At 62.5% G+C, this 57,671-nt stretch carries 55 protein-coding genes and 1 pseudogene (1 of these 56 only partly in view); 26 read left to right on the top strand and 30 right to left on the bottom strand.

Annotated features, from left to right (window positions below):
• Window positions 1-304: the final stretch of a succinic semialdehyde dehydrogenase gene (locus ACYP01_RS27995; RefSeq protein WP_003943578.1), read on the top strand. Its footprint begins 1,250 nt before the window's first position; 304 of the gene's 1,554 nt are visible here — the last part of the coding sequence; the start codon falls outside the window, past its left edge; it ends in the stop codon at window positions 302-304.
• 3 nt (window positions 305-307) lie between these two features.
• The gene (locus tag ACYP01_RS27990; protein WP_030536658.1) at window positions 308-751 is read left to right on the top strand and encodes an SRPBCC family protein; all 444 of its coding nucleotides are present in this window, start codon (window positions 308-310) and stop codon (window positions 749-751) included.
• Window positions 752-806: 55 nt separating this feature from the next.
• Here ACYP01_RS27990 and ACYP01_RS27985 read toward each other — a convergent pair whose 3' ends face one another.
• From ACYP01_RS27985 to ACYP01_RS27975, 3 genes are read right to left on the bottom strand one after another with little or no spacing between them, the layout of a single operon-like run.
• Window positions 807-2,168 (bottom strand): MFS transporter, encoded by a 1,362-nt coding sequence (locus tag ACYP01_RS27985; protein ID WP_007735867.1) that lies wholly within the window; start codon window positions 2,166-2,168, stop codon window positions 807-809.
• Window positions 2,169-2,228: 60 nt separating this feature from the next.
• On the bottom strand, window positions 2,229-2,966 hold the full coding sequence (locus ACYP01_RS27980; RefSeq protein WP_003943612.1) for an SDR family NAD(P)-dependent oxidoreductase: 738 nt from the start codon (window positions 2,964-2,966) through the stop codon (window positions 2,229-2,231).
• Window positions 2,967-2,981: 15 nt separating this feature from the next.
• A complete protein-coding gene (locus tag ACYP01_RS27975; protein WP_003943535.1) occupies window positions 2,982-3,695 on the bottom strand; it encodes a GntR family transcriptional regulator in 714 nt (237 codons plus the stop codon).
• A 441-nt stretch (window positions 3,696-4,136) separates the two neighbouring features.
• Between ACYP01_RS27975 and ACYP01_RS27970 the strand changes: the two genes are divergently transcribed.
• The 4 genes from ACYP01_RS27970 (at window position 4,137) to ACYP01_RS27955 (ending at window position 9,651) form a co-directional block, all read left to right on the top strand.
• Window positions 4,137-6,317, top strand: coding sequence for an alpha-ketoacid dehydrogenase subunit alpha/beta (locus ACYP01_RS27970; RefSeq protein WP_459683289.1), 2,181 nt, complete (start codon window positions 4,137-4,139; stop codon window positions 6,315-6,317).
• 62 nt (window positions 6,318-6,379) lie between these two features.
• Complete coding sequence (locus ACYP01_RS27965; RefSeq protein ID WP_459683287.1) at window positions 6,380-7,657, top strand: dihydrolipoamide acetyltransferase family protein; 1,278 nt, start codon at window positions 6,380-6,382, stop codon at window positions 7,655-7,657.
• A gap of 32 nt (window positions 7,658-7,689) precedes the next feature.
• Window positions 7,690-9,090 carry a dihydrolipoyl dehydrogenase gene (gene lpdA, locus ACYP01_RS27960; RefSeq protein ID WP_387387218.1) on the top strand — a complete coding sequence of 467 codons (1,401 nt, stop codon included), beginning with the start codon at window positions 7,690-7,692 and terminating at the stop codon, window positions 9,088-9,090.
• 51 nt (window positions 9,091-9,141) lie between these two features.
• Complete coding sequence (locus ACYP01_RS27955) at window positions 9,142-9,651, top strand: VOC family protein (RefSeq protein ID WP_037130945.1); 510 nt, start codon at window positions 9,142-9,144, stop codon at window positions 9,649-9,651.
• On the opposite strand, the gene ACYP01_RS27950 is transcribed toward ACYP01_RS27955, so the two are convergent.
• Both ACYP01_RS27950 and ACYP01_RS27945 read right to left on the bottom strand, forming a co-directional pair.
• Window positions 9,608-10,279, bottom strand: coding sequence for a proline dehydrogenase family protein (locus ACYP01_RS27950; RefSeq protein ID WP_459683284.1), 672 nt, complete (start codon window positions 10,277-10,279; stop codon window positions 9,608-9,610). The genes ACYP01_RS27955 and ACYP01_RS27950 overlap by 44 nt on opposite strands.
• Window positions 10,280-10,287: 8 nt before the next feature.
• A complete protein-coding gene (locus tag ACYP01_RS27945) occupies window positions 10,288-10,587 on the bottom strand; it encodes a hypothetical protein (protein ID WP_459683282.1) in 300 nt (99 codons plus the stop codon).
• A gap of 161 nt (window positions 10,588-10,748) precedes the next feature.
• On the opposite strand from ACYP01_RS27945, the gene ACYP01_RS27940 reads away from it, so the two are divergent.
• Window positions 10,749-10,985, top strand: coding sequence for a hypothetical protein (locus tag ACYP01_RS27940; protein ID WP_459683280.1), 237 nt, complete (start codon window positions 10,749-10,751; stop codon window positions 10,983-10,985).
• Window positions 10,952-11,131 carry a hypothetical protein gene (locus ACYP01_RS27935; RefSeq protein WP_459683278.1) on the top strand — a complete coding sequence of 60 codons (180 nt, stop codon included), beginning with the start codon at window positions 10,952-10,954 and terminating at the stop codon, window positions 11,129-11,131. Before ACYP01_RS27940 ends, ACYP01_RS27935 begins: the two co-directional genes overlap by 34 nt.
• 9 nt (window positions 11,132-11,140) lie before the next feature.
• Here the strand turns inward: ACYP01_RS27935 and ACYP01_RS27930 are convergent, their stop codons facing one another.
• The 4 genes and pseudogenes from ACYP01_RS27930 to ACYP01_RS27915 all read right to left on the bottom strand — a co-directional run bounded on the left by ACYP01_RS27930 (window position 11,141) and on the right by ACYP01_RS27915 (window position 15,249).
• Window positions 11,141-11,956, bottom strand: coding sequence for a siderophore-interacting protein (locus tag ACYP01_RS27930; protein WP_283377350.1), 816 nt, complete (start codon window positions 11,954-11,956; stop codon window positions 11,141-11,143).
• Window positions 11,957-12,100: 144 nt separating this feature from the next.
• Window positions 12,101-13,340, bottom strand: a pseudogene (locus ACYP01_RS27925) (HNH endonuclease signature motif containing protein).
• A gap of 92 nt (window positions 13,341-13,432) precedes the next feature.
• On the bottom strand, window positions 13,433-14,050 hold the full coding sequence (locus ACYP01_RS27920) for a response regulator (RefSeq protein WP_459683276.1): 618 nt from the start codon (window positions 14,048-14,050) through the stop codon (window positions 13,433-13,435).
• A complete protein-coding gene (locus ACYP01_RS27915) occupies window positions 14,047-15,249 on the bottom strand; it encodes a sensor histidine kinase (protein ID WP_003943587.1) in 1,203 nt (400 codons plus the stop codon). Before ACYP01_RS27915 ends, ACYP01_RS27920 begins: the two co-directional genes overlap by 4 nt.
• Before the next feature lie 114 nt (window positions 15,250-15,363).
• Here ACYP01_RS27915 and ACYP01_RS27910 point away from each other — a divergent pair, with 114 nt between their 5' ends.
• The 3 genes from ACYP01_RS27910 to ACYP01_RS27900 all read left to right on the top strand — a co-directional run bounded on the left by ACYP01_RS27910 (window position 15,364) and on the right by ACYP01_RS27900 (window position 17,699).
• Window positions 15,364-16,410: an ABC transporter permease gene (locus tag ACYP01_RS27910; protein WP_039973533.1), complete on the top strand. Its 1,047-nt coding sequence runs from the start codon at window positions 15,364-15,366 to the stop codon at window positions 16,408-16,410.
• Window positions 16,407-17,147, top strand: coding sequence for an ABC transporter ATP-binding protein (locus ACYP01_RS27905; protein ID WP_003943539.1), 741 nt, complete (start codon window positions 16,407-16,409; stop codon window positions 17,145-17,147). Before ACYP01_RS27910 ends, ACYP01_RS27905 begins: the two co-directional genes overlap by 4 nt.
• Window positions 17,148-17,258: 111 nt before the next feature.
• The gene (locus tag ACYP01_RS27900) at window positions 17,259-17,699 is read left to right on the top strand and encodes a PAS domain S-box protein (protein ID WP_003943598.1); all 441 of its coding nucleotides are present in this window, start codon (window positions 17,259-17,261) and stop codon (window positions 17,697-17,699) included.
• 6 nt (window positions 17,700-17,705) lie between these two features.
• On the opposite strand, the gene ACYP01_RS27895 is transcribed toward ACYP01_RS27900, so the two are convergent.
• Window positions 17,706-18,332 (bottom strand): TetR/AcrR family transcriptional regulator, encoded by a 627-nt coding sequence (locus ACYP01_RS27895; protein ID WP_003943606.1) that lies wholly within the window; start codon window positions 18,330-18,332, stop codon window positions 17,706-17,708.
• A gap of 51 nt (window positions 18,333-18,383) precedes the next feature.
• Between ACYP01_RS27895 and ACYP01_RS27890 the strand changes: the two genes are divergently transcribed.
• Complete coding sequence (locus ACYP01_RS27890) at window positions 18,384-19,355, top strand: saccharopine dehydrogenase family protein (RefSeq protein ID WP_037130941.1); 972 nt, start codon at window positions 18,384-18,386, stop codon at window positions 19,353-19,355.
• Here the strand turns inward: ACYP01_RS27890 and ACYP01_RS27885 are convergent.
• From ACYP01_RS27885 to ACYP01_RS27865, 5 genes are all read right to left on the bottom strand, one after another.
• Entirely contained in the window at window positions 19,302-20,594 is a 1,293-nt protein-coding gene (locus tag ACYP01_RS27885; protein WP_064113845.1) for a YcaO-like family protein, read from the bottom strand. The genes ACYP01_RS27890 and ACYP01_RS27885 overlap by 54 nt on opposite strands.
• Window positions 20,591-21,931, bottom strand: a complete 1,341-nt coding sequence (locus ACYP01_RS27880) for a YcaO-like family protein (RefSeq protein ID WP_459683271.1) — start codon at window positions 21,929-21,931, stop codon at window positions 20,591-20,593. The genes ACYP01_RS27885 and ACYP01_RS27880 overlap by 4 nt, the downstream gene beginning before the upstream one ends.
• Window positions 21,924-23,354, bottom strand: coding sequence for a CocE/NonD family hydrolase (locus tag ACYP01_RS27875; protein ID WP_065456374.1), 1,431 nt, complete (start codon window positions 23,352-23,354; stop codon window positions 21,924-21,926). The genes ACYP01_RS27880 and ACYP01_RS27875 overlap by 8 nt, the downstream gene beginning before the upstream one ends.
• Window positions 23,351-24,163: a hypothetical protein gene (locus ACYP01_RS27870; protein ID WP_047272718.1), complete on the bottom strand. Its 813-nt coding sequence runs from the start codon at window positions 24,161-24,163 to the stop codon at window positions 23,351-23,353. The genes ACYP01_RS27875 and ACYP01_RS27870 overlap by 4 nt, the downstream gene beginning before the upstream one ends.
• A gap of 94 nt (window positions 24,164-24,257) precedes the next feature.
• Complete coding sequence (locus ACYP01_RS27865) at window positions 24,258-24,446, bottom strand: streptamidine-related RiPP repeat protein (protein WP_047272767.1); 189 nt, start codon at window positions 24,444-24,446, stop codon at window positions 24,258-24,260.
• A gap of 92 nt (window positions 24,447-24,538) precedes the next feature.
• Here ACYP01_RS27865 and ACYP01_RS27860 point away from each other — a divergent pair, with 92 nt between their 5' ends.
• From ACYP01_RS27860 to ACYP01_RS27840, 5 genes are all read left to right on the top strand, one after another.
• On the top strand, window positions 24,539-25,798 hold the full coding sequence (locus ACYP01_RS27860) for an MFS transporter (protein ID WP_065456373.1): 1,260 nt from the start codon (window positions 24,539-24,541) through the stop codon (window positions 25,796-25,798).
• An 84-nt stretch (window positions 25,799-25,882) separates the two neighbouring features.
• On the top strand, window positions 25,883-26,950 hold the full coding sequence (locus tag ACYP01_RS27855) for a FecCD family ABC transporter permease (protein WP_042453275.1): 1,068 nt from the start codon (window positions 25,883-25,885) through the stop codon (window positions 26,948-26,950).
• Entirely contained in the window at window positions 26,947-27,741 is a 795-nt protein-coding gene (locus ACYP01_RS27850) for an ABC transporter ATP-binding protein (protein ID WP_030535877.1), read from the top strand. Before ACYP01_RS27855 ends, ACYP01_RS27850 begins: the two co-directional genes overlap by 4 nt.
• Window positions 27,738-28,718, top strand: a complete 981-nt coding sequence (locus tag ACYP01_RS27845) for an ABC transporter substrate-binding protein (RefSeq protein WP_210377915.1) — start codon at window positions 27,738-27,740, stop codon at window positions 28,716-28,718. Before ACYP01_RS27850 ends, ACYP01_RS27845 begins: the two co-directional genes overlap by 4 nt.
• Complete coding sequence (locus ACYP01_RS27840; RefSeq protein WP_459683265.1) at window positions 28,715-29,398, top strand: SagB family peptide dehydrogenase; 684 nt, start codon at window positions 28,715-28,717, stop codon at window positions 29,396-29,398. Before ACYP01_RS27845 ends, ACYP01_RS27840 begins: the two co-directional genes overlap by 4 nt.
• 1 nt (window position 29,399) lies before the next feature.
• Here ACYP01_RS27840 and ACYP01_RS27835 read toward each other — a convergent pair whose 3' ends face one another.
• The 4 genes from ACYP01_RS27835 to ACYP01_RS27820 form a co-directional block, all read right to left on the bottom strand.
• A complete protein-coding gene (locus ACYP01_RS27835) occupies window positions 29,400-29,684 on the bottom strand; it encodes an SHOCT domain-containing protein (protein ID WP_007735909.1) in 285 nt (94 codons plus the stop codon).
• Window positions 29,681-30,133: a DUF6325 family protein gene (locus ACYP01_RS27830; protein ID WP_007735911.1), complete on the bottom strand. Its 453-nt coding sequence runs from the start codon at window positions 30,131-30,133 to the stop codon at window positions 29,681-29,683. The genes ACYP01_RS27835 and ACYP01_RS27830 overlap by 4 nt, the downstream gene beginning before the upstream one ends.
• Window positions 30,134-30,136: 3 nt before the next feature.
• The gene (locus tag ACYP01_RS27825) at window positions 30,137-31,783 is read right to left on the bottom strand and encodes an MFS transporter (RefSeq protein WP_054188693.1); all 1,647 of its coding nucleotides are present in this window, start codon (window positions 31,781-31,783) and stop codon (window positions 30,137-30,139) included.
• A gap of 68 nt (window positions 31,784-31,851) precedes the next feature.
• Window positions 31,852-33,099 carry a hypothetical protein gene (locus ACYP01_RS27820; RefSeq protein ID WP_047272724.1) on the bottom strand — a complete coding sequence of 416 codons (1,248 nt, stop codon included), beginning with the start codon at window positions 33,097-33,099 and terminating at the stop codon, window positions 31,852-31,854.
• 18 nt (window positions 33,100-33,117) lie between these two features.
• Here ACYP01_RS27820 and ACYP01_RS27815 point away from each other — a divergent pair, with 18 nt between their 5' ends.
• Entirely contained in the window at window positions 33,118-33,705 is a 588-nt protein-coding gene (locus ACYP01_RS27815) for a DinB family protein (protein WP_047272725.1), read from the top strand.
• 1 nt (window position 33,706) lies between these two features.
• Here the strand turns inward: ACYP01_RS27815 and ACYP01_RS27810 are convergent, their stop codons facing one another.
• Together ACYP01_RS27810 and ACYP01_RS27805 are read right to left on the bottom strand one after the other, a co-directional pair.
• The gene (locus ACYP01_RS27810; protein WP_050657054.1) at window positions 33,707-35,269 is read right to left on the bottom strand and encodes a YfcC family protein; all 1,563 of its coding nucleotides are present in this window, start codon (window positions 35,267-35,269) and stop codon (window positions 33,707-33,709) included.
• Entirely contained in the window at window positions 35,266-36,642 is a 1,377-nt protein-coding gene (locus tag ACYP01_RS27805; RefSeq protein ID WP_459683260.1) for a M20/M25/M40 family metallo-hydrolase, read from the bottom strand. The genes ACYP01_RS27810 and ACYP01_RS27805 overlap by 4 nt, the downstream gene beginning before the upstream one ends.
• A gap of 150 nt (window positions 36,643-36,792) precedes the next feature.
• Here ACYP01_RS27805 and ACYP01_RS27800 point away from each other — a divergent pair, with 150 nt between their 5' ends.
• Genes ACYP01_RS27800 through ACYP01_RS27785 form a run of 4 tightly spaced genes read left to right on the top strand, consistent with a single transcriptional unit; the run spans window position 36,793 to window position 43,772 of the window.
• Window positions 36,793-37,428 (top strand): TetR/AcrR family transcriptional regulator, encoded by a 636-nt coding sequence (locus ACYP01_RS27800; protein ID WP_054828442.1) that lies wholly within the window; start codon window positions 36,793-36,795, stop codon window positions 37,426-37,428.
• Between the two features lie 25 nt (window positions 37,429-37,453).
• A complete protein-coding gene (locus tag ACYP01_RS27795; protein WP_459683257.1) occupies window positions 37,454-39,151 on the top strand; it encodes an AMP-binding protein in 1,698 nt (565 codons plus the stop codon).
• Window positions 39,148-42,345 (top strand): carboxyl transferase domain-containing protein, encoded by a 3,198-nt coding sequence (locus tag ACYP01_RS27790; protein WP_459683255.1) that lies wholly within the window; start codon window positions 39,148-39,150, stop codon window positions 42,343-42,345. Before ACYP01_RS27795 ends, ACYP01_RS27790 begins: the two co-directional genes overlap by 4 nt.
• A gap of 56 nt (window positions 42,346-42,401) precedes the next feature.
• The gene (locus ACYP01_RS27785) at window positions 42,402-43,772 is read left to right on the top strand and encodes a sulfatase family protein (protein WP_459683253.1); all 1,371 of its coding nucleotides are present in this window, start codon (window positions 42,402-42,404) and stop codon (window positions 43,770-43,772) included.
• Here ACYP01_RS27785 and cysC read toward each other — a convergent pair.
• The 8 genes from cysC to ACYP01_RS27745 all read right to left on the bottom strand — a co-directional run bounded on the left by cysC (window position 43,769) and on the right by ACYP01_RS27745 (window position 50,866).
• Window positions 43,769-45,649 carry an adenylyl-sulfate kinase gene (cysC, locus tag ACYP01_RS27780; protein ID WP_459683251.1) on the bottom strand — a complete coding sequence of 627 codons (1,881 nt, stop codon included), beginning with the start codon at window positions 45,647-45,649 and terminating at the stop codon, window positions 43,769-43,771. The genes ACYP01_RS27785 and cysC overlap by 4 nt on opposite strands.
• Complete coding sequence (cysD, locus tag ACYP01_RS27775; protein WP_459683249.1) at window positions 45,649-46,563, bottom strand: sulfate adenylyltransferase subunit CysD; 915 nt, start codon at window positions 46,561-46,563, stop codon at window positions 45,649-45,651. The genes cysC and cysD overlap by 1 nt, the downstream gene beginning before the upstream one ends.
• Window positions 46,560-47,369 (bottom strand): trehalose 2-sulfotransferase, encoded by an 810-nt coding sequence (stf0, locus tag ACYP01_RS27770; protein WP_007735934.1) that lies wholly within the window; start codon window positions 47,367-47,369, stop codon window positions 46,560-46,562. Before stf0 ends, cysD begins: the two co-directional genes overlap by 4 nt.
• A gap of 122 nt (window positions 47,370-47,491) precedes the next feature.
• The gene (locus ACYP01_RS27765; RefSeq protein WP_003944164.1) at window positions 47,492-48,433 is read right to left on the bottom strand and encodes a copper resistance D family protein; all 942 of its coding nucleotides are present in this window, start codon (window positions 48,431-48,433) and stop codon (window positions 47,492-47,494) included.
• 4 nt (window positions 48,434-48,437) lie between these two features.
• On the bottom strand, window positions 48,438-48,956 hold the full coding sequence (locus ACYP01_RS27760; protein ID WP_003944137.1) for a copper resistance CopC family protein: 519 nt from the start codon (window positions 48,954-48,956) through the stop codon (window positions 48,438-48,440).
• Entirely contained in the window at window positions 48,956-49,630 is a 675-nt protein-coding gene (locus ACYP01_RS27755; RefSeq protein ID WP_459683246.1) for a YcnI family copper-binding membrane protein, read from the bottom strand. Before ACYP01_RS27755 ends, ACYP01_RS27760 begins: the two co-directional genes overlap by 1 nt.
• 52 nt (window positions 49,631-49,682) lie before the next feature.
• The gene (locus ACYP01_RS27750) at window positions 49,683-50,198 is read right to left on the bottom strand and encodes a hypothetical protein (protein WP_003944165.1); all 516 of its coding nucleotides are present in this window, start codon (window positions 50,196-50,198) and stop codon (window positions 49,683-49,685) included.
• Window positions 50,199-50,212: 14 nt separating this feature from the next.
• On the bottom strand, window positions 50,213-50,866 hold the full coding sequence (locus ACYP01_RS27745) for a DUF6474 family protein (protein ID WP_003944178.1): 654 nt from the start codon (window positions 50,864-50,866) through the stop codon (window positions 50,213-50,215).
• 124 nt (window positions 50,867-50,990) lie between these two features.
• Between ACYP01_RS27745 and ACYP01_RS27740 the strand changes: the two genes are divergently transcribed.
• From ACYP01_RS27740 to ACYP01_RS27725, 4 genes are all read left to right on the top strand, one after another.
• Window positions 50,991-52,547, top strand: a complete 1,557-nt coding sequence (locus ACYP01_RS27740; RefSeq protein WP_459683461.1) for a TM0106 family RecB-like putative nuclease — start codon at window positions 50,991-50,993, stop codon at window positions 52,545-52,547.
• 75 nt (window positions 52,548-52,622) lie between these two features.
• Window positions 52,623-53,720, top strand: a complete 1,098-nt coding sequence (locus ACYP01_RS27735; RefSeq protein WP_459683244.1) for a hypothetical protein — start codon at window positions 52,623-52,625, stop codon at window positions 53,718-53,720.
• Window positions 53,713-54,525 carry a hypothetical protein gene (locus tag ACYP01_RS27730; protein WP_459683242.1) on the top strand — a complete coding sequence of 271 codons (813 nt, stop codon included), beginning with the start codon at window positions 53,713-53,715 and terminating at the stop codon, window positions 54,523-54,525. The genes ACYP01_RS27735 and ACYP01_RS27730 overlap by 8 nt, the downstream gene beginning before the upstream one ends.
• Before the next feature lie 206 nt (window positions 54,526-54,731).
• The gene (locus tag ACYP01_RS27725) at window positions 54,732-57,059 is read left to right on the top strand and encodes a putative bifunctional diguanylate cyclase/phosphodiesterase (protein WP_459683240.1); all 2,328 of its coding nucleotides are present in this window, start codon (window positions 54,732-54,734) and stop codon (window positions 57,057-57,059) included.
• A gap of 55 nt (window positions 57,060-57,114) precedes the next feature.
• On the opposite strand, the gene ACYP01_RS27720 is transcribed toward ACYP01_RS27725, so the two are convergent.
• Window positions 57,115-57,671 (bottom strand): SDR family NAD(P)-dependent oxidoreductase (locus ACYP01_RS27720; RefSeq protein ID WP_459683238.1); only part of this gene is annotated, 557 nt, incomplete at its 5' end.

Raw genomic sequence — 57,671 nt, 5'->3', positions numbered from 1 at the left:
TGTGTGGGCTGGAAGCAAGGCTGCCGGTGAAGCCATCGCAGCGCGCATCCACGCCGGCACCGTCAACGTCGACGAGGGTTACGCACCCACCTGGGGCAGCACCGCAGCACCGATGGGTGGCATGGGTGTCTCGGGCGTCGGGCGTCGTCACGGCGCGGAGGGTCTGATCAAGTACACCGAACCGCAGACCGTTGCCACCACTCGCGTCATGAATCTCGGTGGACCGCGCGGACTTCCGGCCAAGGTGTGGGCAAAGCTCATGCCTCACGCCATCAAGATCATGTCCTGGGTTCCGGGCCGGTAACGGGTGGAAACCGCCAGCGCGTACATCGAGGCAACGCCGGTATCGGTGTGGAAGGTTGTCAGCGACATCGAAGGTATGGGTCGCTTCAGTCCTGAAAATACCGGTGGAACATGGACTTCCGGAACTCCGGGCACTGTGGGTGCAAAGTTCAAGGGCACCAACAAGCATGGTCTGATTCGGTGGAGCACGCACTGCACGGTGGTCGACGTGGTCGACTGCCGGAGGTTCTCCTTCGAATCGGACGAGCCGAAAGCGCGGTGGACCTATGTGCTCGAGCCTTCGGGAACGGGCACCGTGCTTACCGAGACTCGTGAGATCTATGCGACGCCAGCGCTTTACGTGCGCATGATGTCGGGTAGCGGCCTACTCGGTCGGGGTCGAGATCAGCTGATGCAGACCGGAATGGAAACCACTCTGGCGCGTATCAAGGCGTTTCTGGAGAGCTAGAAACTTACACAAGTGGGGCTGCACTCGATTCGAGTGCAGCCCCACTTCTTTGTCTCTATCGGTTCGACAGCTCGCCGATGTCGGAAGTCGACACCCGATTCTCGCTCTTGCCGGCATTGCGGAAAGGCATGCCGACCGTACTGAGGTCGATTCCCTTGGTCTCCTTCATGATCAGTGCGGCAACGAGGGAGAGCAGGCACAGCGCTCCTACGTATACCGAGAACACCCATCCGAGATCTCGCGAGGTCAACCAGGTGTTCAGGTATGGCGCCGTACCGCCGAAGATCGCAACGGACAGCGAGGTGGCGAAGCCGACTCCCATCGCACGTGCACGGGTCGGGACGAGTTCGGACATGAGCGCCGGATACATCGCGGACGCGCAGCACCACACCGCCAATCCCATCGCCTGCGTCACGAACAAGGTCCACGGCTGGGCGGTCAGGATAGCCGCGATCGGTAGTACGAGCACGGCGCCGGAAATGCCGAAGGCTGCCGCCATGGTACGCCGACCGTACTTGTCCGAGAGATGGCCCGAGAGTGGAAGCAGTGCCAGCACAACGAGTTGGGCAAGCAAGCTTGCAATGAAGGCTCCGTTGGGATCCATTCCCTTGGCTGAAATTGCGTACGCTGACGCGAAGGTGGCCCAAGTGTAGTAGGCCGCGTTCTGCCCAGCAGACAACATGAGGATCAGCACGCCGATCTTGACAATGTCCTTTCGTGCGATCGGAGGTGCCGAAGCTGCAGAATCCGAATTCTCCTCGAAGTGAGGCGATTCCGATGCCGCACGACGCAAGAACAATGCGTACAAGCCGAGTACGGCCCCGATGGCGAAAGCAATTCGCCATCCGTATCTGCTCATGTCGTCTTTTCCGAGGATCCCCGTCAGCAACGCTGCGACGAGAGTCGCCAGCATTACTCCGAAGGTGACAGCTGTGAATACCGAACTGCCCCAGAGCCCTCGGCGATCTCGAGGCGAGATCTCACCGACGTAGGTGTAGGACACGCCGGCCTCCCCTCCATGGGCGAGGCCCTGCGTCAGTCGTGCAATCAAGAGCGCGAACGACGCCCACACCCCAATGCTCTCGTAGCTCGGGATCAATGCAATTGCCAGGCTTGCCACGGCCATCAGGCACATCGTGAGCACCATCGTGAATTTTCGACCCTTGCGGTCCGCCAGGCGCCCGAAGACAAGGCCACCGAACGGCCGCGCCACGAATCCGACTGCGAACACCGCCAGTGTCGACAGCAGGGCAGAAGTGGGATCGCTGTCATCGAAGAAGTTCGACGCCAGGTATGTCGAGAAGATTGCGTACAGAGTCCAATCGAACCATTCGAGGATGTTTCCGGACACGGCTGCCCGGAGCGAACGGGCGCGATCTAGTTCGGGGGTTTGTTCAGGAGGTGCAGAGCTGTTCATGTGAGCCTTCTCGAGATGTCAGTATGTGTGTCGTTCAACAAGTTCGCTGGATATGGGCGTTCAGCCCATATGGAGTCCGCCGTTCACATGAATCACTTCGCCGTGCACGAAACTCGCGGCTGGACTGCACAAGAATCCGACCACGGAAGCAACCTCGGCGGCGCGGCCGAATCGACCCATCGGCGTCGAACGGATGAGGTGGTCGTTTTGGCTGTTGACCAAATTTGCAGTCATCGGTGTTTCGATGATGCCGGGCGATACTGCATTTACTCGGATCGATCCGCCCAGTTCCCAAGCGAGACTGCGAGTGAAAGCGAGTAGTCCGCCTTTTGACGCCGCGTAGTGAGCGTGATTTCGACTGCCGCGATGGCCTGCCATGGACGTCAGATTGACGATCGAGCCGCCGTCACGCATCACCGGAATGGCGGCGCGTGTCAAATACATTGCCCCGTCGAGGTTGATGGACATGACCGTCCGCCATTGCTGATCGGTCATCAACTCCACCGACTGTTCGGGATAGATCCCCGCAGCGACGATCAGGTGGTCGATCCCCCCGAAATGCCTTTGCGCAACCGCAATGAAGTGATCATTGCTTTCAGGTGAAGCAGCATCGAGTTCGGTTGTTGCTATACGATTTCCGTCTGGATCCAGGGAAGCTCTGATCGCGGAGAGTGCTTGTGTATCCAGGTCGCCGAGTACCAGATTCGCCCCTGCTGCGTACATCTGCTCGGATACCTGCCTGGCGATTCCGCCTGCGGCTCCGGATATTGCAATGGTGCGATCGGTGAAGTCGTACAAGTCGCTTTCCTTTGATCAGCGCACTTTCGACGAACCTCCCCGCGAAGAATCAGGATTGGTGCTGTCGAAAAGTTCGGGGTGCTTTGTTAATTCGGTTCTGGTTCTTCGTATGTGGCCGGTCAGGCACCGTTCGGCATCGATCTCGTCTTTGCGCACGATGGCTTCGATCAGTAAGCGATGTTCGTAGTTGATGACCCAGGTTCGATCGGGACCCGTCAGACGGGCATATGCCCGACGGTAATGCTGAGTCGTATTCCAAAACCGCGTCACCATAGTTATCAACTGAGGAATTTCGCAACCGCTGTAAGTGAGTAGATGCAACTCCCGGTCCAGTACCAGGAATCGGTCTACGTCCTCGTTGGCTTCGATCTCGTCCTGGATACTCCAGAGTCGATCATGCACACTGCTGTTCAGATGCGGGATGCTCTCCGCCAGCGCCATGGGCTCGATACGTTCGCGAATGCGATATACGAAATCGCATTCCTGCATATCCATCGAGGACACCCACGCGCCACTGTTCGCCTTCAATTCGACCAGGCCTTCGGATTCGAGCATGCGCAGCGCTTCTCGCACCGGTAGTCGACTCGCGCCGAGTCGTTCGGCTATCTCTTCCTGGCGGATTCGAACTCCAGGGAGTAGGCGTCCGGAAAGTATGTCTTCGCGGATATGGGCAGCGATGCGGTGGCTCGCGACCGTGGTGGGGCCGTTCGCAGAATCGGCTTCGGACAACGGTGCTCCTCGAGGTGGGGGACGGGCGCAGTTCAGCTCGGCCACGGATCGAGCGGGTGCCGGAGTTCATTGTTCACTGCGGACATGCGTGACGGTGCTCGGGATGATCCGTGTCGCGAATTGGATCCAATTGTGCCTGTTCGCATGGTTGACCGCGGTTGCGATCTGGCCTGAATGCTTCACCGTTTTGGATCCAATCACTCTATTTTTCATGCCGGACAAAAGTCTCAGCACGTATGTTGCGGGGTGTTGGCCCTGTTCGTCAAGTGGGACAAGCCACATTTGTGGTCGATCGAGACTTGGGCAGGTTTGCGAATGGATCCATTCGATGGCAATGTGAGGCCCAACACGGAAAGTGGACCGCCTTGCGCGAGTCCCTCCGCGCTGTCCAGACGTGCTGCCAAAGCTTGGCCGTCCAAAGGCCTGATCCGGAGACTGACTATGACCACGCACAAGAAACTCACCGCAGCATCACCATGGGTGGAACTGGTAACATCGAACAAGGACTGGGATGCCGCCGCCCCGTCGCTTCTCGCCACGATGCTGGCTCAGACAATCTTGATCCGATCCTTCGAGGAATACGTCCTGGAGTTGGCGGGGAAGGGACTGATTCACGGTCCAGCCCACTCCAGCATCGGACAAGAGGGTGGGGCTGTGGGGTCGATCGTCGGCCTCACATCCGCCGACTCCATCAACGGTTCCCACCGCGGACATCATCAGTTCCTTGCCAAGGCGCTGGCCCACGTGGCTGTCGACGGTTTGGATCCGACCGCTGAACTTTCGCCAGAGGTCCGAACCGTACTGACCCGCAGCCTCGCAGAGATCTGTGGTCTGTCGCGCGGCTACTGCCGTGGTCGTGGCGGGTCCATGCACCTGCAGTGGAAAGAAGCCGGCGCGATGGGTACGAATGCGATCGTCGGAGGCGGGGTACCGCAAGCTGCAGGTTTCGCCTGGGCGCACCGTCAGGCTGGAACCGATGCGGTCGCAGTTACCTACTTCGGTGATGGCGCGGTCAACATCGGTTCGGTACTCGAATCGTTCAATCTGGCAGCAGCATGGGATCTTCCGATCTGCTTCTTCATCGAGAACAACCAATATGCGGTCTCCACGCATGTCGCGGAAGCGACCGGTGAACCGCGATTGTCGGCACGCGGGCTCGGGTTCAACATTCCTAGTTGGAAGGTTGACGGTATGGACCCGCTTGCGGTCCACCTCGCGATGCAGGAGGCCCTCACCCACATGCGTTCGGGTAAGGGCCCCACGATCATCGAAGCGGATGTCTATCGCTTCTTTCACCAGAACGGCCCATTCCCGGGCAGCGCTTTCGGCTATCGCACGAAGGACGAAGAAAAGGCCTGGAAAAAGCGCGATCCGCTTCGCCTGCTCACCGATCAAGTGGTCCGTCGGAAGCTGCTGACGGAAGCCGACGTAGCCGAGGCGGTCGCGCAAGCCTCCCGAGTAATGCAGGAGATCGGTGGCGAGCTGCTGGAAACAGTGCCAGGGGGCAAGCCTGGCGAGGTCAGAATCAAGACATCGGAATGGCCGGACGTGAACTTCGTCGATGTCGGAATACGTGGTGATCTCAGTGAGTTCGAGGGTGTCCGATTCGTCGAGCCAGAGGAGTTCGGCGGCGAGATGGCCGATCGGAAGTTCATCGACGTCGTGGCGGAGGTGATGGACCGTCGCATGGACGCCGACAGCTCCATCGTCGTGATGGGTGAGGACATCCATCGCTTGAAGGGCGGAACGAACGGCGCTACAAAAGGATTGGCTGATCGATACCCGGGCAGAGTGCTCGGCACTCCGATCAGTGAGAATGCGTTCGCAGGCCTCGGTGGCGGAATCGCATTGGACGGACGGTACAAACCAGTCGTCGAATTCATGTACGCCGATTTCATGTGGGTGGCAGCCGACCAGATCTTCAATCAGATCGGCAAGGCGCGACATATGTTCGGAGGGGACAGCAACGTGCCCTTCGTATTGCGCAGCAAGGTCGCTATGGGGACCGGCTACGGCTCGCAACATTCCATGGACCCTGCCGGAGTGTTTGCAACTGCCCCGGGATGGCGCATCGTCGCACCGTCCACGCCGTACGACTACATCGGCTTGATGAACAGCGCTTTGCAATGCAACGACCCGGTGGTGGTCATCGAGCACGTAGACCTATATGGCACGAGCGGCCAGGCGCCGACCGATGACTACGACTACTTCCTGCCGGTCGGGAAGGCCGCAGTGCGTCGGCGCGGAAGCGATCTCACGATCATTTCCTACCTGTCGATGGTGGGGCATTGCCTCGAGGCAGTGGATGAAATCGGGACAGTCGATGCCGAGGTCATCGATCTCCGTTGGCTCGACCAAGCGAGTATCGACTGGGACACCATTGGCGAAAGCATCAGAAAGACCAACAACGTGGTCATCGCTGAGCAAGGAGCATACGGAACGTCGTACGGCGGCTGGCTCAGTGATGAAATCCAGCGCCGATTCTTCGATTGGCTTGATCAGCCCATCCAGCGAGTGACGGGGTCTGAGGCATCGCCGAGCATCAGCAAAGTGCTCGAACGTGCGGCAATTGCACAGACGGATGAAGTGGTCGAAGCGTTGAAGAGGATCACTCGATCGTGAAGCGACCGAACCGAACCCATTCACCCTCATCGGCAGAAATTCTCTAGGAGCAATCAACCGCCATGGCGACATTACTGCGCATGCCAGAGGTGGCAGCCGGAGCTACCACCGTAATCCTCTCCGAGTGGCCGCTTGCTGTCGATTCGGAATTCGATGTCGACGAACCGTTGGCCGTTCTCGAAACGGACAAAGCGACGGTTGAGATCGAGGCCGAGTCCGCGGGTGTACTTGTACACACATTCGTCGAACCAGGGAAATCCGTCGAGGTCGGTGCACCGATCGCCGTCCTCGCTGATCGGGGCGAAGTCGTGAAGGATATTGCGGCATTGCTGGCCGAGTTCGGGGTCCGTGATGCCCATGGGCGCTCTGCCAAGCCTGAAACATCCACTGCTGTAGACGAACCCGACGGTTCGTCGTCTCCGACCGTGCTGGGCGAGAAAGTGGCCGATGAGGGGGCGCCGCGAATTTTCGCGAGTCCCTTGGCGCGACGCCTAGCGGAATCGGCAGGGCTGAACCTCGGTGACATCGTGGGATCGGGCCCGAACGGACGCGTCGTACGTAACGATGTCGATGCCGCAATAGCAGCAAAGACCGCTTCGGCACAGGCCGTCGCAGTGAAAGATGCTGGTGTGAAGGGCGCTGGTGTCAAAGGCCATGGCTCTGCCTTCACGGACACACCGCACACGAGACTTCGTCGTGCAATTGCTGCTCGGCTGACATCGAGTAAGCAGAAACAGCCCCATTTCTACATCTCTGGTTCTGCGCGGGTCGATGCGTTGCTGGAGGCGCGCAGGCAGCTCAACGAAGTCAGCGCTTCCAAGGTGTCGGTCAACGATCTGTTGATCAAAGCGATGGCGAAGGCGCATACGCTGGTGCCGGAGATGAACTCGATCTGGGTCGAAGACGCAGTGAGAACCTTTGCCGAGGTGGATATTTCGATCGCGATAGATTCCGATCGCGGGTTGCTTACTCCCGTTCTGCGTGGGGTCGACGCCATGTCCATTTCCGAAATTGCCAGCGCTACAAAAGATTTAGTAGCGAGAGCAGGTGCAGGGAAGATTCGGCAGGACGAACTCGAAGGTGGGTCGACGACGATCTCGAACCTCGGGATGTTCGGGGTCGAGGAATTTTCGGCCATAATCAACCCTCCTCAATCGTCGATTCTTGCAATTGGAGCAGCGACCGAGCAGCCCGTTGTCGTGGCGGGACGGCTGGAGGTCGGGACGGTCCTGCGAGTGATTCTCTCGGTTGATCATCGTCCGATCGACGGGGCGATCGCCGCGAAGTGGATGAAGCATTTCACCACAGTCCTCGAGAACCCGATCCAGATCTTCGGCTGAGCAGACATCGCGAGAAAGTGGGAGGCACAGGTATGAATTCACACTACGACGTGGTCGTACTCGGAGCTGGGCCCGGTGGCTACGTTGCGGCCATCAGGGCCGCGCACCTGGGGCTCTCCACTGCTGTGGTCGAGGAAAAGTACTGGGGTGGCGTATGTCTGAACGTCGGATGCATTCCGTCGAAGGCACTGCTACGGCACGCGGAGATTGCGCACCTGGTGACCGACGGAGCCTCGATGTTCGGAATCGAAGGTGTCACTTCGGTTGACTTCGGGGTTGCGTTCGACCGCAGTCGATCTGTTGCGGACGGCCGAACCAAGGGCGTCAATTACCTGATGAAGAAGAACGGTATTCGGCAGTACAACGGTCGCGGCGTATTCCGTGGACCGAATACCCTCGAGGTATCGGGTGGCGATTCCGCGACGATAACTTTCGACAACGTGATTATCGCCAGTGGAGCAGAGCCACGGCTACTTCCAGGCACGACTCGCAGCGACAATGTAGTCACGTATGAGGAGCAGATTCTCACTCGCGAGCTGCCGAAGAGCGTGGTCATCGCCGGTGCAGGAGCGATCGGTGTGGAATTCGCCTATGTCCTGAACAGTTTCGGAGTTGACGTCACGCTGGTCGAGTACGCAGAGCGGATCCTTCCGCTGGAAGATGCGGATGTATCTGCCGAACTGTCGAAGCGATACAAGAAATCCGGGATCACGATTCTGGTTTCCACTTCGGTGGAGGAGATCGTCGATTCGGGTGGACAGGTCAAGGTAGTAGTGAGGCAGGGTGGCGAGGCGCGAACGCTGCTCACGGACAAGGTGGTCCAAGCGATCGGATTTGTTCCGCGGACCGACGGCTACGGCCTCGAGACGACAGGCGTCGAACTGACCGAGCGAGGAGCCGTGATGGTCGACGAGTACATGCGTACTTCAGTGCCCGGAATCTTCGCAATCGGCGACGTCACCGCACAGTTGATGCTCGCTCACGTCGCAGAGGCCCAGGGCGTGGTCGCGGCTGAGACGATTGCCTGCGTAGACACCATCCCTGTCGACTACCCGATGATTCCCCGCGCAACTTTCTGCCAACCCCAAGTTGCCAGCTTCGGATGGACGGAGCAGCAAGCGAGGGACAAGGCCGGCACCATGGGCTGGGATGTCAAGGTGGCTACCTTTCCGTTCAGTGCCAACGGCAAGGCGCATGGTCTAGGGGACGCTGTCGGGTTCGTGAAGCTGATCAGCGACGATACGTACGGTGAGTTGCTCGGTGGACATCTGATCGGACCGGAAGTGACCGAGTTGTTGCCAGAGTTGACGCTCGCTCAGAAATTCGAACTGACAGTTGAAGACCTCGTACGCAACGTTCACGCTCACCCGACACTGAGTGAGGCGCTGCAGGAGGCTTTCCACGGGCTTGCCGGACACATGATCAATCTGTGAACGGACTGCTGTTGAATTGGTCCGATAACCGAACCGAACGAGGAGTGGCAAGTGATAGGCGTCAAGGCAGACTCGCTCCCTGAGCCCCTGCGGGGAAACCCGGTGGCACAGATCGCCATGATTGTGCCTGATCTGGAATCGGCCGTTGCACTGTGGAGCGGCATTCTCGGCCGAGACGATTGGTCGATCTACACGTATGGGCCCGACAACGTTCCGGAGTTGAGCTACCGAGGTGAGGAAGGACGGTTCGGCATGCGCTTGGCTTTTGTCGGTGTCGGTCCCCAAATCGAGCTGATCGAACTCCTCGAGGGCCCCAGCTCGTACCACGAATGGCATTCGCGTCACGGCTTCGGATTGCACCATCTGGGTTTTGTCGTCCCGTCGATCAAGGACGCGATGATCGAAATGGCGGAACACGACCTCGATTTGATTCAGTCGGGGTACGGCTATGGGGCGAACGGGGACGGAGGTTTTGCGTACTACGACACTCAGGATTCGGTCGGCGCGATTGTCGAGCTCATCGAGGTTCCATCGATCCGACGACCATCCGAGGTTCTGTAGAAGCCGCGTCGATCAGCGCGGTGTAGACACGCTCCGGCTCTTCGGCGATGCGATTGAGTACGTACAGCCACCACTGTGTTCCGAAGATGACGTATTCGCGTGTGGTGAAGCCCGCTCCTCGGAGTGCGTCCAGTTGCTCGGTGCCTAGGCCGAGCAGCATCTCGAACTCGACGTGCTCGCCTCTGAGCTTCGAATCATGCTCGGCGCGTAGTGCTTCGAGGATGTCGCGGTCATGCGTCGCGATGGAGACCTGGTGACCCGATTCGACGATTCGGGCTGCGTAGTCGAGATACGCGCTGCGCAGTTCGGCACTACCGCGTGGGTAGGCGACGGACTCGGCTTCGAGGAAGGCGCCCTTCACGAGACGGATGCGACCGGGTCGGTCCAGCAGAGCGGTGAGATCCTTTGCCGTGCGGTGCAGTCGGGCCTGAACGGTGATCCCCACGTGAGTGAACCGCTCGGCCAGTCGCGCGTGCATGTCGAGGACCAGGTCGGTGCGGTCGGACGCTTCGGCGGAGATGATCAGCTCAGCACCGGCGCGTTCAGTGGTCTCGGCCAGACGCACGACATTGCGAAAGCACTGCTCTGGATCGATCACCAAGCCGATGTGCGAGAGGTCGAACGACACGGTGCTGTCTACGCCGACGTTCCGATCCGTTCCGCCAATTCCACGAACACATCGGTTTCGGCGTTCGCGAGTTCGGGATCCCGGACGCTTTCCCCGGTGTATTCGATGCTCGCCTTGTGTCCTCGCGCGAAGATCGAGGGGAGTCGGTCGAAAGCGTCGTCGATGGTTTCGCCGCCGATGTAGCGAGCGGCGACTTTCCGTGCGAGTGCTGCCGTCGCGGCGTCCGCCATGGTGCGTTCTTTCAGGGATTCGTCGAGTGCGAGGCGGCGTAGGACGTCCGCGGCCTGGGCTTGTAGATCCGTGTTCACGGCCTCAGCGTATCCGGACGAGGGTGCGGGAATTATTCTACGAACCCTTGCGTTCGATCTATTGTCGATATATCGTCGATATGTCAAACAAACACAGACAGTCCAGGAGGACAACATGTACGCCCCACACAACAACCCAGAAATGCAAGAACGTCGCGAGCATGGCCGCCGAGGCCCGCATCGTGGACACGGTTTCCGTCGAGGATTCGATGGCGAGCGCCCCGAGGGTCGCTTCGAAGACCGAGCAGAAGGACGCCCCGAAGGCCGACGCGGTCGCGAAGGTCAGCGCGGATTCGGTCGACCTGACCAGCGCGGACACGGTCGGCCTCACTTCGGTGAAGCCGGCGCAGCGCTCCGTCCCGCGATGGGCCTACTCCGAGGTGCCGCTGTCGCGGTAGCCGCAGGTGGGACCGCTGAGCAGGTAGCCAAGGCCGAGGCAATTCTCGCCGAGGCACGCCGAGCACTGTTCGAGATGCTGGCGGAAAAGCCGGCTGACGCGCAGCAGGCTCACGCAGAATCTACCGACACGCTGCCGGCAGAGTGATCACGGCGCTCAGGCGCCGACGGTGACTTCCTCGCTGTTCATGCCGGAAACGTGGCCGTCGGCGCCCTCTCGCCAGTACCCGACAACATTGTGCTTGTCGCGAGCAATTCCTCGAACATCTCTCAGATGCTTACGAATACGACGGCTGGTTGCGCTTTCGCACGCCACCCACGCGTAGACGTCGGCCGTTTCGGATTCGGGAAACTCGACCTTCTCCACAGCTTCGAACAGCGCGCTCGGCGCCTTTCCGAGGCCACTCCCCACGAGCCACGTGTACGTGACGTCGCCGCGAGTGACAAATTCCTGTCGATCCTCTTCGGTTTCGACCTCGATGATCGCCTGTGCGACATCGCCCTCTCGAAGTTCTTCGACAATCCTGCCCAGTCCGGGGAGACCCGTGGCGTCTGCGACCAGCAGCTGCCAGCGAGGACCCGCCGGTGCTTGGTAGTGGGACCGCGAACTGTCCGACCAGAAGACGCCTAGTAGGTGACCTGGTTCGGCCCGCAGGGCCCAATCCGCTGCAATACCGCCAGGGTGCACGACGAAGTCGATGTCCAGACGTCGGCCACCGTCGTGCACTTTGCGCACGGTGTAGTGCCGCCACGGTGGCTCGGTTCCGAGATCGGCCTTGCCGTAGTCGGGATTGTTGAAGTAGTCGTATTCTGCTTCTGTTTCACCGGGTTTCGGGAACGCGAGGTCGATGCGCTCGTCGCCTTGTCCGCCGGTCGGCCAGTGCCAGTCGCCTTCTGCCTCGATGCTGATTCGCCGCATGTGCGGGGTCAGGGACGTGACGGTGACAACGCGGGCGGGTTCGCAGAAAGACATGCCTCGACCCTATGGGTCCGGCGTGTCGAAGTGGAGACAGATGCTGTCGCAAGACGGACATCGAGCGCAGCCGAAAAGGCCAGCGTATGCCCCGGGGCATGAATCTTCCCCGGTGCACACGCTGGCCTTTTCAGTTATGTCGGTTCACGCCGCTGTCGGTGGGCTGTTCCCGCCGATCGGCTGTTGATACGGATCGATCGACATGGGTGGGTAGAACACTGTTATTCGGTCGGGACCGATCTCCACCCGCCATTCCGTGTGGTGCAGTGTCCGGTGGTGATGACCGCACAACAAGATCAGGTTGTCGAGATCTGTTGGGCCGCCATCGTTCCAGTGAACAATATGGTGGGCATCGCACCACCCGGATGGTGTTCCGCACCCCGGAAACGCACACCCGCCATCACGAACTGCCAACGCCCGCCGCTGCGGAACGGTCGCCGTTCTCGCTTCCTTACCGCAGTCGAGCGGAACACCATTCTCATCCAACAAAATTCGCGTGACCGTGCAGTCGCAGGCCAACATCCGGGCGGTATCGATACTGATCGGGCCCACCCAATCCGCCCACGCAAATCCGAGTTCTTCGGTGGACGGCAGGAGGTCTTTCAACGCTTGCAGGTCCGTCATGTCTTTCGCGGACGCGGTAACGGTGATGTGTGGTTTCACTCCGCCCTCGATCGGGCCCAACCCCGCCCGCTCGTACCGCCGCAACAACTCGCAGAACCCGTCCGCCCGCCGCAGCGCCGGGGTGCGGGTGTCTTTGACGCCGTCCTTCTCCGGTGTCGGCGCCGACAGGCTCGACAGCAACGTGATCAACCGTGCCCCGTTCACAGCATCCAGGTCGCCCTTCACCGACACGCGCCCGTACAGGCCTTTCGAGGCGTAGAACTCGTTACGTTCGGAATCCTCACCCACCGGAACGCCGTCCTCACGCTTGCCGTACTGCTTTCTCGATCCGCCGGATCGCTGCCCGCACCGCATCACAATCAGCGATGTTCTTCGACGCCAACCCGAGCAAGATCCCGCGGGCCTTGTCCACATCCGCCGGGGTCATGTTCTTCGGCGGATGCTGACAAAACGACGCCACCTGACGGGCTTTCAACGCATCCACATCGCCGCGATGAAACGCATCGCCGACAAGAGGTTCGAGCATCAACAACCGCGCCAACCCGACCAGCAGACTGCACTCACCGATCTCCAGATTCGTCGAACCATGCAACCACTGCGCGATCGCCCGAAAACCCTTCCCACCGAGAACCTCCCGGGAAAACATCTCCACGATCAGCAACACCATCCGCGACTGCAACTCGTGCCGGACACGCACCAGATCCAGAACCTCACCCTTGAGGTCCTCGCCATCCAGTTGCCACGCATCCCGACTGTCCATGCTCAAAGTTTAATCGAACAAAGTTTCGAACACAAGAGAATCGCAGGCGAAAATTGCTGCTGTCCAGCTACTTTCGACAATTCGGGCAAATGTCAGATCGAACCCAACTCGCGCGCACGAGCTACCGCCGACGTCCGCGACTTCACTCCCAACTTGCCGAAGATGTGAACCAGGTGCGACTTGACCGTGGTCTCACTCAGGAACAGTTCTTTGCCGATCTCTCGGTTGGAGCGACCCGCCGCCACCAACTTCAGAACTTCGATTTCCCTTGGACTGAGGCTGGTTTCGGGCTTACGTACCCGAGTCATGAGCTTCGACGCGATGGCGGGGGAGAGAACGCTGTCCCCGCTCGCAGCGGCGCGGACGGCTGACAGCAACTCGACCGGTGGTGTGTCCTTGAGTAGGTACCCGCTGGCCCCGGCCTCGACAGCGCTCAAGATATCTGCATCCGTGTCGTAGTTGGTCACAACGAGTACGTGCGGCGAATTCGGCAGCGCGCACACCGCGCGGGTGGCGTCGACGCCCGTCTTCCCGGGGCCGAATCGCAGGTCCATGAGCACGAGGTCGACCGGCGTGGTGGCGCAGAAGGCTATGGCTTCCTCGGCGGTGCCCGCTTCGCCGACTACCTCGATGTCGGCTTCGCTTTCGAGCAGCGCTCGTAACCCGGCGCGCACGATCGCGTGATCGTCGGCGAGCAGCAGGCGGATCACGGTTCGCCGACTTCGAGAGGAAACGTCACTGCGACGGCCGTGTGTCCCGGCTCGGACTCGATTGAGAAAGTCCCGCCCTGCAGTTCGACGCGTCGGCGAATTGCATTGAGGCCGAAAGATTCCGCCGGGCCACGTTCGAGAACTGCCACGTCGAAGCCGCGACCGTTGTCGACCACGTCGAGGCTGACGGTGTCATCGGAATAGGTCAGTGTCACAGCCATTCTGGTTGCATCCGCATGGCGGAGAACATTGGACACCGCGCCCTGAGCGATGCGTACCAATGTTGCTTCGAGGGGCATCGGCAGCCGCACTGCCTCGCCTTCGACCACGGAGCGCGCTTCCAGTTCAGGACTGCTCGCGCGTTCGCAGATTCGACGAAGCGCGTCGGCGAGCGACTGACCGTCCAAGGCCGCGGGCGTCAATTCGGCTATGAGTTGGCGGGTTTCGGCAAGACTGTCCGCGGCAGTTTCCCGTGCGAGGCTGATCTGACGGATGGCCGGGCTGTCCGGATCGGCGCGTTCGGCAGCGTGAAGGAGCATCTGGATGCTCGAAAGTCCCTGGGCCACGGTGTCGTGAATCTCGGCGGCGAGTCTTTCACGTTCCGCGAATTTTCCGGCATCGCGAGACGTCGACGCCAATTCTTCACGAGTATTCATCAACTCGTCGATGAGACGACCGCGCTCGGCTGCCTCGCGGTACAGCGCTTGATATCCGAGGCCGATTGCAACCGCTACGGCAGCGCCGATGATCGGGCCGACGGCGCCGGCAATCGTCCATCCACGATGCAGGCCGGTGCCGACCACGGCGACAGCCGTTGCCGCGGTGACGGCGAGAAGACTCCAGGGGCGTCGCAGAATATGGAGATAGAGGAAGAAGAGTCCGAACGCGAGGTAGGCGGCGTCGGCGGATACCGCCATCGTCGCGATCCAGACGAGGGTCAGCACGGCCAGCCACCAGCGGGCAGCGTTGCCGCGCAGCCTTTTGGCGACCCCGAAAAGATAGACGGCAACGAAGATCACGGCCAACGCGATGATTGTTGCGGTCAGGTCGGATTCGTCGATCAGCGCTCGAAGAAACACCACACCGGCCAGCGCCATGACAAGGACATGCAGGCCCAGTTGTAGGCCGGCGAAGACAGGCGTGAGCGGAGATCGGTGCATCTCGCCCAGCTTAGCGAGGTTCGGGCCTGGTTCATCCATCAAAAGTTGTAAACCGGGATGGTTCTTTCGAGCGCTGGAATGTCGATCCGAGGTGCGATGGAAAGAGTCTGCATCCGCGAGAGCGTAGAGGCAAGCACAGGAAAGGAATTCACAGTGTTTGTCGCAATGAGGGACTTACGGGCAGCGCGAGGTCGTTTCGCGCTGATCTCCGTCGTGGTTCTGTTGGTTGCACTTCTGGTCAGTTTTCTCAGCGGGTTGACTGCAGGACTTCGCCATCAGAACGTGTCGGCCATCGAGGCCATGAATGCCGACACGGTGGTGTTCGCCGACACCGGAGCCGGGGCGTCGTTCGACGAGTCGGCGCTCACGCAGGACCAGGTCAACGCTTGGACCTCCACGTCGAAGGACGTCGATCCCATCGGAATCGGTCGCGGGAAAGCGGGATTGGCCGACGGAAATCAGAAGTCGGTGGCCCTGTTCGGCGCTGATGGCGGTTTCGGTGACGTGACGCCGTCGGCGTCAGGCACGGTGGTGTTGAGCGAAGGTGCCGCCCGCGATCTGGGGGCGGGCGCCGGCGATCAGGTGAGTGTCGGTACGCAGCAGTTCACCGTCAGCGCCGTTCGCGGTGACGACTGGTACAGCCATTCGCCCGTCGTCTGGATGACGCTCGACGACTGGCAGGCGGCCAATCCACGCGGCGGAGTTGCGACAGTACTGGCTGTCACCGGAGCCTCCGACGCTTCCGCAACGGACAAGGCGGCTGCGACGACGTCGACGACGGTCAGCGGTTCGCTCGACGCGATCGGTTCGTACAAGTCGGAGAACGGGTCGTTGACGTTGATGACGCTCATGTTGTTCGCGATCTCAGCCTTGGTGATCGGTGCGTTCTTCACGGTGTGGACGATCCAGCGAACTCCGGACATCGCGACGCTGAAAGCGCTCGGTGCGACTACCGGTTCGCTGGTGCGCGACGCACTGGGTCAGGCGCTCATCGTTCTGATTGCCGGTGTCACCGTCGGAATCGGGCTGACGGCCGTGGCCGGATCGCTGATCGGTGACGCCATGCCGTTTGTCCTGGACGCATCCACCACCGTCGTACCTGCCGTGGCATTGATCGGGCTCGGTCTGCTCGGCGCGGCCTTTGCACTTCGATTCCTCTCGACCACCGATCCACTCACAGCATTGGGGAGCGCACGATGACCATGACAACCGGCACCACAGTTCTCGACATCCAGAACGTCGATCTGACGTTTCCCGATGGGCAATCGCGGGTGACGGCGCTGGACGACGTGTCTCTGCGACTGCACCGCGGCGAGATCGCCGCGATCACCGGGCCCTCGGGTTCGGGCAAGTCCAGCCTGTTGGCGGTGGCGTCGACGCTGATCCGTCCGGATTCCGGGCACGTCTATCTCCGGACGCCGGAAGGCAGCACCGACATCGCTGCGCTGAGTCGGCGGGCGGCGTCGGAGCTGCGACGCTCGTCGATCGGCATCGTCTTCCAACAGTCGAACCTCGTGTCTTCGCTGACTGCACTGGAGCAGCTCGAGGTGATGGCGCATCTGGGGCAGTCCGTGTTCACGTCACGGGCCCGTCGCAAGGCCGTGAAATCAAAAGCGATGGATTTGCTGGACGCTGTCGGGCTCGCGGATCAGAGCGGAAAACGGCCGTCCCAGCTGTCGGGAGGGCAGCGACAGCGCGTCAATCTCGCGCGAGCATTGATGAACGATCCGCAGCTTCTCGTGGTCGACGAGCCCACGAGTGCGCTCGATCAGGAGCGCGGTGCCGCTGTCATGGATCTGATCATCGGGGTGGTGCGGGAACGCGAGGCGGCAACCCTTCTCGTGACACACGACCGAAGTCACCTGTCTCGGATGGATACTGTCTATCGTGTTGTTGACGGTTCCTTGGCGGAGGATCAGGAGGCGCTCGCGGCGTGACTCAGGCGGGCACGATTCGGGCATTCGTCACTGCATCCGGGCGGGAAGTCAACCCGCGATTTGCTGGGCAGTTAGACTGTTGTCGACTCGGGCAACTTGAGAGGACGTGTTATGGAACGCCGCCGCAACGTTGCGCAGCCGCCACAATCGCCGATTGCGGATCTGGAGCAGATGCCTGCCCTGATTCTCCTCGACAGGCTTCCGGTGCCGGTCATGGCCGTTCACCGCGATGGCAGCATCGTTTTTGCCAACCCGTCTTTCGCTGACATGCTGGGATATCCCAAGAAGGCCGTCTCGGCGTTGCGTTTGCAGGACATCCTCTACGACAAGGACGCCGACGACGTCAGTGCAGAGCAGGCCCATCGTGAACTGAGTTCCGAGCCGGGCTCGGTCAAGGAGTTCGTGCACTCCGACTCCACGTTGGTGCGCGCGACGGTCAGTCAGTCTCTGCTCCGACGGGACGACGACACGATCACCCTTGCCGTCCTCCACGATCTGACGGAGCGCCTGTGGAACAACCCACGGCACATCGACGACAAGCCCACCAAGTAATCCCAGCTACTTCCGGGATTTGACGGTTCGGTCCAGGCCGAGGGTGGCGGCAAGGGTGTTGACCACCCATTCTTCGTACTGTTGGCCGGTCCAACCCGCGCCGACCACGAGGTCTGTGTAGGTCTCGGGACTGAGCAGCGTGAGTGCGACGTTCACGGCTGTTTCGAGGTCGACGGTTGGCGCTTTTTCGACGATGCCGACCATCAGATGTTCCTGCACCGTGCGTCGCTGAGTGCGGTTGATTTGCCACAGGCGGGCGGCGTCCTCGTCGGCGGAAGCGGCAGCCCGCAGCGCCAACAGGATGTCTGCGGTGCGCTCCAGAATGAGCCGTCCGTGGTGAACCTGAATCCGGAGTTGCCCGAGTGGATGTGGGGCGCCTAGTGCTGCCGCCACCCACGGACGGTCGAGAGTTGCCGTCTTTTCCTCGTCGCCCGCAACGGCCACGTCGAGCAGTGCTGACAGCACGCTCGGCTTGTTGCCGAACACGAAATAGACACTCTGCACCGACACGCCCGCCGCCGCGGCAAGCTGCTTGATCGTGGCGGCCGCGTAGCCGGGATCGACAAAAACCTCACGCGCTGCCTCGATGATCTTGCGCCGCGCCGACGTGTCTTCCCGAAGAACCTCAGTCATGATTAGAGTCTAACTCTAGAGTCGAACTCTAGCGACTCGGGAGGCGAAGTAATGACGAAGGTTCTTGTACTCGGTGGCTACGGTGCCGTCGGGATTCCCCTGATGAAACAACTCGCGAAGGTCCCCGAAATCTCCGCGTACTCCGCCGGCCGTGACCCTGCCCGCGCGGACGTCGTCGTTGATCTTAAAGAACCAGGCGCGTATTCGACTGTGGTTCGAGACTTCGATGTCGTGGTGAATGCGTCGGGTTTCGAGGATGTTCGCCTGGCCGACGAAGCGGTACGCGGTGGGGCGGCATTCGTCGACATCACGGCGACCTCGAGCTACTGCGAAGAATTGGAAGCGGTCGACGGACCCGTTCTGATGGGCGTCGGGTTGGCGCCGGGATTGACCAGTGTCCTTGCAACCGAGGCGCATCGACTCGGCGACGGACCCGTGGACATCCTGATCGGCCTCGGCGGTGGAGAACTACACGGGCCGGCCGCAACGGCGTGGACGTACGGGATGTTGGGCACGAGGTTTCCTGATCCCGACGGACGATCGGTCCGCAACTACACCGGGATGAAGACGTTTCGAATACCGGCCGATGCGACCGGCTACCGCACCGGTCCTGCTGTGCGGGCCGACTTTTCGGACCAGCATGCGTTGACGCGAGACCTCGGTGTTCCGGTCAGGACGTACCTGCGATTGGACACGTCCACCGCGACGCTCGGACTTGCGGCCATGACGTGGGCACCCGCGCTACAGAAGGTCGTGCCGAAGAAGCTGTGGGGCTCGGATCGTTGGGTAGCGATGGCCCGAGCGGATACCGGCCCGGCGCTGTGGGTTTCGGGGCGTAGCCAGTCGGTCGCGACGGCAGCTATCGCCGCGCGCGCCGTGCAGGTGATTCGGGATGCCGCGATCTCGAAGCCGACGTGGTTCCACGCGGTGGAAACCACCGAGTCGTTGCAAGCGGCGGTTCCCGAACTGTCAGTGCGGCAATGGGATGGTGCGAGCCGATCGTCCGGCAAGACTGTCCACTAGTCGGGGCGAGCCGAGAAACGGCAATCCGGCGGCCGCATTGGTGAGACAACCGGGTACGACGACGCGGACGACGTGCAGGCCGGCGTGGAGAACATCAGTTGTGGTGAGATCGACCCATGCCGGCCGGAAACCGGCTGCCGTCAGAGCGCTTTCGGTGCCGGCGGCTGATGTCAGAGAGTCGAGTCCCACCTCGCCGACGACGGCACCGACCAGCTCACTCTCGAATCGTGCTTGGATCTTCGGGTCCAGGTGAAGTTGCAAGTGGCATCCGTAGTCCATCACGTCGGCAAAATCCGATCGGTAGGCGCCTGCATAGCTTCGGTCAGCTCGCCAAGGCGCAAGCGGACTGGTCGGGGAGGCCGCGGCTCGACCGATGCCGCTCTGCGGGTTGTCGTAGTCGGCGGAAAGCAGCTGCAGCTGAAGCGCTTCGCCGAGTGACTTGAACGCAGCCGTCTGCGCTTCTTCGTGGCAGGCGGTACCGATGGTCGAGTATCCGGTGAGTCCGTCGTGGACGAGGGCGCCGAGCACCGGGATCCCGAAATCGCTGTCGAATGACAACCACCTGGTCGAGAGGGTGCCGTGATTCCCCAGTCGCCGAAGCACCTCGGGAATGCCGGTGACGATCCGAACGCCGCGTCTTCCGTTCCAGGACAACGTCATCGCGTCTCGTTCGACTATCTCGCGCAAGGCATTGTCGATTGCGAACTTCACCGAGGGTCCGGCGGCGAGACCCGCCTGAGCCACCGGAGAGATCGCCGGACCCGTCCGGGCGACGAAATGAGGATACGAACCCCAGACGAGTTCGGCCGGTACCCAGATATCCGAACCCGTGATCAGGTCGGCTCCGCGAGTCCAGTCCATCTCCAGATCGTCGGTTGGTTCGACGAACGGGAACTGTGGCCGCGCGTACTGGGCAGTGTCGAAACGCGCGAGTTGTGACAGGTCGATGCTTGCTCCGATCAACGCTTCGGCCGACCCGCGGACGATCGGTTTGGCGACGATGTTGCCGCAATACCGTTCCACCGCTTCGCCTATCGCAGCTGCGGTAGGCCGCGCACGGTCACCCAGATCGAAGCAATATCCGGCGCCGGCCGAGTCACTGGACCAGGGTGAAAAGCGTGCTGAATCACTGACATACGAGTGAATCAGCTTGAACTCGGGCGGAAAGTGCTGGGGAACAACGGCGTCGACCAACTCTCGAATGATCCCAGTTCGGCGGTCGACGAGCGAAGATGTCATGCGAGGGGGACCGGCAGATGCAGATGGGTGGTCGATGCGCTGGTCAATCTGCTACCTCCAAGAAGGGGAAAAGCTGCTGGGGCGTTGTTGTACAGGCCCGGAGTCAGGATGCGGACGACGTGCAACCCGGCAATCGAGATGTCGCCGGTGGTGAGATCGACGGAAATCGGCTGGTGTCCCCGTGACATCAGAAGCGCTACGAGAGAAGCCAGATCCAACGGCGCTTCGTCGGGAATCTCTGATACCGAGAGTGTTTCGGTGTAGTCGAAGAGATGTTCCTCTGCGGCCAGGGCCATCACGGGATCGAGATAGAGTTGGGCGACGGTCGGCAGATCGACGATGTCTTTCCATTGCGGATCGAACTCGTCCCGGTAACGACGGTCGGCCCGAAAGGGTTTGTACAGGTGCGCCGGCAGCGTTCCGTCCGCCACGCTGCGCCAGGTCGGCCCGTCGGGGTCGGCGAGGTCGATCGTGATGGCAAGTACGGCATACGCCTCGACAAGCGCCTTTGAGACTGCCGCCTCCACCGTCGGTCGACAAGCTGTGCCCAGCGCGACCAGTCCACGTCGGTCATCGCGGATCCACGCTGCGGCGACGGGAATGCCGAAGGGGGAGGGAAGCAGCAGCACTCGAACGCTCCGGGTCTGGCTCTCCAGATCCCCGAGTTGGCGGTGCGCAGGCAACCGCTCCCAGTCGGAAAGCTCGATCGCCGGCTGTGACCGGTCCCCGCACCACCACAGCGCGGTGGCATCGCGTTCGAGAAGTTCCAGCAGAGCTGACATCTCGGCCTCGTCGCGTGAGCGTCCCGCTGCGATTCCGGCGTACTGCAACGACGCGATCGGTGGCTCGCAGCGACGGGTGCCTGTGTAGTACCCGAGATAAGTCAGGGCCGCAGGCACGTAGGTGGGCACCTTTTCGTCCATGGTGTGACCCAATGCCCAGCGAATGTTCAGATCAGAGGTGAAGGGAACAAAGGGGAATCCGGGAAGGCGGTACTGATCCTCGCTGTACAACGCAAATTTCGCCGGATCGACGACCCGTGAGCCGGCCAGTTCCAGCGCTGATGCACTGCTGCGGACCAGATCCTCGGGGACCATGTTGCCGCAATATCTTTCGACGGCCTCACCGGTTGCCGCCCCGCGGGCCGCTGCATCGTTGCGTATCGAAGCCCCGAATCCGTAAGGGTCCGCGCGAAACAGTGAACCGCTGCCGCCGAAGTTTCTGGTGTCGGCCACCCTCGCGGCCCAACCGACCCAGCCCGTCGGCATGTCCGAGCGAATGTGTGGTTCCAGTGAGGTCAGCACGCCGCTCCGGGCGTCGACCAGCAAGTCATCCACCGTCAGTTCCTCCGAGTATCGGCAGGGTCAACGACCCGGAAAATGATTGGTGCAGTGCGGTACTGCGTGTTCCTCGATAGCGATCACCGTCTCCGAGATTGCGTGCGAGGCGGGGGAAGTCCGAGCCGGCGATCCGCAGCGACAAGACATCACCCGCGCGCACAGTGTGCAACACGGGATCCAGATCGATGGTCACCATCGTCGGCTGCAGGCTGACACCCGCGCCACGTGCGATCGATCTGGTAACTCCAGCGGGATCTACGACGCTCAGTTCGGCGATCCAATCGGCTTCGCCCTCGGGTGAATGCACTTTCAGCTCCACCGATGGTGTTCCGGAGAGTACGGAGTCGTGCTTGATATCGAAAGTCAAGACAACACAGTTGTTTCGGTCCCGTGAGGCGTCATACAGGAAGCTGTAGGCCGCATCCTTCCGATCTGGTTCGAGATGAACGCGATTCGCACCCGTGACAAACGGTTCGGTCGACCATTCGCCGACACCCCGGTCGAATACCCGATTGATGGTCAGGGGCCGCGCAGCGAATACCGATTCCATCCACTCGACCTGAAGGCGGCCGAAACTTGTCTCGCCGACCCTTCCAGGGCGGAGGTCGTGCGCCCAGGGGCCCACGATCAAACTCTGCGGCCCGCGCCCCACGGACGTGAAGTGCCGCAGTGTCTCCCGAATCATCGCATCGTCCCAACCGCCGATGTGCAGCCCGGCGATGTCGAGTTCGGAGAGTTCGTCCGCGGACACCAGATCATCGCCACCGAAGTCTTCGCGTTTACGAGCGCGAAGGATCGGCGTCAACCAGCCCGGTGAATCGGAGGTCAGACCAACCTCCTCGATCATCGACTGCACCGGGAGATGTTCCAGCAAAGACGAATCCGAGCGCATCAGGGCAGGGATGAAACCCTCACGAGAGGAAGACGAATCTCCGTGCTCGCCCCACCACGCCAGATGCTCGGCGAGGAGAAGTATCCCCGAGGGATCACGTTTGACGCGGTCGCTTCCGATGGTCGGCACCTTGGAGACGACGCCGTCTACACGAAATGACCGATCGGCGCTGTTGGTCTCGGTAGCAAATGCCCAGGCGGTTCCTGCCGCATACGAAGCCCCGCTCGCGATGACGCACTCCGGTGTCCACGGCTGATCCTGCAGCCACTCGGCCAGGGCGGCGCTGTCCTCGCGCTCGTGGACGTAGGGTTCCCAAGATCCGGTGGAATCGTGCCGTCCACGTACGTCCTGACAGATGAAGGCAATTCCTCGCAATCGCCATTCGATCCCCTCCGCCAGATGCCATCCACGCCCGTACGGGGTGCGGATCACGATCAGTCCCCGCGGTGAAGAATCCGGTGGGAGAAGCACATCCGTAGCCAACGAAGAACCGTCTGCTGCCGGGATCTTCACGCCGAGTGAGATCACCGGAGCGTCGGCGCGGGTTCGAGAACGCCGCCGGGCAGTGGTAGCACGGGATGGCGAGTCATCATGAGGGTTCGCGGATTCATCCGGATCTGGTGGTGAAGGTGTGATGGCGGTGCGCCATGTACACCAGCCACGACGTCCGAACATGCAAGCGCACTGGCCATTGCGGCTGCGGTGGGTTCAAGTTCGAGCGGGCGAGGTTCGCTGCCGGCGAGGTGATTCCACAGTGCCTGCAGATGATCCGGGACGCGCGACGCGGCAAGCCGTCGACCGCAGACGTCCCGGTAGCTTGCGCTGCCGATACCGTCGAAGAAGGGTCCGATGCAGATCTCACCCAGCTCCGCGTGGACGCGTTGCCACGGTGTTTGGTTTCGGCGGCACCAGGTATCGAGTTCCGACCACTCGTCGTGAGGAGGAGCACCGGCAACCGACAGTACGAGGTCCGAAGACGCAACGTCGTCTTCGATTGGCGCAGTAGTGGATACGACCTCGAGATGCGGAAGAGCCTTGGAGAGCAGGGCGATGCAAGCATCGGCAACGGGCCCGATCCCGTCCATCAGCACACGCTGTGGGCGCGGAATCTCTGGCACTTGACCTGGAACAGCCAGCACGCCGCGAGAGACGAGGGCGTCGGCGATCTCGATAGCTCCCGGGCCGAGCACCGAACCAGAGCGCCTGAGAAAGTTGTCGAGTTCCGCGAGGTCTTCGGCCGGCGCGCCGATCGTGACCGCGTTCTCGTCCGGTGTCAGGTAATGCCAAACACCGTCCGTGGTCGGATACAGCTGGTGTCCGTCGGCGAGGGCGTACACGGATCTCCTTGTCGGTGCCCGCACCCGACGAGTCGGATGCGGGCGGGGTCATCGGCAGATCAGACTGTCGGAACAGTCTGGATCAGGGGAGGTTTCAGCTCTGGAAGCTGAACGGGTTGTCGACGAGGGCGTTGGTGCCCACACCCTGCAGGGCGTGTGCGGACGTTGCCTCGGCAACCGGCTCGAAGGTGAACGGGTTGTCGACGAGAGCGTTGGTGCCGACGCCCTGGAGTGCATTGGCCGGAGCCGAGTTGGAGATGCTGTCGAACGAAATGTTGCTCATTGTCATCCCTTCCGTAATGGAAACCATTTCCATTACGATGCCACCGTACGAAAGATCGCCACGGAGAGCAACAGGTACAAGAGAGTGCATACATGAGCGAGACCCCGACGACGGGATCCGTCGAAGCGCAACCACATGTCTTTCGGGACAGATCGTTTCGATTGTTCTTCACGGCTCGTACGATTGCCGTAGCCGGTGCGGCGGTCACCGGAGTGGCCATGCCGATCCTGGTGTTCGACATCAGCCGGTCTCCGTTTCTCACCTCGCTCGCGGCTGCGGGGACGGTTCTGCCGTATCTCGTGTTCGGCTTGTTCGCCGGCGCCGTGGCAGACCGAGTCAACCGGCGGACGGTCATCCTGTGTGCGCAGGCCCTAGCTGCACTTGCTTTGGCGAGTATTCCGGCAGCGCAGGCACTCGGCGTATTGACGGCGTGGCATGCCGTCGGCGTATCGATGTGCATCGGAACGTGTTTCGTGTGGTTCGACGCCGCTGCTTTCGGAGCGCTGCCTGCTCTGGTCGGTCGGCAGAGGATACCGGCGGCCAACAGCGCGCTGTGGACGTCCAGCACGCTGATCGATGTTGTCTTTCCGGCGATAGCCGGCGTGCTCGTGGCCTCGATCGGCCCGGCCTACGCATTGGGTGCTGATGCACTGGCTTACGTACTGGCCGGGCTGGCCATGGCCTCGATCGGAGCCTCGTTTTCGATTACTCCTGCGGCGCCGAAGAAGTCGGGAACCGGAATTGCGCGTGACATACGCGAAGGCCTCAACTTCCTCTGGCAGTCGCCGCTTCTGCGGGCCTTGACCGGCGTCGGCTTCGTCAATTCGCTGACGCAGGGTGCGGTTACGGCGCTCCTGGTGGTGTACGCATCCGAGAGGCTTGGGATTTCGACGTCGAGTCCGATGATCGGCGCCGTGTGGACGGCCGTCTCCGTGGGTGGAGTGGTCGGGGCAGTCTTGCTCCCACGCCTACCGGCGCAGTGGCCGGTCGGGGCGATCACGGTCGGGGCGCTGACCATCGGCCCGGTGGTGCTGTTCGTCGTTGCGACAACCGGCAATACCGGCGCCGCGATCACGGCGCTCGTCGTCTACTCCGGCTGTGCGACCGTCACCATCCTCAATGGCATCGGTGCACGTCAGCGCCTGACTCCGGATCGTCTGCAGGGGCGCGTGAACACCACGGCGAGGATGGTCGCCTGGGGTGGTTCGCCGGTCGGCGCCTTGATTGCCGGGGCAATCGCAGGACGCTGGGACATCGGCACCGCCTACCTCGTTGCGTGCATCTTTGCGCTGGTCGGGGCGCTATTCGCGTGGGCGAGCGCGCTGCGGACCGACCCTTACCCGCACAGATGAGCATGTGACTATTAATGAAAACGACTGTCGTTATGATTAGATCCACCTGTTCATGACTGCGAACCCCACCGACTCAGGAGTGCGATGACGCTGACCAGCGAGGCAGCACCACGAGTGCCGTCGCGTCCACATCCCGTCGGCGAGCGCGGGTACGTCCCGTTTCTGTTGGCCACGGCGGTTGTGCTTGTCGCGGTCTCCACCGTCGCGGTGTGGTCGGGTGCCGCGTCGGTGTCCTTTGCCGACGTGTTCGCGGTGTTGTACGCACACGTCGGCGGTCCGCCGGTCGACCCGCTGCTCGATCGGATCGTGTGGGGATTGCGGGTACCGCGCATTCTGATAGCGGCATTGGCGGGCGCCGGATTGTCGTTGGCCGGCGCCGTGCTGCAAGCGTTGGTGCGCAACCCGATTGCCGATCCGTACATTTTGGGCGTGGGTTCCGGAGCATCCTTCGGTGCAGTACTGATCATGACGACCGGCATCGGCACCGGCCTGTCGATCGGTGTCCCGGTGGCAGCCTTCCTGGGGGCCATGATCTCCCTGATCGCGGTTCTCGTACTGGGTCGGCGAGAGGGAATGCTCGTCCCGCTGCGCATGGTCCTGGCCGGAGTTGCCATCGGCTATCTGCTCTCGGCTGCAACAAGTTTTGTGCAGTTGCGCGCCGATCCGAGTCAGCTTTCGGGAGTGCTCTTCTGGTTGCTGGGCTCGGTGAGCGGGGCCAGTTGGTCGGATCTCGGTGTGCCCGCCGCGGTGATCACCGTCTGTGCGGCAATTCTGTTGACACAATCGCGCCAACTCAACGCGTTGGCCATGGGAGACGAGAGCGCGCAATCGGTCGGCGTGGACGTGCGCCGTACCAGGTTGCTACTACTGGTGATCGCGTCGTTGCTGACCGCGGTTGTCGTATCCGTCGCCGGGGGAATCGGTTTCGTGGGGCTGCTCGTGCCGCACGCCGTACGACTTCTGGTCGGTTCCGATCACGGCAAGCTGCTCCCCGCGACCGCGTTGGTTGGTGCCACCTTCCTGGTGATCGTCGATCTTGCGGCTCGGATGTTGGATGCGCCCAACGAATTACCACTCGGGATCATCACCGCCGGATTGGGTGCACCGTTCTTCCTCTGGTTGCTTCGACGGGACGGCGGTGCGCAGTCATGAGATTGTCGGCCAGCGGAATTCACGTCGTTCGGGGCGGACGCCTCGTGGTTTCGGGTGTAGACCTCGAAGCGCCCGAGGGAAGCGTGGTCGGACTCGTCGGACCGAACGGCAGTGGAAAGTCCTCCCTCCTGCGCGCGTTGTATCGCTCGATGAAGCCTCGAAGCGGAATCGTGAAGGTGGACGAGGTGAATGTTTGGGACGATCTCTCGCCTCGATCGGCGGCACGCATCATCGGTGTTGTGGGGCAGGAGCATTCATCCGATTTCTCGTTCAGTGTCCGCGAGGTGGTTGCAACGGGTCGGACGCCGCATCACAGCGCGTTCTCTCGAATCGGCGAGATCGACCGAGACATCGTCAGCGCCGCACTGGTGCGAACCGGCATGCAGGGCTTTGGATCACGTCTCTTCGCCGAACTGTCCGGCGGAGAAAAACAGCGTGTGATGTTGGCCCGGGCGATCGCTCAACAACCGTCGGTGCTGGTCCTGGACGAGCCCACCAACCACCTCGACATCCGTGCTCAACTCGAATTGATGGAATTGGTCGCCGAACTCGGTACCACGACGATTGTCGCGATCCATGAACTCGCTTTGGCCGCAGCGTATTGCGACTACGTCTGTCTGCTCTCCGGCGGGGTAGTTGTCGCGACAGGACCAACGGCCGAGGTCCTCACCGAGGACCTGCTGTCCGAAGTATTCGGGGTTCAGGTGCATCTCGGCACTCATCCGTTGACCGGGCGCCCCCTGCTCTCGTTCGCACCTCCGCTCCTACACACGAAAGAAGCAGTGTCTTGAAATCCTCGATACGTACTGCCGCGCTGATGTGCTCGGCCGTTACCGCCACTGCAGTACTGACCGCATGCGGAAACTCCACGGCGGATTCGGCGGCGTCGGCGTCCGAGAAGATCACCGTCACCAATTGTGATCGCGAGGTCACGGTGCCCAAGACGGCGGAGCGGATTGTCTCGCTGTATCCGTCGATGACGGAACTTCTCATTCAGCTCGGCGCCGCCGACCGCATTGTCGGACAATCGAATACCGACCTCTCTCCTCCCAGCCCCGAACTCGCTGATCAGTTCGCGGCCGTGCCGGTACTGAGCACCGGAGTTCCCGCGAAAGAAGCATTGCTCGACGCCCGTCCGGATCTGATCGTCTCCGACGGGGAATACTGGTTCGACGGTGACCGATTGCAGACCATGGACGAATTGCGTGACCTCGGCATCCCGATCTTCGTGAACAGCGGCTACTGCCACAAGGCCGTCACCGAGGGGCGGATCGACGACGTCTGGTCCGACCTCGACGGTCTCGGCGCCTTGACCGGAACAAGTGACGCGGCAGCAACCCTCCTGACCGACGGCAAGAAGTCCCTCGCAGCAACCGAGGCATCTGTCGCCGGGCAGGAGCCGGTTCCCACTGTGATGGTTCAGGTTTCGGAGGGACAGTCCTATGCTCTGGCCAGGGGCCTCTACAGCAGTGTGCTCGAGGCCGCCGGGGGAAGCAATCTTTTCGAGAACGACCTTCCCGACGGAAAGTACTTCGGCCAGGTAGCCACGGAATCGGTGCTCGCGAAGTCGCCGAAGGCTGTCCTCGTCGTCTACTCCACCGAGTCGGCTCGGGAATCCACCCTGGATGCTGCGCGGACGGCATTTGCCGGAACCCCCGCCGCGGCGTCGAATGCGATCTTTGCCGTTCCGGAGGCGTGGTTCGCCGGCGAGTTGGTCTCGATCGACGGGGCCGGCGAGGTGTCTCGCCTGCTGCACCCGGGTTCGTGACCGCACTCGAGCGAATCGAGGCCGTCGTATCGCTGCATGCAGTGTTGGACCGGACGGTGAGTCCGTCGGAGCTACCGTTCGACGAGCACGCACTGCCGCCGGTGACGTGTGAATCCGTGGAACTGCCGGCCGCGACGCCACTGCCGGCCTGCGGGTTCGCGGACGTCTTGCAGGCACGACGGAGCCGCTACGACCCCGCACAGACGGTACTCCGAGCAGGCGAGCTGTCAAACGTGTTGCACCACAGTGTTGTCAGCAGCCCGACGGCGGGCGGGATGCGCGAACTGACGCTGTCGTTTGTTCTCAGCCGACCCGGAGACGAGCTCGGAGCCGGGGTATACCGATATGCCCGAGGCCGTGCCGAAGCTGTCCGGCCAGGCGACGTGCGAGAGCACCTTCGAGCGAGCCTGCTCCAACCCGAGTTCGTCGACGTGTTCCCGGTTCTTCTGTTTGTGGTCGCCGACGTCGAAGCGCCACTTGAGAAGTACGCGATGCGGCACTACCGCACGATGCACGTGGATGCCGGTGTGCTGGTTCAGAATCTGTACCTCGTGACCGAGGCGATGGGACTTGCGGGCTGCGCCATCGCAGGATTCACGGATGCGCGAGTGGCATCTCTGTTGAATCTCGCGACGACGCAGCTTCCCGTCATGGCTTTTGCACTCGGGAGGCGCAGCTAGGTCAGGCGAGAATACGTGCCTTCTGGGTCTCGAACTCGGCCTCGGTCAATACTCCCGCATTCTTGAGTTCGCCCAGCTTGGTGAGCTGTTCGAGCTTCAAGTCCATCGATGCTGCCGGAGCTGCCTGCGGTGGCAGGGGTGGTAGATCGGGAATCGGCGGCACCGGCTGGGCCTGCGCTGCGCGAGCCTGATCTTCGGCGGCCCAACGGGTCCGCTGACGGCGCTGAACATTGCCGTGAATGGAGCTTGCGACGGCTACCCGGCCGGCTCGCCTCAAGAAACTCATGCGTCCTTCTCCGTATTGCCTGGTGCGGTGTTGTCGAGTGCGGTGGCAAGTTCGTCCAAGCTCAGGTGACCTTCGGTGACAATCTTTGCGCCGCTGCGTGTCCACGCGTCGATCACCGGCAGTATGGCCAGTTCCTCGTAAACGAGCACGGCGGCAACACTACCGGTGGCCAACTCGTCACCAACGGCGGCGATGTCGCCGGCGTCGAGCAGTCCGGAGGCTGCGCCGTCGAACTGCGCCAGATCGAAATCTGCGAGTTCGAAGGTCGATGCCGGTACGACGGCCACTGATCCATCGGCGGCTTTGGTGACGAACTCGAGGTCGAGGATGCGGATCACGCCGGAGTCGACGAGAGTGAGCAGCTGCTCGAATCCTGCGGAGGTCGGTGCACCGCCGGGAAACTCGACGGCAACGTATTCGATCGGACCGAATTGGTCTTGGTTGGACATCGGTTACTTCTTGCCCTTCGTGGGTTGCGGTTCTTCCAGAGCAGGTACTTCGTCGGGCATGCGGCCGGCCGGAATGATGGCGAGCAGGGAGAGTCCGGCGAGGACGAGTAGCGAGGTTCGCAGGGCGCGCAAGCGCGCTTCGGTGTTGATCCGGATGGCTTCGTCGATCTGTGCTTGTGTCGCCGAGGTGTTTTCGAGCGTCACGACGAGTTGATCGTTGGGGACGAAGTTGACCTGGTCGAGATTGATCCCGGACTCGACCTTGAGTGATGCCGGGATGGTGGGGTTGTCGATCAGCTGCGAGCTGACGAGGGTACCCAGGATTCCGACGGCGAAGACGCTGGCCACCGCGATGCCGACGCTGCCGGACATGTTGTGTACCAGTCCCCGCCAGGCACCGACGTCGCCGGCCAGTTCCTTGGGAGCTGCGGTGAGGAGGGTGTTGAACACCAGCGCAACGATGGCGCCCTGCCCGAGGCCGAGGGTGATCAGTCCGATGACGACAAAGATCTGATGCCAGTCGCCACGAATGGTGAAGGCCAACAAGATGAGTCCAGCGGCAACGACGACGAACCCGGCTCGTGCGATCAGACGCGGGGAGTACGTCTTGTACAGACGCGCGACGACGGTGCTCGCGATGAAGATCGAAAGTGTGTACGGGATGATCGAGAACGACGTCTGCAAGCTGCTGCGGCCCTGGATGATCTGCATGTACAGCGGAATGAGGAAGTTGGCCGCGGTTCCCACGAACATCATCGTCGCCATGCAGATCGTGGTGGCGCGCTCGGCGCCGGTCTTGAGGACGTCGAGGTTGAAGAGCTGAGGCTTGTTCTGCGCCTTGCGGCTTCGCGTCCACTGGAAGAATCCCTGCGCGCAGATGGTGCCGAGGACGATCAGGATGGCCGCGGGTGAAACACCGATGACCGAGAACGGCGCAGCGTCGGTGGCCAGGATGACGCCCCACGAGTTCAGGCCGCTGAAACCGAAGCTGAGCAGGATGACGGCAACGGCAGCAATGGCGGCGCCGGCCCAGTCGATGGTGATGTCCTTCTGCGGGGGAACAGGTTTGACCCGGAAGCTCAGGATCAGGTTGACCACCGCGAGAGCCACGACGAGGGCGAACGAGTATCGCCACCCGATCGTCGTCGCGAAGGAACCGGCGATGAGCAGCGCCAGCACACCGGCCGCCGGGATTGCTGCTGCCAGGTAACCGATGGCCTTTGCCTGCTGATCGCCACTGAAGTTCGTGGCGATGAAGACCGTCAACGCGGGAGCGATGAGGGCGATCACGGCGCCGGATGCAGCTTGCGCCACGAACAGCATTGCCGGGCTCTGACTCAGGGCGACCGCGGCCATTGCGAGGCCGTGAATCGCGACGGCAATCTGGAAGACCAGACGCGTTCCGTAACGGGCGCCGATCTTGGCCCCCAACAGAATGAAGGCAGCCATGGCGAAGGTGCCCGCGGTGATCGCGGTGCCGACACTTGTTGCGGGCGTGTCGAGATCGGTGGTGATGCCGGCCATCGAGACGGTCAGGGCGTTGACGGCGAACGACGCCTGAATCTGGGTGAGGACCACCACGATGAGTGGTAGCCAGGAGGCGGTGCTCACGGCGGCCGTTGTGGCGGCCGCGCCAGGCTTTACGGACATGATGGGTCACGCCTTCCTCGACACTGCGTGTACTCGCGACGTGCCCGGATCAGCCACGCACGGCTACATTAGCCGGAATTGTGCTGAATGGTCGCCTGCAAGTGGTTGGTTTCTTCGCGGTAGACCACCATCTCCCGGTGCAAGGCGCGACGGAAGCGCGGTTGCTCGGCCAGGAGTACGGCCAGCACGGTCAGCAACAGCCACGTCGCGGCCGCGCTCGCGAGGAGCAGCAGGACCGGAATCCACGGACCGCCCATCTGCTCGAGCAGCGTCGTCTTTGCCCAGACGCGCCAGTAGAGCATCAGATTGACGATCAGTCCGACACCGTACGAGATGACGAAGGACAGCAGGAACTGCTTCCACGTGCCGTCGTGGCGCCGCGCCGTCATCGGTTCTGCCCGCAGCGGCAAGCTCACCGACATCACGTTCGCGACCCCCAACCAGAGCAGGATCATGGTCAGCACCTGGCCGCACGCCTTCACCAGTTCGGCACTGCTTCCGGAGCGCCACGCGAGGACGGCGCTGAGCAGGAACCCGGCGCTGCCGACGAGAAGCAGCATCACCGCGTTCTTCGCGACCAGTACGTGCCAGAGCCTGGTTCCACCGGACAACGCAGCACGGACGCGGCCGGCGTCGAAGCTGAGCGCATTGGTGCACACGACGCTTCCGACCACACCCGAGAGTGCGTACAGCGCAAGATAAGGCAGTCGATCTTCCTTGGCGTCCCACTGGAAGAGGCGAATGAATGCCAGGTACGCCAAGCCCATTCCGAGGCTCAGCCCCAGCCGAAACGCGATCGACCGAGGCTTACCACTCACCACGTGCCGTGCTTCCTCACGGATCCGGGAGCCGAGATCCTGCACGTGCCGGACGACGGGGTTGCCCGAGTTCAGCGGGACGTAACCGCGGATCGCGGCGGCGACGGTATCGGTGTCACCGGCATCGAGCGCGGCGACGCGTGCTTCGAGAACCGCAAGGTGGGCGGCGCGCAAGGCTATCCGTGCGGTGGTCACCGCGGCGACGGCGTCGGCCTCGGCCTGCGCGGCGGTGCCGATGCCGGCGTCGGCGGGCAGTGGCGGCTGCAACGTCGTGATCAGTTCGAGTTGGCGCGCCATGTGCGGCGACGGTGACAACCCGCTGTACGACGGTCGGCTCAGCGCTGATCGTTCGTCGTCGAGCGAATCACGGACGGCCGCGGCAGCCTTGCGGACGGCTGCCGGGTTGTGCCAGCGCACCGACCGGGCGTCACGCTCGGCGGCGACGGCCCGGGAGGCAACCTCGGTCAGATCCTCGACCGCTGTCAATGTCTGCTCCACTCGGTTTAGGTTGGTTTCATGACCACCAACTCGGAAAAGGAAGATCTCCAGCGGTACCTGCAGGCAGCACGTGATGCGCTCGTCTGGAAGCTCGACGGGCTGTCGGAGTATGACATTCGGCGCCCGATGACCCGGACAGGGACCAACTTGTTGGGTCTGGTCAAACACATGATCGGCGTCGAGCTCGGGTATTTCGGTCCTACGTTCGGCCGTCGGGTTCCCGATCTCCCCGCGTGGTTGCGTTCGGAGGAACTCAACGTCGACATGTGGGCCCGCGCCGACGAGTCCACTGCCGACATCGTCGAAACCTATCGCCGCACCTGGGCTTTCGCCGACGCCACGATCGAGGAGCACGATCTGGACGCCCCCGGCTTCGTGAAGCACTGGCCGGAGGATCGTCGCGACGTCACATTGCACCGGATACTCGTTCACGTTGTCACCGAGATCCATCGGCACGCCGGCCACGCGGACATCGTGCGGGAGCTGATCGACGGCGCCGCTGGGATGAAGCCGGGCGACAACAATCTGGCTCCCGGTGATGAGGCGTGGTGGGCCGAGTACACCGACCGTCTGGAGACGGCGGCACGCGAGGCCCACCACGCCTGAACTACTCGAATACCGCTGCTGCGCCGATCACCACGACAACGATCACGAAGTTGATCAGTAGCAGTGGCCAGACGAAGCGCAGGAACTTGTCGTAGCCGACCTTCGCCATGGCCAACCCGCCGACAACGACGACGTTGGTCGGGGCAACCATCAGCATCAGGCCGTGGCCCATCTGGAAGGCGGTGATGACGAGTGCTCGGCTGACTCCGGCAAAGTCGCCCAGCGGTGCGAGCAGCGGCATCGCCAGGGTGGCGTGACCGGAACTGGACGGGATCAGGAACGCCAGCGGGATGTTGACGAGCATCACCAGGATCGCGAAGACCCCCGCCGAAGCGCCGCTGACCAATTGCTCCATCGCGTTGAGGATGGTGTCGAGGGTTTCGGTGTTGGTCATGATCACCGAGACGCCGCGAGCGAGCAGGATGACGATCGCCGGTCCGACCATGTCGCCGGCTCCACGCGTGATCAGGGAGACGATTTTCTTCTCACCCATCTTCGCGACTATGCCGACGAGAACGGCGGCGAGGATGAACAGCATCGCCAATTGCGGGAACCACCAGTTCAACTCGAACCAGTAGGGCTCGGTTGCCGTGACGTGATACGCGTCGTACTCGGCCGGACCGGTGGTGGCGCCGAAGATGCTCGACCACGGGATGACGGAGAAGATCATCAGTCCGAAGGTGAGTCCGGTGATGAGCAGTACCAGCTTCTGAGTTCCGGTGAGCTTGCCGTCGATGTCCACCGGCTCGGCCGGCTCTTCGTCTTCGTCGTCCGCGATGTCGAAACCGACAAGCGACTTGGACGGATCCTTCTTCACCTTTGCGGCGTAGCGGAGAACGAATACCACTGCCACAGCGGTCAATACGATCCACAGGATCACGCGCAGTACGATGCCGTCACCGATGGAGACGCCTGCCTCACCGGAGGCGACGCCGATCGAGAACGGATTGACGGTCGACGCCATGTTTCCGACCAGAGCGCCGAGGATGATCATGGTGGCCGCGACCATGCGGTCGTAGCCCAGTGCCGTCATCAGCGGGATGAGCAGGGCGTAGAAGCCGAACGTCTCGACCGAGAAGCCCATTGTCGAACCGAGCAGCGAGAACAGCACCATGATGACGGTGATGAGCAACCAGCCCTTGTCGCTGAGCTTGGTAGCCAGCTGGGAGACAGCGGTTTCCAGGCTGCGGGTGGCAAAGCTGACCGAGATGAACGCACCGAGCGCCATGATGAAGAGGACTACGCCGACCGAACCGAAGAGCCGTCCGATGTTGTCGGTGTCGACGAACCCGGTGATCGAATCCTGGACGCCGTAGAGGCCGTTGACGGGGGAGAGGATCAGTTGCTGGATTCGTTCCCAGAACGACAGCGGAGACGTGACGGTTTCGAAGCTGCCGGGGACGGGTGAGCCGTCCACGTCGACGCCGAAGCGTCCGGCCGGAATGAACAGTGCCGCAATCCATACCAGGACGGTGACGATCGCGAGCATCGTGACCGCGCCGGGGAACTCGAACTTCTTCTTGGCCGGAGTAGGTGCGGACCCCGTGTCGGTTTCGGTGCTCATTTCTTCCCCTCGAAGGTGTCGGCGTACTCCTGGAAGAACAGTGCTTTGGCGACGACGGCCTTCTCGAGCTCGTCGAGCAGGACGCGTTCGTTGGGGCCGTGGATGTTCGCGTAACCGTCGGTGGCGCCGAACAACAGCTTCTCGGCGGTGGGCACTGCTGTATCCAAGGCCATCACGAGGGGGATCGAGCCGCCGCCTGCCATCAGCCCGGCCGGCTCACCCCACGACTGCGATAGTGCAGACAATGCCGCGTCGAAGGCCGGTCCACCTTCGGCTGCCGCAAACCCGTCGCCGGTTTCTCCCGCGGTGACGGTCAGTTGCAAACCGAAGGGGCGCAGGCCTTCCAGGTGCCGGACCAGAGCAGCCTGCGCCTCGGTGGCAGGTTGGCGCGGGTGTACGCGCAGATTGATCACGGCGCGGGCCGTGCTTGCGACGGCGTTGACCGCACCGTCCACAGGGGGAGCGTCGATTCCCGTCACGGTGATGGCCGGGCCCGACCAGATGCGTTCGCCGATGCCGCCGGTTCCGAGCAGCGGAAGCCCGTCACGGATCTCGGCGAGGGTGCGGAACTCGTCCTCGGTGTATGAACTGCCGGTCCACGGTTCGCGCAGGAGGCCGTCGATCGCCACGTCACCGTTGTCGTCGTGCAGCGACGCCAGTGCGCGGATGAGCGCGAGGCGGGCGTCCGGTGCGGCGCCGCCGTAGAGGCCGTTGTGCTTGTCGGCGCCGAGAGTGGTGAGTTCGACGATCACCTGGGCGGATCCGCGCAGTGCGACGGTCAGGGTCGGTGATCCGGGGCGAACGCTGCCGACGTCGGCGATGACCATTGCGTCGGCCGCAAATAATTCAGGGGCTTCCGGCGGATAGTTGTCGAAGGGGCTGCCGAATTCTTCCTGGCCCTCGATGACGAGCTTGACCGTCACCGGCGGCTTTCCGTCGAAGACTCGAAGTGCACCGATCATGCCGATGACATTTGCCTTCGAATCTGCCGTACCGCGGCCGTAAATCGCGCCGTCACGCTTGCTCGGTTCGAAAGGCGGAGAATCCCAGAGTTCGACGTCGTCGGCGGGAACGACGTCGTAATGCGAATACATCAATACCGTCGGGGATCCGGCGGGGCCGGGCACTGTCGCAATGATGACGGGCGCGGTTTTACCTGTTATTTCGAGTTTCTCTATTTTCGTGACTCCGGATTTTTCCAGTAGAGAAACGATCAGATCGTGAGCCTCGAAGAGGGGTTCGCTGGGGAAACCCTCGGTCGCTATCGACGGGATGCGAACAAGTTCGACTAGTTCCGACTCCAGAGTCGGCATCAAAGCTGCAACTGTTTCCTTGATCGTGGAATAGGAGGGTGACGCGGATTCTTCCGGCACGGAACTGACTCCTTCTGGAAAAGGCGAAAAGCATTAGAGGCAGAGTCTTACACCAGATATATGGGCTGTGAAAGGGCAACCCGAACAAAAGGCCGAAGTCGGTCGTCGGGACTGCGATTCTTGACATTGACGTCAACGTCAACACACAATGTGACGGTGACCACCAGCGAAACGCAGGAGCGAGCGCGGACAGCCCGCAAGCTCGGGGACGGTCCACGCCGTGCCGGACTGCTCGACACCGCTGCCCTCTGCTTCGGCGAACTCGGATACGACGCCGTGACCGTCGAGACGATCACGACCAGGGCTGATGTGTCCCGGGCGACCTTCTACGCGTACTTCTCGTCCAAGGACGAGGTCTTCCGCGCCGTCGCCGAAATGATGTGCCGACGCTTCCTCGACGCTCAGCACATGGAGGGCCCGGCGGCCGAGGATCTACGCGAAGTTCTCCGAACGACCACGTCGGCGTTCATCACGGCCGTGTACACCTACGGTGACCTGCTCGCGGTGATCGAGCATCGGGCGCGGGTGGATTCCGAGGTCGAGCGCAGTTGGTCGGCGGTTCGCGAAAAGCTCGTGAGCCGCTACGTCCGGTTTGTCGAACGGATTCGACGGGTTCACGACGTAGATCCCTGTGTTTCGCCCCCGGTGCTCGTTCAGATGATCTCGGACGCACAGATGGCCGGTGGAGCACGACTGAGTAAGGCGAGTGTCGAAGAGCAGAACCAGTTCATTGCAGATATGACGACGATGTCCGAGCGGTTGATCGGGTTCGAAGAGTCGAAATAGATTTCTTTTACGAATGGAGTGATCGGTGGCAGAACAAGACGTGCTCGAAGCGGCTCTGGCGGAGATCTCTGCGCTGCAACAAGCGCATTGGCCCGCCGGCATTCCCCGCGCCGTCGAGTATCCGCTCGAAGGTGGGGGACTTGTCGATTACTTGCGGCATTGGGCGATCGAGCGGCCGGATACTCCTGCCATCGTCTTCTACGGCCGGGTCATCACGTATTCCGAATACGACGAGCTTTCGGATCGTTTTGCCGGATGGCTGTTGTCACTCGGAGTCGAACGCGGCGATCGCGTCGGCGTTCACCTGGTCAATTGCCCGCAGTTCCATATCGCGATGCTCGGCATTCTGAAGGTCGGCGCGGTTCACGTGCCGATCAATCCGCTCTTCCGTGAACACGAATTGATTCACGAACTCAACGATGCGGGCGTCACGGTTCTTCTGACGCAGAACACTTTTTCGAAGTTGGTGAAGAAGGTTCGCTCCCAGACTCCGCTCGAACACGTCGCGAAGACCGCAGTGTCGGACATGCTGACCGCGATCCCGACCGTCGAACTGCCCTTCGAGGTGGACGATCCGCGCCTGAGCGACTGGCAGTCGATCATCACCAGTGAGCGGGCGACTCCTGTCGCCACCGAACTCGATTCCCTCGCCGCCCTGAACTACACGGGCGGAACGACGGGAATGCCCAAGGGCTGTGAGCACACTCAGCGCCACATGGTTTACACCGCGGCCACCGCGACGCTTGCGGGCGGTGACCAGGTGGGTGCCAATCCGCCGGTGTCCCTGGTGTTTCTGCCGATCTTCTGGATCGCAGGTGAGGACTTCGGCATCCTGGTTCCGCTCGTCAACGGCGGAACCGTGGTCCTGCTGAATCGTTGGGATGCGGAGACCACGCTCGACGCTGTCGAGGCTTACGGCGTGACCTCGCTGGTCGGAACTGTCGACAATTACGTCGAACTGATGGACACGCCAGGATTCGCGGAGCGAAATCTCTCGACACTCCAGAACGTCATGGCAGTTTCGTTCGTTCTCAAACTCGATCCGGCCACGCGCCAGCGGTGGCGCGAGGCTACCGGCGGCGTTCTGCGCGAAGCGAGCTACGGCATGACCGAAACCCACACCGCGGACACGATCACCCTCGGCTTCCAGGACGGCGACTACGACCTGAAAAGCGAGCCGGTGTTCTGCGGAATTCCGGTGCCCGGCACCGACGTTCTGATCGTCGATCACGACGGCAGGCCGGTTCCCGTCGGCGAGCACGGGCAGATCATCGTGCGCAGCCCATCCATCCTTTCCGCGTACTACCGCAACGAGGCGGCCACCGCCGACGCCATCCGTGACGGCTGGCTGCAGACCGGTGACGTCGGAAAGTTCAGTGAGCGTGGCGGTTTGCACTATCTGGCGCGGAACAAGGAAATGATCAAGACCAACGGCATGAGTGTCTTTCCCTCCGAGGTGGAAGCGCTGCTCATGCTGCACCCGGCGATCGAAAAGGCTGCGGTGGTGCCGAAACCGGACCCGGACAAGGGGCAGGTGGCTTTTGCGTTTGTCCAACTGGTCGAGGGTTCCGACACTGCGGCCGACGAGATCGTCTCGTGGGCGAAGGAGAACATGGCCACGTACAAGGTGCCCGAAGTGGAAGTGCTCGAGGCGCTTCCGATGACAGCGACAGGAAAGGTGCGCAAGGGCGATCTGTTCGAGCGCACTCAGGGGGACAAGTGAGACTGCTGATTGCGAACCGCGGCGAAATTGCGCTGCGGATCATTCGAACTGCCCGTGAACTCGGCATCGAGACGGTGTCGGTGTACGCCGAGGACGACGCGTCCAGTCCGCACGTCGCGGCGGCCACGGAGTCGGTGCCGCTCGGAGCGTCGGGCGCATCCGCGTACCTGGATCAGAGCGCACTGCTGAAGATCGCGGCCGAAACGGGCGCCACGCACGTGCACCCGGGCTACGGATTCCTCAGTGAGAATGCCGAATTCGCGCAGGCGTGTACCGAGGCGGGCATCGTCTTCGTCGGCCCGGACGCCCAGGTTCTCCGGACTTTCGGCGACAAGGCCAGCGCCCGCACTGCGGCGGTCGACTCCGGCGTACCGGTCCTGCCGTCGACATCGGCGAACGCCGACCTCGACGAGGTGCGTGAATTCTTCGAGCGCAACTCCCGCGGCATCATGATCAAGGCGCTCAGCGGCGGCGGTGGCCGCGGCATGCGCGCGGTGCGTGACCCGAAAGCACTCGACGACGCGTACCGTGTGTGTGCGGCCGAAGCCCAGTCGGGATTCGGCAGTTCGGCACTGTTCGCCGAGGTACTCAGTGAGCACGCTCGGCACATCGAAGTGCAGATCGTGGCGGCACCGGGGCAAGGTGGAACCCACGCGCTCGCTCTGGGTGACCGCGATTGCAGCGTCCAACGTCGCCATCAGAAGTTGATCGAGGTTGCGCCCGCGCAGGGGCTGTCGGGGGCCCTGCGCGAGCGTCTTCACGCTGCGGCGGCGAGGCTGTGCGCCGAGGTCGGCTACCGCGGCATCGCGACGGTCGAGTTCCTCGTCGAGGAACGCGGCTTCGTCTTCCTCGAGGTCAATCCCCGAATTCAGGTGGAGCACACGGTGACCGAGGAGGTCACCGGAGTCGACCTCGTCGCCGTGCAGCTCGCGATCGCGGACGGAGTTCCGTTCGAGAACCTGGAACTGCCAACAGGGATCATCGCTGTCGAGAAGGGCTCGGAGACAGTCGGATCCGTGGCAAACGCTTCGGGAATCGCGATCCAGACCCGCGTCAACATGGAAACCATGACGCCGGACGGCAATGCGTTGCCCTCCTCGGGCACGCTCGACAACTTCACTCCTCCGGGCGGGCCCGGTGTGCGCGTGGATACCTTCGGTACGGTCGGACTCTCGCCGAGTGCGCGTTACGATTCGCTCTTGGCGAAGGTGATCACCCACACGCGTCGAGCGGATTTCCCTGCCGCGGTGCGTAAGTCGATTGCTGCTCTCAGTGAGTTCGCCATCGACGGTGTAGCGACCAACCTCGAATTTCTGCAGGCAATACTGTCGGACAAGGACTTCCGCGACGGCCTGGTCGACGTCGACTGGTTGGGTTCTCGATTGGCGGACCTCGTCCCCGAAGTGGGCCCACAAACGCCCTCCTCGTCTGTGGACGTGGCACCGGACGAGGATGTGGTCCGTGCACAGATGGCGGGCATCGTCGTCGAACTCGCGGCAGTCGGTGACGGCATCCATGCGGGTGGCCAGGTTGCCGTCCTCGAGGCGATGAAGATGCAGCATGTTCTCTCGGCGCCCGGTGATCTCGAAGTGGTCCGGGTCCTGTCGTCACCGGGCAGGTCGGTGGGCGCGGGCGAACCGTTGCTCGTCGTCCGTAGTGCAAGCGCAGGATCGAAGCTCGCCGAGGTCGACGAGGTGGACCTCGACGACGTCCGTCCCGACCTCGCCGAAATCATCGCTCGCCATGAGGTGACCCTGGACCCGGCCCGGCCCGCAGCCGTGGCGAAGCGTCACAAGCTGGGACGCCGGACTGCTCGCGAGAACGTCTACGACCTGGTCGACGACGACAGCCTGGTCGAGTACGGCGCGCTCGCGCTGGCGGCGCAGCGCAGTCGGCGAAGCGAGGAAGACCTGATCGCCAACACTCCCGCTGACGGACTGATCGGCGGAGTCGCGACCATCAGCGGCGGCGAGAGCGTCGTGATCTCGTACGACTACTCGGTGCTCGCCGGTACCCAGGGCATGCGCAATCACGCCAAGACCGACCGCCTGCTCGAGATCGCCGATCGCAAGCGAGTTCCGGTAGTGCTGTTCGCGGAAGGTGGCGGCGGTCGCCCCGGTGACACCGACGCCGGCGCCGGGGCGGGCCTCGAGCTGGGAACCTTCCGCGCCATGGCGGCGCTGAGCGGGCGGGTGCCCATGGTCGCCGTCGTGTCCGGGCGCTGTTTCGCGGGCAACGCGGCCCTGGCCGGCGCGTGCGACGTCCTGATCGCGACACCGGACGCCAACATCGGGATGGGTGGTCCTGCCATGGTCGAGGGCGGCGGGCTCGGAAACTTCCGCCCCGAGGACATCGGCCCGATCGACGTCCAGCGCCGCAACGGCGTCGTACACCTGGTCGCTGACGACGACGCTCATGCGGTGGCGCTGGCCAAGCAGTACCTCGGCTACTTCCAGGGTGCGAGCGGAGAGTGGACGGCTCCGGATCCGCGGCTCTCGCGGCATGTGGTGCCGGAGAATCGCCTGCGCTCGTACGACGTTCGTGGAGCGATCGACGCAATCGCGGACGTCGACAGCGTCCTGGAACTGCGTCGAGACTACGGACGCGGTGTAGTCACCGCACTCGTTCGTGTCGAAGGAGTTCCGTACGGTGTGCTGGCGAACAGCAGCGAGCATCTCGGCGGCGCGATCGACGCGGAAGCCTCGGACAAGGCTTCGGATTTCCTGGAACTGCTCGAAGCGCACCGCATCCCTCTGGTGACCCTGTGCGACACACCGGGATTCATGGTGGGTCCGGATTCGGAGGAGGAGGCGACGGTCCGAAGGTTCGGCCGGTTCTTCGTTGCCGGTGCTCGCCTCACGGTGCCGTTCGGAACGATCATCCTGCGCAAGGGTTACGGGTTGGGCGCGATGGCGATGGCCGGTGGTTCCTTCCACGCCCCCGAGTTCACGGTGGCGTGGCCGACGGGCGAGATCGGGCCGATGGGTCTGGAAGGTGCTGTGCGTCTCGGTTTCCGCAAGGAACTCGAGTCCGTCGAAGATCCGGTGGCTCGGGAAACGCTGTTCGGTCAGTTCGTAGAACTGGCCTACGCACAGGGCAAGGCGCTGATGGCGGCGACCACGTTCGAACTGGACGACGTCATCGATCCGGCCGATACCCGCGGATGGATCAGACAACTCGGCAGAAACAGTTGAGATCCTGCTGATTCGAGCTGTTGCCGCACGTGGGCGGGGCAACTAGCCTTGCCCACGTGTCGGCTGCGCGAGATAACGTCCTGATCATTCATTGGCACGACCTGGGGCGGCACCTCGCGAGTTACGGTGTCGCCGGGGTCAACAGCCCTCATCTCGACCGGCTGGCGGCAGAAGGCATCCGGTTCACCGACGCACACGCGACGGCGCCGCTGTGCTCGCCTTCGCGCGGATCGCTCTTCTCGGGCAGGTATCCGCACAACAACGGTCTGATCGGGTTGGCGCACCACGGCTGGGAGTACCACGCGGAGGTGCAGACGCTCCCGCAGATCCTCTCCGACAACGGTTGGTACACCTCGCTCTTCGGCATGCAGCACGAGACTGCGTATCCGAAGCGACTGGGCTACCACGAGTACGACGTCACCAACTCGTTCTGCGACTACGTGGTTCCGCGTGCCCAGAACTGGCTACGACGCTTCCCGCCCGAGCCGTTCCTGCTCACCACGGGATTCTTCGAAACGCATCGCCCGTACCCCGCCGATCGCTATACCCCGGCGGACACCGCAGCCCTGGAGGTCCCCGGATACCTTCCGGACGTGCCACAGGTGCGCGAGGATCTGGCCGAATTCCACGGCAGCGTAGAGGTGGCCGACGCCGCGGTGGGGGAACTGCTCGCGACCCTCGAGGAAGAGGGGCTCGACGAGAACACCTGGGTCTTCTTCCTCACTGATCACGGCGCGGCGTTCCCGCGTGCCAAGTCGACGCTCTACGCCCCGGGTACCGGTATTGCCTTGATCGCTCGGCCTCCCGTGCGGTATCGCAGTGGCGGAAAGGAATACGAGACACTGTTCAGCGGTGTGGACCTTGTTCCGACCATTCTCGATCTCCTCGGTATCGATGTCCCCACCGAGGTGGAAGGGCGCTCGCACGCCGATGCCCTCGTCGATCGTGGAACCGAGCCGTCCGAACCTGTCCGGACCTCCTTGTTCACGGAGAAGACCTTTCACGACAGTTTCGATCCCATTCGAGCGGTGCGTACCAAGGACTACAGCTACATCGAGAACTACGCCGTCCGCCCCGCTCTGGATCTACCGCTCGACATCGAGGACAGTCTTTCCGGAAAGGCGCTCGGCACCGAGCATCTGGCGGTACGCGCACCCCGGGAGCTGTACGACCTTCGTGCCGACCCTGACGAGAAGATCAATCTGATCGATCGACCGGAAGTCTCGGCAATACAGGCGGAATTGTCCTCGCAGCTTCACACGTGGCGCGCCGAAACGGATGATCGTCTCCCGGACGAGGCATTGGGAAGCGCGATGGCGGTGCACCGCATGGCGGCGTACCTCGAGAAGATCGGTGTCCGACCCAACGTGCGGTCCGCCTACAGTGCGGACCGCGGTTACCTCGAGTCGGACACCGAAAACCCTTAGGTTCGAACGGTCTCGCGCTCCTCCAACAATGCGATGACCCGCTCGACCAGCTCGTTGATGTCAGCGCCGGTTGTGTCGAATGCCAGGTCCGGCTCCTCCGGCGTCTCGTAAGGCGCGTCGATTCCGGTGAGCCCCTTCAGTTCACCCGCCCGCGCACGTGCGTACAGGCCCTTGGGATCACGGCGTTCGCATTCTTCGACGGGGGTGGTGACGGCAATTTCGAGGAAGGTGAGCCCGGCAGCTTCGTTGAGCGCGCGCGCAATTGCTCGATCCGAACGCAGTGGCGAGACCATCGACGCGATCGCCACCACGCCGGCGTCGGCGAACAGTCGAGTGAGATGCCCGACGCGTCGGATGTTCTCGGCTCGGTCTCCCGGCGAGAACCCGAGATCGTCGGAGATACCGTGGCGGACGTTGTCACCGTCCAGGAGATACGCGGTGCGTCCCGCGTCGACGAGCGCACGTTCGACAGCCACAGCGACGGTGGATTTTCCGGAGGCAGGAAGGCCGGTCAGCCAGATCGTCGCGCCCTTCTGGGTGGTAGACGCCCACCGCCGCTGACGTTCGAGTGAAGACGGATGCCACTTGATGTCGTTGCGTGTCTGCTCACCGGGAACGACGACGCGTGGCTCGAGAATGGTGCCGGCGCCGACGGTGTCGTTGCTCTGCTCGTCGATCAGGATGAAGGCGCCGGAGTCCCGATTGTGGTCGTAGGTGTCGGCGACCACCACGGAACTGGTTCGGAGCGTGACCGTTCCGATGTCGTTGAGCCCCAGTTCGACTGGGCTGTCCTGCTCGTCGAGCGTTTCAGGATCGAGACGGGTGTGCAGTTCTTGGACGGTCGCTCGCACGGTCCGGGACGTGTGTTTGAGCGCTATCCGATCGCCCGCGCGCAACGGTGTGTTGGACAACCAGCAGATCGTGGCTTCGAGTTCTCGGGCCAGAACCGGCAAATGAGCCTGCGCACCGCCACTGACCAGAACGTCGCCACGTCCGACGTCGATGTCGTCGGCCAGTTCCACCGAAACCGACAGTGGTGCAACGGCAGTACTGCGGTTGTCGTCGAGAGTGTCCAGACTGATCACGGTGCTCTTCGATCCGGACGGCAGGACCACTACCTCGTCTCCGACGCTCAGTGTGCCTGCCGAGATCCGGCCGGTGTACCGGCGACGATTCTGCGGATCGGGGCGCGAAACCCATTGCACGGGAAGCCGAAGCTCCTCGATGTGGGTCGCGGGCGCATGGAGTTCGACGCCTTCGAGGTACTCGAGGAGCGTCGGCCCCTCGTACCACGCGGTGTTCTCGGACCGCGTCACGACATTGTCGCCGGCTTTCGCGGAGACCGGTATGGCGAGTACGTCCTCGCGTCCGACTTGCCGCGCCAAGGCCCGTAATTCTTCCTGCACCTGAGCGAATCTCGCTTCGTCGAAGTCCACCAGATCGATCTTGTTCACCACGGCTACAAGGTTCGGAACACCGAGCAGTGCGGCGATTCTGGCGTGCCGACGGGTCTGACGCAGCACGCCGGTCCTCGCGTCGACCAGCAGGACCGCTACGTGAGCATTGGATGCTCCGGTGAACATGTTGCGCGTGTAGCGTTCGTGCCCCGGGGTGTCGGCAAGTACGTAACTTCTGGTCGGAGTGGAGAAGAATCGGTACGCGGCGTCGATCGTGATGCCCTGTTCACGCTCGGCACGTAGTCCGTCGGAGAGTGCAGCCAGGTCGGCGACACCGTGCTCGTCGGTGACGGAATCGAGGTGATCGGTTGGCAGACTGTCGGTGTCGTGCAACAGTCGGCCGATCAGCGTGCTCTTGCCGTCGTCGACGCTACCCGCCGTGGCCAGCCGAAGGAGTTGGCGAGTGATGGTGGTGGTCATCAGAAGTAGCCCTCACGCTTTCGGTCTTCCATCGCGGCGACCGAGGTTCGGTCGTCTGCGCGAGTCTCGCCTCGTTCGGAAACCGTCGCGGCCGAGATCTCGGTGACGACGTCGTCGATGGTGGCGGCGTGTGATCGAACGGCGCCGGTGATGGTCAGATCGCCAACGGTTCGATATCGCACCCACTCGGTCGTTGCCGCGGCGTTCTCGGCGTCGGTGCTGAATTCCGAAGCAGCGAGGAGCATTCCGTCGCGCTCGAATACCCGTCGTTCGTGCGCGAAATAGATGGGCGGCAGTTCCAGTTCCTCCTGGGCTATGTAGCGCCAGATGTCGAGTTCGGTCCAGTTGCTCAGCGGGAAGACACGAACGGACTCTCCGCGTCTGATCCGACCGTTGTAGAGCGACCACGGTTCGGCCCGTTGCGCCCGAGGGTCCCACTGGCCGAACTCGTCACGGAAGCTGAGGACTCTTTCCTTGGCGCGCGCACGTTCCTCGTCCCGGCGGGCGCCGCCGAACGCGGCGTCGAATCTTCCAGCTTCGAGAGCGTCGAGCAGGGTTCTGGTCTGCAGGCGGTTTCGCGATCCGCTGGTCTCGGTCGACTCCTGCACTCTGCCCTGGTCGATCGAATCCTGAACGGAAGCAACCAGAAGTGTGTGCCCGCCCTCCTTGATTCGGCGGTCGCGAAATTCGATGACCTCCTCGAAATTGTGACCGGTGTCGACGTGCAGGACCGGGAAAGGGAGTGGGGAGGGCCGAAACGCCTTCTCGGCCAGACGAAGCAGGACTATCGAGTCCTTGCCGGCCGAGAAGAGCAGTACCGGTCTCTCGAGTTCTGCCACCACCTCTCGAATGATGTGAACCGCTTCGGATTCGAGAACTCGGAGTTCGTCGACGACATCGGTGACGGTGCTCATGTGACGGGATATCCGTTCTGTTCGGCGTCGATGCGATAACGCTGCACCCATTCGCGGGATCGTCCGTCGCTCTGACGACGCAGCGGCGGTGGCGGGGCCAGTTGTCCGTCGAGGCCGAGGGAGATGAGGGTTTTTGCGACCACGGACTGCGGGTCTTCGGTGAGATCGCGGAACCCGACTTCGATGGGAGAGATGTCCTCTTCCTCGAACCAGCGCTTCCATTGGCGTTCCTGCTCACCGAGAATCGTCACCAGGTGCGCGATTCCGACTGCGTTGTACTGCGCACCGTCCGAGAGATTCGGTGGAGTCGCGTCGTCGCGCCAAACCTGTGTCTGCACGGCGCGCCACATCGACACAGCTTGAGCGACGACATCTTCTCGATAGACGTGGATGAACTGCAGGTCGTGATCGAGGGTGTCGTGGAGTGCGGAACGTAGGTCCGTCCCACTGCGCCAGGGCAATCCGGCCGCGCGATCGAGTAGGAGCGGCGTCTGGTTCCACATCAGCTTGCCACCCCAGACTCCGTTGGGGGTTCGGCCGAGTTCGAGAAGTTGTGTGCGCCACTGTTCGGAGGTGCGAGTGTCCGGCGTGCCCGGGTGGAACGGGGCGAGCAGACCCAGGACGGACTCGTCCGTGACGTCTTCGAACCACTGCCTCGGTTGCGGCGATCGCGAGGTCTCGGGGAGGTACTGGAAGAACTCTTCCGGCTCACCCGCGACCCCGGTTGCTCGCAGGGATTCGACCAGCAAAGTACTGCCGCTGCGCTGCGAAGCGCAGACGAGAAACGAGCGTTGGGCCTCCGTCATGCGAGCAACGCTAAGGGGGGCCGGAAACCGCCGCAAGCTGGGAAAATAAACTCACGTAGAGGTTAAATCTCGACGTGAAACGTTAAATGTGCGGGTCACGAAATGTCGCGCTGAGGCACGTCTTACGCAGTTGTCGCAAGGGCCGCGGCAAGCCCGAATGCGATGGCCATGAAGACAACTTCACCGATGGCGCGACGCAGGGATCCGTCCGAACTCATGCGGTGTGCAGCGCTCGCGACCACCCATGTCCGGCGCCACCACCATCCCAGGGCGACGAGCAGTCCGATCGCCACGATCTTGGCGAGGATCACCCGGCCGTATGCGGTGTCGTAGAAGGCGGAGAGTGAGTCGAGTCGCACGACGGCGTTGACGATACCGGTGACGACCAGCGCGAGGACGCATCGCCAGGCGAGAGCGGAGTACTTGGGCAACCAGATCGCCCAGGCACCGCGCGACGGTACGGCAAGCGCGAGTGCGGCGAGCACGCCGAACCACAAGGCCGCAGCGAGGACGTGAACGGCGTCGAGGATCGATCCGAAGCTCTGCTGCGCCATGTGCCCGGTGATCGGGCGGGCAGCGAGCGCCAACGCGGAGACGACCAATGCCGGTGCGACGGGCACCGTCTCGGGATTGGTGAATCCGTAGATGCCGTAACAGACCACGGCAAACGCGCACGCGATGATCGCGACGCCGACGCGGCCGACGTTGACCTCGGAGACGAATGCGCCGAAGTGCCCGATGGTCAGCGAGGTGACCGGGGCGCCGTCGGCCGCTGCGGCATTGAGCACGAGGAGCGTGATCTCGGCGACGAGCCACACTGCTGCCACCGCGGTGAGCTGAGTCCACATGACGGCGGGGGTTGTCGCCGGGCGGCGTTCACTGCGGCCCATCCAGGCGAGCGTCGCGATGCCGAGCGTCAACGAACCACATCCGATCGCGAGAACGCGGACCGTGCTCGACGATTCGGGTCCCGACGGGCTGGCGAGGCCCCAGGCGATCAGGACTCCCAGCAGAGCTGTGGGTACGGCAAACAGCAACCACCACCTGTTTGCCGTACCCGTCACGCGATCAGCTCGACTTCGGCTTACGGAGCACGAAGAACAGCGCACCGCCGAACACGACGACGCCGGCGACGATGAAGATCCACACCGGCATGCTGCCGGACTCCGACTCACCCGTACTCGACGCGGCGGCAGCGCCGGGAGTGCCCGACCCCGCCTCGGTGAGGGTGAACGTCAGGGTTCCGTTGACGGGGTGACCGTCAGCGGAGGTGACGCGGTACGCGATGGTGTAGACGCCGGTCGGCCCGAGATCGCCGAGGTCTGCACTGACAGTGGGTCCTTCGACGGACGGATCGCTCTTGGTCCAGAGGTTGCCGTCGGGACCGGTGACGGTCAGCGCCGCGAACTGCGCCTGCAGAGCCTCGTTGAACGTGACCGAAACCGTGTCAGGCGCAACTTGAATGGACGCACCGTTTTCCGGGTTGGAGCCGACCACCGCGGAGTGTGCACTGGCCGTGCCCATTCCGAGCATCGTGGCCAGCATCGCGAGCATGCCGACGGCGATGACCTTGATCCGGGTACTCATCAGCGCTTGCTCCTGACCAGTGCGCCGAGGCCGAGTGCAGCGCCCAACGCGCCGAGCACCAGGCCGACGCCGCTGAGCCAGCGGGCGGTGTTGTCCGACGAAGAGTCAGAGGCTTCGGATGCGGCGGACGTCTCGGCAGTGTTATCGGCAGAGGGGGCTCCGTGGGCATCGCCGGTGGACGCGGCGAGAGTCAGCGTCGGGGCGGGCTTGTCCGGCTCGCTGCCGTCGGCAAGCTCTTCCTGATCCCAGTTGACGACGTTGCCGTCGCTGTACGTCTGGACGGCCTTGAACTCGACCTCGTCCTGCTCCGGCAGCGGGCCGGCAGAAAGGACGAACTGCTGGAACTGGCCGGGGGCGATTCCGACGCCGGGGTCGGCGGTCCACGTCACGGACTTGGCGACCAACGAGGTGGGGTCCTTCTCCACGACGGCGGTCCAGCCGGGCATCGGTTCGGTGCGTGCCGACTTGAGGTCGGGGAGCGCCACCGTCAGTTTGGTGGTCGAAGCGGTGTCGGATTCGGTGGGCACGCGGAACGTGAGAACGGAGTATCCGCCCTGCGCAGCTCCTGGTGCGACGACGCTGACGTGTGCTGAAGCAATTCCGGCGGCCAGCAGCACGGCGCTGCCGCTAGCGACGGTCGTGACAACCGCGCGCGAAATCAGGGTGTTCTTCATGTCGGGAAGTGTCCTCTTGGTCTGGTGAAGGGGTGGGGCGTTCTACGAATCTTCAGACCAGGGCAGGAGGACCGCGCCGCGAGATGCTGGCGCGAAGTAGAGCGTCGACAGGTCCGTGATGGATTCCGGTCGAGACGGTGTGGCCGCGGGAAGTGACAGCGGCGGGAGCCAGAGACGCCAGGACGACGTGGAGAGCGTGGGTGACAACGCGGTAGAGGCGCTCGGCGGCCAGGACCGCCACCGCACAAGCGACGGTGGCACCGGCGTGAGCACCGAGCATCACCAATCCCGGAGCGGGCGAATGAGCGTGCTCGGAGAGCGTCATGGTGGTGTGCGCGGCCAACTGACCCAGACCCAGAGCAACGATCAGGGCAGCGGGCCCCCGTGAGAGGGCGGGAAGGGTGGCCGTCACGGCGCCGACGGTTGCGCAGACGGCGAGCAACAGGGTCAGCGACGACGACTGTGGCAGCTCGCCTCCGCCGATCCCGTGCGCGGCGACAGCGAGAGCAGCCGAAGCGGAGCCGACAGCTGTCCCCCGGAGGGTCGCGGTCTGCTCGGCTGCTCTCACTGGCGTTCTCAGGTCTAGCGGACGCCGAGACGTGCGAGCAGATCTGCTTCGACGCCGTCGAGTTCGGAAGAAATCGCCTGGTGAGCTGCTTTACGGCGAGCCTGCGGCATCTGCTCGGCAGCGCGAACTGCCGTGCTGAGGTCGCCAAGGCGCTCACGGATGGCGGCGGCGAAACGCTGCGTCTCCGCGTCGTCGGGCTTGCGGCTGAGGATCTCGGTGACCGAGCTCTCGGCGCCGGCGATACGAGCGCTCAACTTCGCGCCGTGACCGGTGTAGTCACCGAGCTGGTCGACGGCGATGCCCATCTTCTGTGCACGCGTGGTGTCGAGCTGGGCGCGCACCGCCGTGGCTGCGCGGTAAGCGATCGGCAGGAGAACGGGGGCAAGCAGACGTGCCACTCCCAGGTACTTACGCACCTTGGCGACGGTCAGGCCCTGATTCGCAGCGGCCTTCTCCTGCGCCTTCAGGGTCGCGATCTGCGCCTTTTCGATCTTGTGCTGTGACTCGATCTCGGCTTTCTCCAGCTTCTTGAGCGACTTGGTCTCGACCTTGTCGCGCTTACGCTGGCTCTTGGCGTTGAGCTTCGCCTCGACCTCAGCCTTGTGCTTGAGAGCCTTTGCCTCCGCCTTGCGGGTGGCACGAGACTTTCGCTTCTTGAACAACCCCATCGAAAAGGACCCCGTTTCCAGGTGTTTGTGTGTTGCCAGGTACCTGCGCTTCGGCTTCAGCCTAGGGGAGCACATAATCTTCGTCATCGTGTGTTCCGTTAACAACCCCGCGCCCCAGCTCCCGATCATCGATTCGGGGGCGTTGACCCGATGCCGTCATCGGGTGCGTCTGGACGGGTTGTTTCCCGGGAAATCGGCTTCGGAACCCGTCGACACCGGCGTCAAGCAGCGCCAGGATGCCGCGATCGCGAAGCGCGCGGAGATCGCCGAACTCGTGATCGGTGCTGCTCCCGAGCGTTGGGTGAAGATCAACCCCGACCAATCGGCGTCGGCTCAGGCTCGTGACACTCTTACTGCCTGTGAGGCCGGCGCAGACCGGATCTGGGGCGCGGTCTTGCCGGTCGAGCGCGACACCGGACGCAAGGGCCGCTGCGAAATGCTCATCCGTGACGACGAGGGTGGCGGGTACATCCCCGTCATTGTCGTCAATCACAAGGTGACCGATCCCGGCCAGGGCGCGATCACCTCGGGGCTCTTCGAATGGGAGCCCGCGGCCGATCCCAAACGCAAGGTCCGCAGTCAGGTCCGCGATCAGATGCGCGTCGCGCAGGTCTATCGGATGCTCGAGCGTCGTGGGCTGGCGAGCCCGTCGCTGACGGCAGGCGCGATCGGATACAACGGAGACTGCATCCTCGTCCACGACCTCAGCGCGATTCTCGACGATTACGACAAGCGTTTCGCCGACCGTATCGCTGTGGCCCGCGGTGAGGTGCTGACGTCTCCGTCACAGGTGAGCGAGTGCAAGTCGTGCCCGTGGTGGACCGAATGCAAGCAGGAGTTGGTTCGCAACCGCGACGTCAGCCTGGTGGCTGTCGGATCGCGGGCCGAGCTTCTGCGCGACGTCGGCTGCAACACGATCGATCAGCTGGCCGCCTGGGACGGTGAGCCGCTCGAGGATTGGCCGCACGGAAATTTCGACGACGCAGTAGTGATCGCCAAGGCGTGGTTGGCAGATGCTCCGTTGGTGCGGCGGTTCGAGAAGATCTCGGTGACTCGGGCGGACATCGAGATCGACGTCGACATGGAGAGCTATCAGGAGCACGGCGCGTACCTGTGGGGGACGTTGCTCAATGTCGGCGGCTTCTCGATGTATCGAGGATTTGCGACGTGGGATCCGCTGCCGACGCGTGACGAGGCGCGGTCGTTCGCAGAGTTCTGGGGCTGGCTGATGGCGGAGCGTGCCGCGGCCGCTGCTTCGGGTAAAACCTTTGCCGCATACTGTTATTCGCGTTCAGCCGAGGACAAGTGGTTGTTGGACTCGGCGCGCAGGTTTGCCGGTGAACCCGGGATTCCGAGTAAGGACGAGATCCGCGAGTTCATCGACAGTCCGCAGTGGGTCGACATTTATCAAGCAGTGAGTGATCAGTTCATCTGCCCGAACGGCAAGGGGCTCAAGAAGATTGCGCCCGTCGCCGGCTTCAACTGGCGTGACGCCGAGGCCGGGGGTGAAGCGTCGATGGCGTGGTACCGCGAGGCGGTCGGCTACGACGGTGAGCCGGACGAGACGCAGCGGACACGCATCCTGCAGTACAACGAGGACGACGTCATTGCCACCAAGGTCCTCCGTGAGTGGATGACGGACCGCGCGGAGAAGGAAATTCCACTCGCCTCGGACCTGTAAGCCGGCGGCCTCGACGTATACTTGGCCGACGTTGCACGAGTCAGGGGGGCTGACTCGTACGTCCGAGGGGGGATCGTGGGTACGTTTGCGACAGATATCGCTGCATTGAAAAGCTTGGGCGGGGTGCTGCACGGGCTCGCGGATGAAGCTGGTCGGCTGAGCGTGGGACCGTCGGCTGGTGCTCCTCCGGCCACTGGTGGCACCTTTGCCCCCCATGGCGACTGGGCCCTTGCTCGGGAATTCTTCTTTTGCGCCTGCGAATACGGTGCTGACCTCTTTTCTCGAAGCATCAGCGATCTCGCACGAGCTTGTCGAGGGTTTGCTGGTTCCCTCATTGCGAACATTCCCGAAGCCGACGGCCAATCGACCGGTCAGCTCAATCCTGATCTTTTGCAAACAGTTTCACGCAGCATGAGCCCCTACGTTTCGGACCTTGCCGGCAGTCCGGGTCCGAACGTCGCTGGATTCGATCGCGGGGAATGGGCCGATCCCACTGATAACAACCAGTACAAAGGCTCTGCCAATGTTTTCGCGCTGATGAATACTGATGAGGGGGCAGGAAGGATACTCACGCAGGCTGCCATTGCCGAACAATTGGCATCGGAAGGTCGGTATGCCGCAGATCCCACCGGTAGCGACTCGAGGGCCGAGTTGGAAAGGGTCGGTAGGTTGCACGGCTTGATCGATCGCGGGGTGCTCGAGGCCGTTCAAGACCAATACGATGACAAGGCTGCGCACGCTCAGGTCATCTACGATCGAAAAGAAGCTGCATTCACCGCACTGTCGACGATGGGTTCCTTTGGCATCGATAAACTTCCAGGTGGCGAGTTCGTCAACTTGATGATCGATAGTTCGGGGAATTCCTTGCAGAGTGCGATGATCGGGAAGCCTCCGGGTGGAGCAGATCAGGCGGCCCTCAACCCTCCTGATTTTCAGCGTGACACCTACAACATTCTGAGGGCAGTGCCCGAGATGCCCATGGAGATCCGGGATCAGTACGGGAAGTACTTCGACGAATCGGGGCAACTGATGAGCTGGAATGAGATGGTGAAGACTGAGCCCGACGATATCAAGCTTGGTGCGGACTGCGCGGAAATGTTCGAAGTCTTGGGTGGTACCGATGCGGATGGCATTTTGCATGCATATCAAATCGTCGTGCTGACCGATGGATAAGCGCGTTCGGAGCGTAGCGGTTTTGTCTCTATGTGTCGCTCTGGGTGTATCTGCCTGCGGTACATCGGATCCCGAGGGTCGTGGCGCGACCGCCGAAGTGGTCCCGGCCTTCGACAACTTTGTGCCGAACGTGTGGTCAGCAGATGCCGGCGTCGATTTGTTCTCGCGTGGATCGGAACTGCTGCGAGCAGCGTTCGAGCCGAGACGCTACTGGCCTGTGATCAGTGAGGTCGACGACTTCTTTCCAGGATATACCTCGGCTCTTGTGGAACAACCGCGCCCGGGGCAGAGCACACGGTTCGCTGAGCGGGCAGAGTATCTGGCTCCTTTGGGGGAGAACGTATTTGCTCATATCACCGACTACTCTGCAACGGATACCGAGGTGTCGGGCACGGTGTGCAGCTACATGATCAATACGACGGAGGGGCGAAACTGGTCGGTAGAGTTTCCGGACCACGCGTATCGAATTGTGCTGAAGAATCGGGGCGAGAGTCCGGGTTTGCCGGGCGTTGTCGATTCCGATCCCGAGCGAGGGGAGCCTGGGGACCGTACGCCATCCTGGGATGTGTTCGGGTCGTGGAAGATTCAGCCCTACGTCTATCTCTCGGGGTCGTCGAATCCCCCTGCGAATGGCGGCAACGGTATTCCGCCAGGGTGCCAGGATTGGTGGTTGCAGCAGTTTCCGGAGCTGATCTATGAAACTCCGACTGCGCAATTGCGGCGCCAGCCAAAAGGCTTTGTGGCTCCGGTAATGCCGTTGGGTGTGCAGTATCCGGGGTGGATCGGTCCGGCTGATGTGTCATAAGTTTCAGCCCGGTCGTGTTCTGTCAACATTGTCGATGGCTATGCAATTCCGGAGTGGATCGGTCCGTCCTAGCGCCTCCAATGTCCTAAAAGTATGAAATGCCCAAGTTAGCAAGGGGGTTCGCTACCCAATTGTCTCCCATAGGGTGTCTCGACTGCGCGCACGCGCTACCTTCATCTGGTCGGCTCCACGATGGAGGGTGTTGCATGCTGAGCAGGCTGACTTCGAGTGCGAGCGACGCCGAACTGTCCGAAGTAGAGCGGCGCGACCTCTTCTCTCGCCAAGTCCGTCAAGTGACAACGGTCGCTCCGCTGGCCAACGTCGCGAATTTCTTCAGTGCGTGCGCCTTGTTGGCCTATGTCGTGCCTCCCGGGTACGAAGAGTTCCGCCTGATCTGGGGAGCCGCAACGCTCGCGGTCATCCTCAACTCGGTGCGTGTATGGCTACCCAGGGTCATTCAGGGGGATAGCTATTCGCCCAAGCACACGTCTCGGTACGACTACTGGGCTCTCATGCTCGAAGTGGTACTGCTTGGCGTTCTGTACACGATCCTCGCGGCTCAGATGCTTCCGGTGATAGACGGTTCACGAAAGCTGGTTCTGATCGCGACCATTGCCGGTGTGGTGGGTGCCGGTGCAGTTGCGCTCTCGACGGTTCGGTCGCTGGGGTTGGCCTGGATACTGGTGCACGGTCTGGGATTGTTGTTCGTCATGCTTGCCGGGGCGACAGCCGAATACTTCGTCCTTTCATTTCAGCTCGTTGTCTACATCAGCATTCTGTGCGTCGGTGTCGTCTACCTGTGGGCGTCGTTCCGAAGTCGTTGTCTTGCCGAGTTCGAGGCTGCTGCCGAGCGTCAGACAGTCAGTTTGCTCCTCGACGATTTCGAGGGCGGTTCCCGCGACTGGCTGTGGGAAGTCGACAACACCGGGACGTTGTCGCACACCTCCGCTCGGCTGTCGCAGATCTCGGGAGTTCCCGTCTCCGACCTGCGAACCCTGTCGCTGCGCGGATTGTTGGATCGGCTCGACGTGGGTTCGACGAAGAGTGGCCGAGCCGCGGTCCAGGTCATCGGAGATCACCTCGACCGCCTCATGCCGTTTCGAGAGGTCGTCATTCCCGTACGTGTCGACGGCGTCGACCGATGGTGGTCTCTGTCGGGTCACCCCAGGCTATCCGAGGCCACGGAGTTCGTGGGTTGGCGAGGCGTGGGCTCGGACATCACCGAGAAGTACAACTACGAGCGGCGAATTCTGTGGCTGGCTGCAACCGACGGACTGACCGGGCTCCCGAATCGCCGGACGTTCGGCACGGAGCTGTCCGACGCGCTCGGCACCGTCCGAACCGGCGAGCGGGTTCTTGTCGGCATCCTCGACCTGGACAACTTCAAGTCGGTGAACGACACGTTAGGGCACCCTGTCGGTGACAAATTGTTGATTTCCGTTGCTGCACGGCTCAATCGGGTGGTCGACGGCGCCATGTGTGCGCGAATCGGTGGTGACGAATTCGGCGTCGTCTTGCGGGGAACAGGGGACGGCGGAGAGGTGTTCGCTCGCTATCTGGATGCATTGCGTGAGCCGTTTTACGTGCGGGGGAATCGCATCGAGGTTCGTGCATCGATCGGCTATGCCGGCGCACCCGCAGATTCCGAAGACGCGGACACGCTTGTCATGTCCGCCGACCTGGCGCTGTATGCGGCGAAATCCGCCGGCAAGAACCGGGTAGGAAGATACTCACCGGTGCTGCGGGCGCGGGCCAGGGAGCGAGCATCGGCCCTGCAAGAACTTGGGCTTGCGATCGAGTCTCGGCAGTTCGAGCTGTACTACCAACCGCAGGTTCGTGCGGACACCGGCCGCGTCGAGGGTTTCGAGGCACTGCTTCGCTGGAATCACCCGGTGCGGGGCGTGCTTGCACCGCACATTTTCATCGATGTCGCGGAGGAGACCGGCTTGATAGTCCCTCTGGGGCTTCAGGTACTGAACATGGCGTGCGCCGAAGCCGCGACGTGGCCCGACGACACTTACGTGACGGTGAACGTCTCTCCGGTGCAACTGATGTCGTCCGGGTTCGGATCGGCCGTGAACGATGCGCTGGAGGCAAGCGGTCTGTCCGGCAAACGGCTTCAGCTGGAAATCACAGAGACGGGAGCAGTGGAGGAGCTTGCCGTCGCCGAGTTGGATCGCCTACGTGCCACCGGGATTGCGATTGCCTTGGACGACTTCGGAACCGGCTATTCGTCTTTCGAGAGTTTGAAGAAACTGCCATTGGACATTCTGAAAATCGACCGGTCGTTCATCACCGAACTGAGCGAGGGTGATTCGGCAGTTGTCACTTCGGTGGTCGAGGTGGCGAAGGCGCTCGGTATGCAGTCATTGGCGGAAGGCGTGGAGACGGCCGACCAGCTGAGGCTCTTGCTTACCGCCGGTTGCGAATTGGTTCAGGGTTACTACATCAGCCGACCGATGCCGGCGAAGGAAGTGGCCGAGTACCTCAGCGCAACTGCCCACTCCAACGGTGGGTATTTTCATTCGTTCTGACAACTGTGCGCCTTTATTAACCGTGGGCGGTTAATAAAGGCGCACAGCAGGGAGGTTAGCGCGGCGCCATGCGCAGTGCGCCGTCCATGCGGATGGTCTCGCCGTTGAGGTAGTCGTGCTCGACGATCATCTGCGCGAGCTGCGCGTACTCGGACGGCTGGCCCAGGCGCGACGGGAACGGAACGCCGGCCTCGAGGCCCTTGCGGTACTCGTCGGTGACGCCTGCGAGCATCGGGGTGTCGATGATGCCGGGAGCGATCGTGTTGACGCGGATGCCGAACTGCGCAAGGTCACGGGCAGCCGGAACCGTCATGCCGTGCACGCCGCCCTTGGAGGCGGAGTACGCGATCTGGCCGATTTGGCCTTCGAAGGCAGCAACGGAAGCGGTGTTGATGACGACGCCGCGCTGGCCCGACTCGTCGACGGCCTCGGTCTTGGCGATGGCGTCGGCGGCCAGGCGCATGACGTTGAAGGTGCCGAGCAGGTTGACGGTGATGACCGTGCGGAACAGCTCGAGGTCGTGCGGACCCTTCTTGGACAGGATGCGTCCGGCCCAGCCGACACCGGCACAGTTGACGACGATGCGCAGCGGGGAGCCCGACTCGACGATCT

The sequence above is a fragment of the Rhodococcus sp. no. 34 genome (genome assembly GCF_054589475.1).
The sequence above is the reverse complement of the archived record's forward strand: the minus strand, read 5'-3'. Positions and strand labels throughout refer to the sequence as shown.

Bases quoted from the DNA above. Each gene is read 5' to 3' on its own strand.
- lpdA (WP_387387218.1), top strand. From the start codon at position 7,690: ATGAATTCACACTACGACGTGGTCGTACTCGGAGCTGGGCCCGGTGGC.
- ACYP01_RS27810 (WP_050657054.1), bottom strand. From the start codon at position 35,269: ATGAGCACCGAAACCGACACGGGGTCCGCACCTACTCCGGCCAAGAAG.
- ACYP01_RS27760 (WP_003944137.1), bottom strand. From the start codon at position 48,956: ATGAGTACCCGGATCAAGGTCATCGCCGTCGGCATGCTCGCGATGCTG.
- ACYP01_RS27915 (WP_003943587.1), bottom strand. From the start codon at position 15,249: ATGGATGAACCAGGCCCGAACCTCGCTAAGCTGGGCGAGATGCACCGA.
- ACYP01_RS27970 (WP_459683289.1), top strand. From the start codon at position 4,137: ATGACCACGCACAAGAAACTCACCGCAGCATCACCATGGGTGGAACTG.
- ACYP01_RS27825 (WP_054188693.1), bottom strand. From the start codon at position 31,783: ATGTCCGTAAAGCCTGGCGCGGCCGCCACAACGGCCGCCGTGAGCACC.
- ACYP01_RS27855 (WP_042453275.1), top strand. From the start codon at position 25,883: ATGACGCTGACCAGCGAGGCAGCACCACGAGTGCCGTCGCGTCCACAT.
- ACYP01_RS27965 (WP_459683287.1), top strand. From the start codon at position 6,380: ATGGCGACATTACTGCGCATGCCAGAGGTGGCAGCCGGAGCTACCACC.
- ACYP01_RS27985 (WP_007735867.1), bottom strand. From the start codon at position 2,168: ATGAACAGCTCTGCACCTCCTGAACAAACCCCCGAACTAGATCGCGCC.
- ACYP01_RS27895 (WP_003943606.1), bottom strand. From the start codon at position 18,332: ATGACTGAGGTTCTTCGGGAAGACACGTCGGCGCGGCGCAAGATCATC.
- ACYP01_RS27745 (WP_003944178.1), bottom strand. From the start codon at position 50,866: ATGGGGTTGTTCAAGAAGCGAAAGTCTCGTGCCACCCGCAAGGCGGAG.
- ACYP01_RS27860 (WP_065456373.1), top strand. From the start codon at position 24,539: ATGAGCGAGACCCCGACGACGGGATCCGTCGAAGCGCAACCACATGTC.
- ACYP01_RS27850 (WP_030535877.1), top strand. From the start codon at position 26,947: ATGAGATTGTCGGCCAGCGGAATTCACGTCGTTCGGGGCGGACGCCTC.
- ACYP01_RS27885 (WP_064113845.1), bottom strand. From the start codon at position 20,594: ATGACATCTTCGCTCGTCGACCGCCGAACTGGGATCATTCGAGAGTTG.
- ACYP01_RS27725 (WP_459683240.1), top strand. From the start codon at position 54,732: ATGCTGAGCAGGCTGACTTCGAGTGCGAGCGACGCCGAACTGTCCGAA.
- ACYP01_RS27730 (WP_459683242.1), top strand. From the start codon at position 53,713: ATGGATAAGCGCGTTCGGAGCGTAGCGGTTTTGTCTCTATGTGTCGCT.
- ACYP01_RS27905 (WP_003943539.1), top strand. From the start codon at position 16,407: ATGACCATGACAACCGGCACCACAGTTCTCGACATCCAGAACGTCGAT.
- ACYP01_RS27815 (WP_047272725.1), top strand. From the start codon at position 33,118: ATGACCACCAACTCGGAAAAGGAAGATCTCCAGCGGTACCTGCAGGCA.
- ACYP01_RS27865 (WP_047272767.1), bottom strand. From the start codon at position 24,446: ATGAGCAACATTTCGTTCGACAGCATCTCCAACTCGGCTCCGGCCAAT.
- ACYP01_RS27935 (WP_459683278.1), top strand. From the start codon at position 10,952: ATGGGCCTACTCCGAGGTGCCGCTGTCGCGGTAGCCGCAGGTGGGACC.
- ACYP01_RS27900 (WP_003943598.1), top strand. From the start codon at position 17,259: ATGGAACGCCGCCGCAACGTTGCGCAGCCGCCACAATCGCCGATTGCG.
- cysC (WP_459683251.1), bottom strand. From the start codon at position 45,649: ATGACCACCACCATCACTCGCCAACTCCTTCGGCTGGCCACGGCGGGT.
- cysD (WP_459683249.1), bottom strand. From the start codon at position 46,563: ATGAGCACCGTCACCGATGTCGTCGACGAACTCCGAGTTCTCGAATCC.
- ACYP01_RS27890 (WP_037130941.1), top strand. From the start codon at position 18,384: ATGACGAAGGTTCTTGTACTCGGTGGCTACGGTGCCGTCGGGATTCCC.
- ACYP01_RS27835 (WP_007735909.1), bottom strand. From the start codon at position 29,684: ATGAGTTTCTTGAGGCGAGCCGGCCGGGTAGCCGTCGCAAGCTCCATT.
- stf0 (WP_007735934.1), bottom strand. From the start codon at position 47,369: ATGACGGAGGCCCAACGCTCGTTTCTCGTCTGCGCTTCGCAGCGCAGC.
- ACYP01_RS27755 (WP_459683246.1), bottom strand. From the start codon at position 49,630: ATGAAGAACACCCTGATTTCGCGCGCGGTTGTCACGACCGTCGCTAGC.
- ACYP01_RS27830 (WP_007735911.1), bottom strand. From the start codon at position 30,133: ATGTCCAACCAAGACCAATTCGGTCCGATCGAATACGTTGCCGTCGAG.
- ACYP01_RS27940 (WP_459683280.1), top strand. From the start codon at position 10,749: ATGGCCGCCGAGGCCCGCATCGTGGACACGGTTTCCGTCGAGGATTCG.
- ACYP01_RS27930 (WP_283377350.1), bottom strand. From the start codon at position 11,956: ATGTCTTTCTGCGAACCCGCCCGCGTTGTCACCGTCACGTCCCTGACC.